Below are 57,313 nucleotides of genomic sequence, written 5' to 3' on the forward strand. Positions count from 1 at the left end.
CCAGTCCCGGTGCCCTTCATAGAATGTACGGATGCCAAAGTGGAAAAAGACTCCGATTTCCCAGCTCAAAAACTCCAGTTGTTGTCTGGTTGGCAAAAGTTGTTCTTTCGTCGGCAAAGTGTTGCTCATGACATCTCCTCCAATTTATAAATTTTCCGGCAAGCTATCCTTTAATGGCTCCTACCATGATGCCTTTGATGAAGAAACGCTGCATATACGGGTATACCAGCAGTATCGGAATGGTCGTGATCATGGTTACCGTAATTTGCACGCCGCGCGGCGTCAGACTTTTCTCCATCGTTCTCTTATAATCCTCGATATTGCCGCTCTCCTGGAGAAGCCTCGCAAGCGTCTGTGCCTCGTTAAGGTATTCGTAAAGCGTAAGCTGCAACGTTCTCAGATTATCCGAGCTGACGAAGATGTAATTGTCAAACCAGGAGTTCCAGTTGCCTACGGCGGAAAATACGGCGATCGTTGCGATAATCGGAAGGCACAGCGGCATGATGATTTTAGAAAATATCGTAAAATAACCCGCTCCATCGAGCATGGCCGATTCCTGAAGCGAGTCTGGCAGCGACTCGATAAAGGTTTTGATCAGAATGACATTGAAGGCTGCGATCGCGCCCGGAATGATATAAACGAAAAAATTGTTCAAAAGCCCATAATTTTTGATCACCAGGTAGTAAGGAATCAAACCGCCGCTTACATACATGGTCACCAGGAGCATACGATATAAAAATTTCCTTCCGGGCATTTCCGTTCTCGAGAACAAATAGCCAAGCAGCGCATTCAGAAATACGCTCAAAGCCGTACCCGTTACGGTTCGCATCACGGAGATAAAGAACGCATTGTATATGCCCTCCAGCTCCATCACTTTTTTGTAGTTGAAGAGCGTGAACCCTCTCGGAAACAGCGTAATTCCTTTTGCCGCAAGCGAAGGCTCGCTTATGGAATAAACAAGCATATACCAGAACGGGTACAAGCAAAGAATAATTAGCAATGCAAAAAATGCATAGTTGACGATATCAAACACCGTTCCGCCTAATGTACGACCGTATATTTTCATTCCCCACACCCCGATCAGAAAATACTTGAGCCTCTGACCTTCTTGGTAATGATATTCGCAATCACAAGAAGGATGATGCTGACAACCGACTTCAGTATTCCTACCGCAACGCCATAGGAATAGTCATGGTTGCTAATGCCGAGCCGGTAGACGTATAGATCAAGCACCTCAATGTTGTCGGCGGTCAAAGCATTCTTGTAGACCAAATATTGCTCCAAGCCAACGTTCAAGAAGTTTCCGATGCCGAGAATAAGCAAAACGATATAGGTGGGCATCAGGCCCGGAAGCGTGATGTGCAGCGCCGACTTGAATCTGCCCGCACCGTCAATGACGGCCGCTTCATACATTTCCTGATCGATTGAACTGATGCTGGCGACATAAACGATCGCGCTCCAGCCAAGCCCTTTCCAAATCCCGAGAACGGTCTGAAACCAATAGACGGCTTCGCCGTTGGTTAGAATATTGGTCGGGTTTGACACCAATCCGAGAGAAAACAATATCTGATTCAGTAAACCTTCTGTGGAAAATATCATAAACGTAAGCGAAAACACGATAATCCAGCTTACGAAGTTAGGCAGCGTCGTTGCGGTTTGAACGAACATTTTAAACCGTTTGAACCTGATTTCGTTCATCATTATGGCAAAAATCATCGGCAGAGGCGAGAGCGCAAGACCGATAAATGCAAAAATCAACGTGTTCTTCATGACGCGGATCATGTCCGCTTTGTCCGTGAAGATCAACTCAAAAAACTTGAAGCCTACAAACTCGTTCTCAAAAAGCGGAATGCCCGCCTTATAGTCGAAGAAAGCATAAATCCATCCGAACAATGGCATGTAGCTAAACAGAAACACCAATGCCATCAATGGAATCGCCATATACAGCAAGCCATATCGAGCATTATTCCTGTAATTCATAGTTCACCAGCTTTCTGTTGTAGGAACAAGGTGAGAAAGCCGCAAAATTTGGCGGCTTTCTCACTATTCGGCTTTTCTTGCCGATCATTATTTTTTATCTACAGACATGACATACTCCCTTGAAGCGTTCCATTGCTGCTGCCACCACTGCCAGGCCTTATCCGCTCCGGCGGCATTGATATCTTTGATAAATTTGTCGCGAGCTGCGTTGAACTCCTCGTCATTCTTGGCCATAACGAGCGTCGGGATGGCCTTTGTCGCGATTTCGTCCATCTTGGCGTCAATCCGCGAAATGTCGGACGGCGCGCCTCCGATTCCAATATTAATGGTGGCTGCAAGCGAGCTGCTCTGGTCGAAATGTTTGCCTTCGGCAACCATGTTCATCTGAAGCTGTCCGGGATATTCTACATTGTAGTGCTTGGCAAAGTCCTTTTGCAGAGGCGACAGAGTAGCTAAGAGCGCTTCCTTGGTTTGAAACAGATCATAGGCGTAACCATCCGGGTGCTTGGATTTCCCTCCCGCGCCTATGATATTGTGCATGCTTCCGATCCCGGTCTTGGACCATTCGTCGCTATTTCCTGAATTGCGCAAGTCGATCGTACTTTGCATAATCGTCGGTACGCCGTCCTTATACTCCCAGTGCTTGCCTTCGACTCCCGAGTAGTGAAGACGGTTGCCTTCCGGGCTGTCGAGGAAATCAAATAATTGTACCGCTTTTTCAATATTCTTCGATGTGGAAGTAATGAACATTTCCTTATCGCCCCAGCCGGCGATTGGACGTTCGCCATACCATGAATATTGGCCTTCCGCAGGAATCGCCATAAAACCTTTTATGGTATTCGGATCCGCTTGCTTCATCGCTTCATTGTATTTGCCTACGTCCCAGGTAATCTTGGCGCCAACATACTGGCCTCTTGCGGCTTTTTCATTCATTTCCTCGGACTTCATGGTGAAGCTGTCCGGATCGAAGAGTCCTTCGCGGTTGAGCCGGTTAAACAGCTTCATCGCCGCCCAGAACGGAGACTTATCCACATCGAGGTAGTTTTGGATCAGAGAGTTGTCCTTGACGCTCGATGCGTAACCCCAAGTTGTGTTGTTCACGTAACCCATGGTTGCAAATTTGCCAATGTTCCATTGCCACAGCCCGTCCGCACCCGGGATCCCCATGCCGTAAACCTTTTGACCAGTCTCGGTTTCGGGTTGCAAATCCCTCATCTGCTTCAGTACATGGATGTAATCGTCATCGTTTGCAATCTTGGGCGCGCCGAGCTGCTTGAACAGATCCCAACGAACGACGTAGCCTGCCCAGCCTTCCGAACCGATATCCCCGCCTTCCAAACTGGTGTTGGGCGTACGGAAGTATAGCTTCCCGTCTTCATTGCTTAAGAACTTGCGGACGATGTCGTTTCTAGTCGTGTAGGAATCGATGTTTGTACCGTACTCGTCAAGGTAGTCGTCCAGCGGCACCGCAAGCTTTGAATCAAGAACCTGTTGAACATAACTTACAGGAATGGCCATCATATCGGGAAGATCGTTGCCAGCCAGCGCAAGGTTCAGCTTATCCATATCATAGATTTCCCATTCGAGCTTGATGTTCAGTTTTTTTTCAATTTCGACCGTCATATCATCCGGCCACCATTTCTCGTCCATGAGATTGCTCCCGCCGAGCGCGCCGAAGGTGAGCGTGACCGTTTCGGAATTTTCTCCGCTTGGCTGATTTGAATTTGAGTTTGGATTCGGGGAATTCGTGCAAGCGGCCATAAGCATTCCAACCATGGATATAATGACCATAGAATTGATGAATTTCTTTGCCTTCATATTAAATCTCCCCCTTTGTTAAGGTTGTATGTAAAGCGCTTACTTCTCTTTAACAATAACAAAAACGGCTATAGGGGAACTATAACCGTTTTTACCGACTTTTTGTATGATCTACAGATTCTTGGACTTTTTTATGATTGATTTTAACGATCACTCTCGTACCGCGGCCTTCCGTCGATTCGATCGCCAGTCCGGATTCGTTTCCAGCCGCAAGCTTAACCCTTTTATTGACATTGATCAGCCCTATATGCGTTTCACTGAGGCCTTCCTCGTCACTGGCCATAATCTCCCTTGAAAATTTACTATTATAGTCATCTGCCAATAAAGGATCCATTCCTGCTCCGTCATCGGAAACGGCAATAGTTAAAATGTCTCCGTCCGTAATAAGAGCTATTCGAATAAACAGCTGTTGATTTTGAATGAAAGCGTGTTCAAAACAATTTTCAATGATCGGCTGGAGTGAAAACCTGGGTATCCTGTTGCTCTGAACTTGCTCGATATGACCGGCGTCCCCATACTCGACAACATGCTCAACCTGATTGCCGAACCTCAACTCCATTAGATGGAGATAATTTTCAATGAATTGCAGCTCTTCTTTGACTGTCCAGAGAAACTGCTGCGAGCTGAATACAGGCCGCAACAGTTTAATCAGCACGATAAGCGCATCCGCTACGTTGTCTGCGCCGGAGAGCGTTGCCATCCATCTAATCGACACGATCGTATTATAAAAGAAGTGCGGCTTGATCTGATTTTGAAGGGCGACCAACTCCAGCTTATGCTTTTCTCTTTCCATCATTTTGCTATTCTCCATAAGAGAATGAATGTTGTCCAGCATATCGTTAAATGCAGAACCTATGACATCAATCTCATAAACGCCGGTATTGCGGTTTGTTTTCTGCATCAAATCCCCTTTACCGACTTTTCGAATGACCTTTAGAAGAGCGTTTAGCGGCTTCGTAACAATCATAAGCCCTATCGAGTAAAGCACTACGATTAAAATCGCCACACCGATTGCGACCAGAATCATGATTGGCTTGATGATAGAGACGTTTTGTTGATAAAACGATACAGGCATGGTTTTTATAATCCACCACCCTGTTGTTTTCAAGCGATAATAGACAACCTGATTTCTTTCATGATTTGAAGATACCTCGAAGCTTCCTAATTGGGTACTTTTGTCGATATCGTCAAAATAGTAGGGGACTTCGCCGAACCTGTCAAGGTTCGTGCCTGAGAATAGTCTGCCCTGTTCGTCCAACATAACGATTTCGCTGTGTTCTTCGCTTAGCTGACCGTAATATTGGCGCAGGACGCTTTCTTTAAGCGACACGAGCAGGACGTCTCCGAAATTTTTGGAATTCCGTTTCTTTTCGATTGATCTAATTCCGGCAATGAATATATCGGAAGACTGAAGAGCCCCTTTGGCGGCGCTCTGTGAGAAATATACTTTCGGAAACTGTGTAGCCCACACGATTTTCCCTGGATTATGAATGGCTTCAGTATATTCTTTGGTTGAATAAAAAGGGTGATAACGATTGTTTGAAAAGAATGTCCGATGATAGGACGATCCGCCTATCGCCCCGTCGTGCTTAAAAATGATAGCAGCCTTCATAAAATCATAAGAAGCAAGCATTTTATCCAATTGGATGATCAGTTCTTTTTTTCCCTGTACTTTTTCTATTTCCCCTAGTTCATTATTGTGGATAAACTCCTGAACGGATTCCATGTTCTGCACCGACAGAGAAAAGGCCAACGTATTGCTCAAAAGCAGTTCTATGCTTGTTTCTACCTTTGAAAAGCCTTCAACCGTTGATTTTTCGTTTTCCTTCAGCATGATATCGGTTACAAATTGAATGATGATCGTAAACCCAATGGTCAGAGACATGGTAATCACAATCAGAGTGATAAGGAGCATTCTATATTTGATTTGGCCGAATAATAACGATAGCTTCATGCTCAACCCTTTTTCTCAGTTCTAAACAGCATTTTTCTCCACTTGCTGGGACTTACGCCGATTTTATCTCTAAACATTCTGCTGAAATAAGCTTCATCATTAAATCCGCAAATAGCTGCAATCTCGCTGATCGGCAAATCGGTCGACTCTAATTTCGATTTCGCGCGTTCAAGCCTGAGATGATTTAAGTACATAATGAAGCTGATTCCTGTTTCTTGCGAGAAGAGATTGGAAAAATAATTCGTGCTTAGCCCTACCATCGCAGCAGCTGCATTCAGGGTTATATCTTGGCTTGAATTGTTTTCAAGATAGTTGATGATCGATTTGATTTCGCTTCTGAAAATTTGATTTCTTCTAGAATGCTCATATTTGAGATCGTCAAAATAGATGCATTCGAATAGTTCCGGCTGTCTGTGAATGGTCTGCCCAAATAAATCAATCAGTTCAGGAAGTTCTGACAGGTCATCAAACGTTTTAACCATGATGCCAAATCTGGTGGAACATGTCTTCTCAATCAATTTCCAAACACTCTTTATGTCCTCATGCAGCGAGCTGCTTTTTTTGTATAAGCAGATTAACCTGCTTTCCGTTCTACAGCAGACAATTCCGTCCAATCGTTCCTTAAACATTTCCATGATGGTCGGGATCAGTCTTTCCAACTTACCCTCTACAGGAAGAATGACTTCAAGCAATATGGCATAGTCCTCTGTGTTCCCCAATTTGCTTTTCAAAGTCATAAATGATTTAAAATCGATTTCCTTGCCTATGGCATACTTTTGCAGCAAGCTCTCAAAATTGTTCGGTGAATTTGTATCTCCCTTCTCAAGCTTCTTTCCGGAACCAAGATACTTCTGCTGAAGCTTTGACAATGTGCTTTTCATTTCGCTGTCTGTCATTGTCGCCTTTAGCAGGTAGGAAAAAATGTTGTATTTTGCTGCATTTTTAAGCGTTTCAAAGTCTTCGAGGCATGAAATGACCACGATTTCACATTCGTCATCCTGTTCCCGGATTTTTCGTATGAGCTCGATTCCATCCATTCTTGGCATTCGAATATCCGTAAATACGATATCAGGCCGATGCTCCAGATATAAATCCAGCGCAGAATCGCCATCAGAAGCATCCGCTACAATGGTGAATGGCAGGCAGCTGTTTGAAATGGATACTTTCATTCCAATTCTGACTAAAAATTCATCTTCTGCAATCAAGACGGTCAAATCTTTGTTCATTGCTCCCGGCCCCCTTATTGAATTGGAGTCGTAACCGAAGGTCTTGGGCGAAATAGAGCTGGATATCGAAATCTTACGTGAACTTTTTAAAAAAACGCTTTCAATTGTGCATGGAGTTGAATACAGCAGCAAAAACAACGGAGAGCGAAGAAGTGACAGCCATGGAAAATAACCAAAGATGCGCGTGATGCCTTATGAATGCCCAAAGCGGCTTTTCATGGAGAGGTGCGGCATGACAGGCTGACGGCCTGACGAGGCCCGGTTTTCGGGGCATCGCCGCATCGCCAATCATCATGCCCCACAGAGGCTCCATGTCAAGCCGCTACAGACCAAGCTGATTATATTCTCAATAAGTTCGAAGTAGATGGAATTAGCCTAAACTAGTTTTAACATAATTCCTTTTCATGAGCAATGCGCAGATGCTTTATTTATAAACCGCCAGTCTCCTTATAACGGGCTCTGCCTTGGATTCGCTGCATACAAGCTTGATTGCAGAGATATTCTCCGGAATCCGGGACTTGATGCTGTGTATCCGTTTATGTCCTACGGAAATGCCGCTGCATAGAACGTTCCATACAGACCCGTCCCAGCCAGTTATATCATATTCCATGATCCGTTCTCCGTGACTAATATCTTCCATTATGACAATAGAGGAAATACGATCACCGCTTCCGAGATCGACGGTTAATTCATTTCCTCTTCCCGACGATTCTCCCAGGAGGTTACTCTCGTTGAAAATGTTGTTGATCATCTCTCCGAACCTGGTCAATTGCTCTGCATCCGCATTTGGTACAAGTCCCCGATTATCGATAACCATCCCTAGAAGCAAGTTCGTATTATGGCCTACCGTTTCAAAATACCGCTCTGCAAGGTATTCGGCTGAATAAACCAGGTCGTCCTCGCCCTCTCGCCAGAACCATCCGCCTTGATATGCTAAATGCCTGTCACGGTTTGGCATATCGGATTCAGCCGGAGCCCAGACGGGACCATATGGGTCGCCTATTCTTGTTTTCAGCCTGTCAGCGTGTCCGTCAGAACCGTTCTTCCCGAGATGCGTTGTACTCCAACAAGGATAAGGCGCCCGGCCGTCTTCGTTCCCTACCCATCTCAACAGGGATCGCGTCCCGGGCCGTCCTTGAAAAACATTTGCATTGGGCTGCAGCCTTTTCAACAAAGGATCGATATCGGGGCCCCCCGTCTCGGCAGGCAAAATTCCTCCATCGAACCAAATTTCAAACCATTCACCGTAATTGCCCCATAACTCCGTCAGCTGCCGGATTATGATTTCATTATACTCTTTCTGTTCCGCCTCGTTTCCCGATCGCACCTTACCCGGATCATCCACATTAAAATAGGCATTATTGGCACAGCTATAATACAGCCCCGGTTTAACATCGAACTTCCTGCAAGATTCCATGAATGATCTAACAATATCGCCCTTACCGCTCATCCAAGGCGAATGCCTGATACTGTATTCATGCGCTTCCGTAGGCCATAAACTGAATCCGCTGCTATGCTTGGCAACAAGGACAGCATACTTTGCGCCTGCCGCCTTTGCGGCTTGAATCCATTGGTCGGTGTCAAGCATGCAGGGATTGAAGGTCGAAGCGTCAGGCTGCCAGCCCCATATCTCTCGAAATTGATACTCGGGATTAAAAACCTGGATATCATAATGAATCAAAACACCTATTTCGCAATCCGCCCATTCCACCTGTTCCTTGTTGGGTAAGATTAAACGATTTTCGAGATTCATTGGTACCCCTCCATGTCCTATTTTTTTGGAGTAAGGTCATTTCAGTCATTTCCAATAAATCATAACAAAACACAAGGAACGTCACTATAACCGTTTTTATCAGCTTATTGCATTATATACGGAAGATCTTGGACTTTTCTACGATAGAATTTTTACTGCTCTCTCTTATGTTCGCGTATCCGCCTCGCTACGCCCGTTTGGGGGAAGCTTCGCGCTCCGCCTTGATCCGGACGGTCACGACGGTGCCGGCCCCGAGCTCGGAGGAGACGGCGAGTCCGTAACCGTCGCCGGCGTACAGCTTGATGCGCTCGTTGACGTTGAACAAGCCGTAGGAGCTTCCGCCCCCGGACCCGTCGCCCGGCCCGGGCCGCGCTTCCGTCAGCAGGCTGCCGGCGAGCGCTTCGTCCATGCCGATGCCGTTGTCGGCGATCGCGAACAGCAGATCGCCGCCCTCCTCCCGCACGGAGATCCGGATGAGGCCTTGCCGTCCCTTCGCCTTGCGGATGCCGTGCAGCAGCGCGTTCTCGACGATCGGCTGCAGGATCAGCTTCGGCATCCGGTAGGCGGCAAGCCCTGGCGGCGCCTCCAGCTTGAAATCGAACGAGCCCGGGAAGCGGCTCTGCTGGATCTCGAGGTACACCTCCGCCAGCCTGAGCTCGTCCTCGACGCTGACGATGCCCCTCCCCTTGTTCAAGCTGAGGCGGAAATATTTCGCCAAGCCGTCGATCATTTGGCTGATGTCGGTCGCGCCCTTGCCGATCGCGATCCAATTGATCGTATCGAGCGTGTTGTACAGGAAATGCGGGTTGATCTGTGCCTGCAGCGCCTGAAGCTGGGCTTCGCGCTCCCGGATTTCCGCGGTGTAGTTCTCCTCGACGAGCGTGCGCACCCGGTCGATCAGATGATCGACGCTCCGCTCGAGCATATGGAAATCGCCGTTCATGGCGGGAAGCTCGTTCAAGCCGTCCATGCCGTCCTTCCCGTCCTTCCCATCCTTCCCATCCTTACCGTCCTTGCCCTCCTTGCCCTCCTTGCGGATGGCGGTAATGACGCGGTTGACCCGCCGGTTCATCCCCCGAACGATGATCGCGAGCAGGACGAACGGCAAAATCAGGAACAAAGCGGCGTATTCGAGCAGCGACCGCCACTCCGAGCGCCTGGTCAGCTTGACCGTCGCCGGCGACAGCTGGGTCTCCGTGCCTTGCGCCACAAGCTTCCAGCCCGCAGCGCCTAATGTCGTGTACAGCACGTCGTTCGTCTCGCCGTTCAGCTCCAGCTCCTTCGTGCCTTCCGTCCCTTCGCCGAGCGCCTCCCGCACGGCCGGGTCGACGGCCGTCCCGATCAGGGCCGGATCGGGGTGGTAGACGATGCTCCCGTCCGGCGCCGCAAGATACACCTGCGTGCCGGGCGCGAATTGAAGCTCGGACAAGAGGCCCGACACCAGGCTCCGCTTCACGTCGATCATCAGCACGCCGGACACCTTGTCGTAGTTGTCCGGATCCCGGAGCATGCGGGCGGCGGAGAGGATCGTCTCCTCCCCGCTTCCGAGGTACGATTCCGTGTAGACGCCCGTCCATACGATGCCGCCATTGCCTTCGATAATCTCGTCGAACCACGGCCGGTCCATCAAGCTGTCCAGCGGAAAAAAATTGACGCGTTCGCCCGCGTACAGCTTCGATTTGTCCACGAAAAGCCGCACGTGGAACACGTCGGAGTTGGACTGCACCGTCTCCACCAGGTCGCGGAGATCCTCGATCACTTTGATCTGGATGCCGATCGATTGGTCGTCCTGCCCGACGGACAAGTAATCGTGCAGGTTCGCGTTCATGAAGGCCGCGTTGCTGATATCCTCGATGCGCTCGAGCCGGTACGACAGGTTGCTGCCCGCCTGCTTCAGCGCCTGGTGCATCGTCCGGACGACTTCGCTTCTCAGGATGGCGGCGGAACGCTCGTAATACCCGTACAGGAATAGGCTCGCGGGCAGGACGATCAGGAGCAGGTACGCAAGCAGCCAGGGACGGGGGATCGACAGCCGTCGAAGCGGCGCCAGCAGGCGGGCGGCGAAGGCGGCATTACGCATGCGTATCCCTGTACGCGCTTGGCGTGACGCCCGTCGCTTTTTTGAACAGCTTCGTGAAATAGCTCGGATCGGTGTACCCGATCGCGTAGCAGATGTCGTAAAATTTGTACTGCGGATCCCGCAGCAGCTCCTTCGCCTTATCCACGCGCACCTGCGTCAAATATTCGCCCACCGTCTGCCCCGTCTCTTGCTTGAACAGCAAGCTGACGTATGTCGGCGACAAATAGACGGCCTTCCCGATGTCCGCCACGGTCAGATTGCCGTCGGCGTAATGCCGTTCGATGAAGCCGCGCACCCGCTCGACGACGTTCGCCACCTTGCCCGTCCGCTTCTCGCGGATGCGGTCCCGAACCGATGACAGGTACGACTCCGTCAGCCGCTTCGTCTCTCCAAGCGTCTCCTTCTCGAACAGCGCTTCCCGCAGCTCCGCCTCCATCGCCTCCAGGTCCGGGGATTGCGCCCCGAGCTCCATGACGAGCTGCCCGACCGCCAGGACGAGCTGAAGGCACAGGTTGCGCGCATACTTCAGACCGCCGGGGCGGCTGCTCGCAAGATCCGCGAAGAACCGGTCCACCGCTTCTTCAAGCTGAGCCGCATCGTCGGCCTTCAGCGCCGACAGCAGCTTGCCGGTCAGCTCGCGGTCGTACTTCCTTGCGCTTCCATCCTCCGGCTCCGCGCCCTCCAGGCTGTCCATCGTAATGATCCGGTTTTTGCCGAGGTACCACTTGTAGTCGGCGGCTTCGCGCGCCCGCTTGTAAGCCTGCGCGAGATCGGACAGCCGGTTCACCCGGTCGCTGATGCCGATCGTGACGCCGAGCTTCAAGTACCGCTCCAGGCTCGCGCGGATGTCCCCGACCAGCGCGAAGAGCGCTTCCGCCGTGTCCGGGGCGGCGTCGCCTCCCGCGTCCGCCCGCAGCACGCCGACGAACTCGCCGGCGCGATGCTCGAGCGCGTACCCCCGCAAATACGTGTCGATCAGCTCCTGACAAATGTTCAGCACCGCATACCAGAGCAGCTGGCGGTCCCGCTCGGAGCGGCTCCCCGTCACTTCGGCCATGTCGTCGACGGAGACGACGATGACCCAATACGGGGCGTCCGCGGGCAGGTCCAGCCCGAGGAACGCGATACGTTCGCCGACATCCGTCTTCGGCGCGCCGTCCCCTATGAGCGAGAGCAGAAATTTCTCTCGGAGCAGCGGCATGCCTTCCTTCAGCTTGACGAGCAGCTCCTGCCGCTGCCGGCGCTCCAGACGCTCCGCGTCCATGTCGGCGGCCACGCGGCCGATGACCGCGGCGAGCTCCTGCAGGTTGACCGGCTTGAAAATATAGTCGACCGCGCTCACCTTCATCGCCGACTTCAAATAATCGGCGTCGTCGTGCCCGCTGACGAAGATGATTTTGATCGCCGGATACCGCTCCGCGATTCGCTGCGACATCGCGATGCCGTCCAAGCTCGGCATCCTCACGTCCGTCAGGATCAGATCCGGCTGCTCCCGCTCGACCATCGCAAGCGCCGCGTCGCCGTCGTCGGCTTCGCCCGCCACTTCGATGCCGTAGGAAGCCCAGTCGAAATACGACCGCAAGCCCGTCCTGACCGTCGGCTCGTCGTCCACGATCAACAATTTGTACATCGCCTCGTCCTCCCTCTGCCCGCTTGCCCCGCCAGCCATGCTTGCTGGATGATGAATTTCGTATAAGGCCCTTTGCCGCCTACTTGCCCAGCAATCGAACGTCCTGCTTCTTCAGCTCCTCATGGACTTTCCCAATCGCGACGCCGCCTACCGGCACCCCGTCCTCGATGGACACCGCCGCCGCGATGCCCGCCGCTTGGCCGAGCGCGTAGCAGGTCGCCTGCACGCGCATCGACGACATCGCGACATGCGTCGCGGAGATCGCCCTTCCCGCGACGAGCAGGTTGTCGATCGAAGCGGCCGGCACCATGCAGCCGTACGGAATGTCGTAGCCGTCCACCTTGCGTTCGTCGGTCGTTTTTTGCGCGTCGGGGCTATGGATGTCGATTTCGTAATTCGTCTGCGCCACCGCGTCGGGGAAGCGGGCGCCTCCGACGACGTCGGCCTCCGACAGCGTATAGCGCCCTTCGATCTGATTCGTCTCGCGGACGCCCGTCTGCGGCGCGATATGCGCGATCGCGTACGTCCCGAAGCCGGTTCTCTGCAAGTAGTTGGCGATCGAGAACACCTGCTTCAGCGCCTCGGTCTCCGCGTAGTTCACCTGCTCCATATCGGCGCCGTTCGCCTTCACACGCGACATGTTGACGAGGAGCGCGCCGTCGCCGTTCCGCTCCCAATAGAGCCTTCGCCCTTGCGGGAGATCGGATACGTTCTCGTAATAATAGCAGCCTTCCGGCAGGATCGGCTTCACCGGCTTGCCCGTGTCCTGCATCGTGAACATGAGCGTCATCGGCTGCGTCAAGCCGTCCTCCTCGCGGCCCGTCCGGTACGGCACGCCGGCGTCGATCGCCACCCGGGCATCGCCCGTGCAGTCGATGACGCGCTCCGCCTCGAATGCCCGCAGCCCTTCCCGCGTCGAGACGATAACCGCCCGGATGCGGCTGCCCTCGCGCACCGTTCCGACGAACTCGCAATGGAAGAAGACGTCGACGCCTTCCTTCTTCATCTTGTCGTTCAAGTATTGCCTGAGCAGGAACGGCGAATACTGGGGCGCGATCGACTCGTCGTGCCCGGCGGGCAAATATTCGGCCAGCATCTCCTTGATGATCTCGCGGTAAATGCCCGTCACGTTGCCGACCGGCATGAACACGCTGACGTTCGCGAGCGTCCCCATGCCGCCGAGCTGGGCCGACTTCTCCAGCAGAACGACCTTCTTGCCGCGGCGCGCGGCGCCAATGGCCGCCGCCGTGCCGGCGGGACCGCCTCCGACGACGACGATGTCCGCTTGCTTATGCGTTTTGACCTCGCGTTCGAACGAATAGGTTGTGCTTGGCATGACATTCTCTCCCTTATGGACGGAAGCGGCGGTCGGTCGGTTGCTTCCGCCCGCCGCCGCTTAGCCCGTTATTTTTGAATCGTTGCGTACCAATCGTTAATTTCACCCGAGCTGGCTTCGGCGCCGGCGGCCATATATTTCGCTTGGAAATCCGCCAGGCCGTCGATCGATTCCGCGCCCGCGATCAGCTTGACCGTATAGTCGCCGACCATCGTCTCGAGCTGCTGGTTGTTCTTCGCGTATTGCTGCATGTACGGCGCGAGCCCGAGCGCGTTCGCCTTCTTCGCTTCATCCGGCTGCTCGTTGTTCAGGAAATCGAACGCCTCGAACATGACCGGGCTTTTGCGGACGCGCGCCTGCCAATATTGCGGATACAGCTCCTCGTCCGTGCCGGCCATGAAGTTGTTCGCCAGGTTGCGCTCGTCGTTGAAGATCGGCAGAATCGGCACGTAGCCGCCGTTTTCCATTTTGAAGTGCGTGCCTTCCGTGCCGATCGCCATGTTCCTGAACGTATCCGGCTCCAGGCTGGCGTTGATCCACTTGATCGCGTCCTCCGGATGCTCCGCCGACTTCGGAATGTACGTCAGACGGTCGAAGCCGGCGTTCGCGGCGAAGCCGAATTCGCCGCCCGGCCCTTTGAGCGCGGGCACGTAAGCGAATGTCGCGTCCGGCAAGTTCTTTGTCAGCGCTTCGGAGATGCCCGGAATGTCCGCCCAGTGCACGACGATCGCGCCCGCCGCGCCGCTCGCGAACTTCTCTTTGGCGGTCGCGTCCTTGTTGGCGACGAATTCGCGGTCGATCAGCCCTTGCTTATACAGGTCGGCCGCGTACGCCACGTAATCCTTGTAGGACGGATCCATGACGCGCGGCACGAGCTTGCCGTCGACGTCGTTCCAATTGTTCGGCATGCCGAAAGCGCCTACAAGATTGTCGATCATCGACTGATCGCCCTTGATCGTCAGCGGCACGTTGCGCTCGCCGTTGCCGCCCGGATCCTTCTCCTTGAACGCCTTCAGGACGGCCGTCAGCTCATCGGTCGTCGTCGGCATCGGCAGGCCGACCTTGTCGAGCCAATCGGTGCGAATCAGGATGGAGCTGTTGATCTCGTAAGTGACCGTCGTCGGAATCGCGTACAATTTGCCGTTCACCTTCAGGGCGTCGATCGACTCCTGCTTGATCGCCGCTTTGATATTCGGGCCGAATTCGTCGATGAGCGGCGTCAGGTCGACGAGCGCGCCCTTCTGCGCGTAATCGGAGTAGAGCGCCATGTCGCTGTACGACGTGACCATATCGTACGGCTCACCCGAGGACATGATCAGGTTCAGCTTCTCCGCCCATTTGTCCTGGGGCAGCATATCGTATTTCACCTTGTAGCCCGTCGCTTCCTCCAGCAGCCCCGCCACCGGGTACGTATTGTAATCCTCGCTCGCCCAGACGTTCAGCCGCTTCAGCTCCGGCTTCGCCGCCTCTTCCCCGCCCGCGTTCGTCTCGCCCGCGGAGCCCGTATTGCCGCCTTTGCCGTCATTGCCCGAGCATGCGGCCGCCGTCGTCGCCATCAGCGCGGCGATCGCGAAGACCGAGATCAGCTTGAATGGTTTGTTCATCGTAAGACCCTCCTGCATGTATTGTAATCTATATCATTAATTTTCCGAAGAAACCGCCCGCCGCGTCTCCGCGACCGGTACGGGGAGCCCTTGGCCGCGGCGCCTTCCCCGGAAAAGTTAATGCCGTTCGTTACCCGTAAATCGTTCATGCCGTTACCCTTTGACCGAACCGATGAGCACGCCTTTGATGAAATATTTTTGCAAGAACGGATAGACGAGCAGGATCGGAATCGTGGAAGCGATGACCGTCGCCGACCGGACCCCTTCCGCGGGCACGTTCATCAGATCGTCGGCGCTCTTGTCGATGGCCGAGGACGTATCCGCATTCATGACGATGTCCTGCAGGTACAGCTGAAGCGGCTTCAGCGACGTGCTGTTGATGTAGAGCATCGGGTTGAAATAATCGTTCCAGTAATAGACCGCGTAGAACAGCCCGATCGTCGCGAGCACGGGGCCGCTGAGGGGCAGGATGATCCGGAAGAGGATCGTCAGGTTGCGCGCGCCTTCGATTTTGGCCGATTCCTCCAGGCTCGCGGGAAGGCTTTCGAAATAGCTTTTGATGACAAGCAGGTTGAACACGCTGACTAGGGCGGGCAAAATCAGCGAGCCCAGATGGTTGATGAGCCCCAGCTCGCGGATGAGCAGGTAGTTCGGGATAATGCCGCCGCTGAACATCATCGTGAAGATGAACAGGACGATCAGGAAGCCCATGCCGGGAAGCTCGCGCTTCGAGAGCGGGTACGCGGTGAGCGCCGTGACGAGCAGCGACGCCAGCGTTCCGACGGCGGTGACGAGCACCGAAATCCAGAGCGAGCGGAGAAACTGGCTGTTCGTGACGACGAACGCCAGCGTGTCGAGCTGGAACCCGACCGGGAAGATGCCGACCTTGCCTGACACGATCGCCCACTCCTCGCTGATCGACTTCGACAGGACGTTCGCGAACGGCAGCAGCGTTATCAGACCCATGACGGTGAGCAGCAAATAGATCGTGCCGTCCAGCGCGTAATCCTTGACGGTTTTGCTATGCATATCGAGTTCCTCCTTACCAAATGCTGCGATTCAAAAACTTGCGGCTGAGCATGTTCCCGGCAACGATCAGCAGAAATCCGACCGCGGAGTTGAACAGGCCGACCGCCGTGCTGAAGCTGTAATCCTGCTGGCCCAGGCCCATCCGGTACACGTACGTGCCGATGACGTCCCCGCTTTCGTAGACGAGCGGGTTGTACATCGTCAGAATCTGCTCCGTTCCGGCCTCCAGCAGGCTGCCGATCCGCAGAATGAACATAAGGATGATCGTGGGCAGCATGCCCGGCAGCGAGATCGACCACATCTGCCGCAGCCGGCCGGCTCCGTCGATCGCGGCGGCTTCGTATTGCTCCTGCTCGATGCCCGCGATGGCCGCGATGAACACGATCGCGTTCCAGCCGATCTCCTTCCAGCCGGCGGTGAAGACGACCAGGCTGCGGAACAGGTTGTTGTCGGTGAAGAACGAAATCGGCTGGCCGCCCAGCGCGCGAATCACTTCGTTCACGATGCCGCCCGTCGGCGACAGGATGTTGACGAACAGGCCCGAGATGATGACCCAGGACAGGAAATGCGGCAAATAGATGATCGTCTGGATCGTCCGCTTGAAGAACATGCGCCGCACCTCGTTCAGCATGAGCGCGATGACGATCGGGATCGGGAACAAAATCGTAATTTTGTACGCGCTGATCAGCAGCGTGTTGATCAGCACCTGGAGGAACTCGTCCGAATGGAGCAGCTTCTCGAACTGCGCCGTCCCCACCCACTCGCTGCCGGAGATGCCTCCGAAAATGTTGAACTCCTGAAACGCGATCACGATGCCGTACATCGGGGTGTATTTGAACAATAGCAAAAAAATAACGCCCGGAATCAGCAGCAAATACATATCCAGGTTGCCTCGGATCAATCGCCAGCGCCGTCCGCCCGCCCCGAAGCCGGCGGCCTCTCCTCCGTTTCGTATGCTCACTTGTCTCCACCTTCTTTTCTCTGTCTTGCCTCCATTGTAGGGGAGCCGGCTTGGGCCGAGTAGCGGTCGATCCTTTTATTTCTGGTCATATTCCACACAGTTTGGGGAGGGATAGAGACGCATTTTCCTAAAAACGGGAGGGAGGGACTCGCGTCGCCAGCGCGTCAAATCGGCCGGCGGTCATGCCGCGCGGCGATAACGGAACGGCGTTGCCGATGACCGTGAAACCGCCGAAAAACCCCCGCCTCTTCGCGAAGCGGGGGGTTCGGTATGATCTATTGAGCGGTGTAAGCCGGACGTCTGTGCGCCTGCAAAAACTTGTCGTAGCCGCCGATCCGCCGCACTCAGGCGGCGCTTCTCATGCCGAAGCCTGCAAACGTACAGGCTTTTTGATTGCCCTATGCGTGCATCGAATCAAATGCCTGCGAATGTGCATCTTTTTTCGTTCGGTAAGCTCGATAGGTGTGTCGTGTCCCGAAATTCCTGCACATACGCAGGGACTTCGATAGGCTGCCCCATCGAGGGCGCAAAGGCTGCACAAACGCAGGCTTTGCACTTGGCTAGCCGTGCTGATGCGCAGTCTTTTGCCAAATGGAAGAAGGGGCCTTCCTTCCGCCATCTCGCGATGACTTTTAAAGACGGCCCCTTCTCCTCCATCAAACGATTAACCTCGTTAAAATTAAACCTTCGTCAAGCGAATCGTCTCGCCCTTCGCCGTGTCCAGCTCGAAGATCGCGCCCTCCAGCCTCTCTTCGCGTTCGCCCCGGCGGCAAATCGCGCCGCCTTCCCACGGATTGTAGATCCGCAGCCGCGTACCGGCTTCGCTGACGATTTCGACGTCCCGCGCTTGCCCGTTCTCGGCGGCCGCGCTGACGAGGAATCCGCCGACCGCCCGCAGCGTCGCGAAGGACGCCCGAAGGTCCGGCGGCCAGTTCGGGAACAGCCGGATGATGCCGTTGTAGCTTTGCATGAGGCACTCGTTGATGACGGCGGGCAGCGCGAAGTTTTCGAACCAGACGCCCATCGGCGACATATAATCGAACGGGGTCGTATCCGAATATCGTCCGCCGGCTTCCAGCAATTTGTCCGTGCACGTGCCGTTCGGCAGCAGGCAGTAGGCGATCTGGCGCTTAAAGCGTTCCAGGTCCAGCACCCCGAGCCGCGCTCCGGCCATATGATAGAAGACGAGCTCGTTGCCGCCCTCGTTGCGGTGGTTCAGGTACGAATTGACCGCGATCTCGTATTCCTCCGGCGAAGAATGTAAGCCGTGGTCCTCGCCCGGGAACACGGTCGCGATGCCGTTCGGCACGTTATACACGACCTCGGGGTCCTCGCCCGGAACGGATACGAATACGGTACCGCGACGCGACTCCGCAGTCGGATAATCCGGGAGCTTCCGCAGCACCTCGCGCACCTCGGCTAGAAGCTCCGCCTCCTCTTCGTCCCGGCCAAGCTCCGCGCATGCCTTCTCGAAGGCAAGGAACAAAAACTTCGTCAGCGTCAGATCGACGATGCAGTCGCGGTTCTTCTTGAAGCCCGGCGTCAGCTCGTACAGCTCCGGCACGACGGTCGGGAAAATATGATAGCGGTCGTCTCCCCATGCTTCACCCCGCGCATCCGGACGCTTCAGGTAGTCGACCATGAACAAGGCGGCTTCCTTCATCGGCACGAAGGCGCGCTCCTCCAGAAAAGCCAGGTCCATCGTGTACAAATAATGCCACCATAGGCTCTGCACCGTCCATGGCGTCTCGCAAACCTCCCAGCCCCAATGCGGAACGGGATACGGCATGACGTTCATTTCGACCGGATACGCCGAGTGCGGAAAATAAGCTCCCCGCAAGCCATAGTAATCTTTGGCCCATTTGCGGCTGATCGGGAGCACATGCTCGACCATGCTCACATAGGCCAAGTGCTTATCCGCATGGTTGCTTGAGAAAGCAACCCAGAACGGCTGCTGCGTGTTGTAATTCATGTGGTAGTCGCCATGCCATTCCGAGCCGATGTTGCCGTAGCTCCAATTCGCGAATAGGCCCGGGCAGGTGGCGTCCGGCTTAACGGAGCAATGAAAGAAATACAGATTGCGGTACCATACCCGCTCCAAAAATTCATCCTCCAGCGCGACGGACGACCGCGACCAGTATTCGCTCCAGCTCGAGCGGGCCGCGGCGAATGCTTCGGCACAAGCCTCCTTGGACGGGGCGACGGACGGCGGCGGTTCTTCGGATACCGCGGCATCCGGCCCCTCCTCCAGCGCGACGCGGACGACGAAGCCGTCCTTCGCGGCAAGCCGCGCCTCGATCTCCGTACCGATGCCCGCTAGCTCGGTAGATGAATCTACCGTCACGGACAGCCGGAAGGCCCGATCCCTCGGATCCCCCGCGTCCCAGTCCTCCTCCCTGCGGGAGAAGGGCAGCCTCACGCGGAACGCCAGTCGTCCCGCGGGAACGTCGACGGTGCCCCGCGGCCTCGGCAGCTCTTCCGGCGTCTTCGGGTCCGGCATAAGCTTAATCCGGTTAAATAACGAAGCGGCCAGGTCCGGCCGGTCCGACTCCCCGAAGGCGATCCATAGACGGTCGGCTTCCTGATCGGCGAAAATCTGCAGCGTCACGGGATGGCCTTCCACCAGAAACCGGATTTCGCATAGGCCGTTCCCGATGCGAAGCGTATGGCCGAGCACCTCCGCCCTGCGCCGGTCGAAGCCGAGCAGCAGGGAGCCGCATGGCATCGGACGCGGGTAAGGATGGCCGTAGTTCTCGCTTGTCATCGCCACGTATTCGCGGTACCAGGCATCCTCGCTGAGCGAATCGTATTCGGCCGGAATTTCCTTCAGCCTGGCAAACAGGCTTTCGAAATCGCCGATCTCCCCGAGGTGGTCCTCGGCGATTCGAATATCCCACACATTATTATGGCCAAAATGAACGACGACCGCATCGGGGCGGGTCGTCACGACCGCCCCCATGCCTCCGTTGCCCAGCAGCGCCCCTTCGAAGAAGGTCGGCGCCGGCTTGTCGTAAATCAAATCATGCCTGCTTATTCGTTCCGGTAAATTCAACGCTTCATCCTCCGCTTCACGCTTGCCCTAGTTATCCGGCCCATTGCTCTCCGCCATCCGTTTTCTTCTCAAAGGAATGATCCATCGACGCTTCGACGATGTCGCGGTACGCCCAGTGCGCGGGCTTAACGTCCTTCCAAGGCGACGGCTCCACGCCTTCCAGCGGCCCTCTGCCGAGCACGCGGTTGATGATGCTCACCGCTTCGGCGCGCGTCAGCGCGTTATTCGGCTTGAACGTACCGTCCTCATAGCCTTTCATCATACCCGCGCCCTGCGCGGACAAGATGTAAGCTTTCGCCCAAGACCGGTCGATGTCCGTAAAGCCCGTACCCGTATTGGCCGGCTGTTCGATAAGGAGAGACACCAGCTTCGCCATTTCGGCTCGGGTGATGGATTTGTCCGGTCCGAAGGTACCGTCGCCATATCCCTGCATCAAGCCCATTTTGGTCACGGCTTCGACGGCCTCCTTGGCCCAATGCGCCTGGCTTACGTCGCTGTAGGCAAGGTTCGCTTCGTTCGCGTCAAGCGTAATCGTTCTCGACAATATCGCCGCGATCTCGGCGCGGGTCATTTTTTTGTCCGGCTTGAACGTGCCGTCCTCGTAACCTTTCATGTAGGCCGCATGAGGGTAAGTATCCGAGAGGCCCGGCACTTGAACGAGCGCGAAAAGGCTGAAACGGTCGACGGTAAATTGCAAGCCCTTATCGCCCTTGCTGTTATACGGGACAATAACGCCCTTTGCCAGCTGCTTCGTCCCGTCGCTGTGCTCCATGTAGACGCCCAAATCCTTTAACTCGTCTTCGCCAAGCGACACGTCCATCAAGGGCAGCACGATCGTGACGCTGCGTCCCTGCATATTCGTTTCGATCGTCATCGGACGGCCGATGACGGCCGCCTCCTCGCCGCCCGCCACTACCGTTAAGACGGCCTCCTTGTTGGCGCGGGCTTCGACCTGTTCCTTGTCGCCTTCCGCCTTCATCGGCACCAGATCGAAGATCAGGTCCTCCGTGAAGCCCTGCAGCGACTCGTCGGGAACGAACAGCTTCGCATTCTCCGTCGTAATGCCAAGGCCGATCCCCGCATCCGCCAGCAGCTTGCCTGCTTCCTTCGGCAGCGTGACCGTCGTCTGCGCCACCTCGTCCTTCGCATCCGGAATGACGATGTTCGCCGTTGAGGATCCGGCTGCGGCGATCTGTTCGGCCGCCTCCCGCGCTTGCTCCGCCGACCATGTAACGGTATCCTTTTTCTTGCCGTCCGCTTGCGTCGTTCTCGTAATGATAACGGTGGCTACGGCCTCGCCGGCGTTTCCGGCCTCGTCTTCCACGCTGCCCGTTATCTGCTCCGCGGTCGGAGCAGGCGTTGACGACGTACCCGGATTACCCGGCGTCGGCGTCGGTGTTGGTGTCGGTGTTGGCGTTGGTGTTGGTGTCGGCGTCGAACCATCGGCTTCGACGCGGAACGTGAATCCGTCCACCAGCATTTCGCCGCCCGACTTTTTAACGACCTTAACGGTATGAACGCCATTGTCCAGTCCGGATAAGCTATACACGGTCTGCCTCGTCAATCGGCTCGCATGATAGGTATCTACGGTAGCCTTGAAGGCGTCATCCAGATAAATATCGATCTCACCCTGCGAAGGTCCTTTAGGCCCGATCAATTCCAGACCGGCACCGGTAAACGTATACGCGAAAGAATCGCCGTCCGCCTCGGTATAATGCACGTCATTATGCAGATCGCCCTGGAATGAGAACGTCAGGCTGAGCGCGCCGCTAGGCTGAGACGCCAGATATTCCTTCTTGATCGTTACCTGATCGCCCGACAGCGTATAATCGGTTCCCGCCGTCAAGGCTTCTCCGCCGTTAGATATGCCGATCAGATTGCTGCCGTCAACGGCAAGCGTTGTCGTTACGTCAGCGGCTGCCTTCTTATCCACGGTTGCCGAATCCGGGCTTAGCCGATCGGCTGCCTTCACCTTGAATTGATCCAGCAGCATGTAATAGCCCGACTTTTTGACCGCCTTAATCGTGTGCGTGCCATCGGTCAGACCGTTAATGCTGTATACGGCCTGAAGCGCTTGCTTGTTTCCGTTGTAAGTGCTGATCGTTTGCTTGAATTCGCCGTCGATATAAATATCCATATCGCCTTGCGACGGATCCTTTTCCGTGATCAGCTCGATTCCCGTTCCGTTAAACGTATACTCGAAATAATCGTTATCTTTCTCGGTGAAGTGTACGTCGTCCTTATAATCGCCAAGGCCTCGGTTCCGATTATGCTGCCAAGCGCCCTTGTACGAAATGCCCGTGTCGTCATCATTGATGTTCACATAGCGGCCTCTCGATGTATCGCTTATTGTCACCGCCAGCGTCTGCGCGGCTCCCTCGCTGAAGGTTAAGGTCAGGTTCGCCATTCCTGCCGGCTGCTGCGCAAGATATTCCTTCTTGATGAACAGCTGGTTGCCGGACAGTGCGTAATCGGCTCCTTCTTGCAAAGCCGTCGCGCCATTCGCTACGCCCTCCAGGCTGTTTCCGTTAAACGTGATCGCCGTCGTCACGTCCGCCTGCGCCGCCGCTTTCTTGTCGAAGCTTCTGGCAGTCGGCGTAATCGAGCTGTTCTTTGGCGTTGAATCGCTCACCGTAATCGATAAGGTTTGCGATTCGCCATGGTCGAAGGAGAAGGTCAGGTTCGTCACGCCTGCCGGCTGGTTAGCCAAATATTCCTTCTTAATCGTAACCAGCTGATCCGCTGCCGTGTAATCGGTGCCTGGCTGAAGCTCCGCCTCGCCGTTAGCGATGCCGACAAGCGTATTGCCGGCAAGCTCCATCGTCGTGGTTACATCTGCCTGCGCTTCCGCCCTCTTGTCGAAGCTGCCCTCGGCCGGGCTAATAGCGCTGTTCGCCTCGGACGAATCGCGGACTGCGATGGTCAGCGTCTGCGCCGCGCCCCCGTCGAAGGTAAACAGCAAATTCGTTGCGCCGAGCGGCCTTGCGCTCAGATACTCCTTCTTGATCGTGATCAGATTATCCGCGACCGTATAATCCGTATCCCGCGCCAATTCGGCTGCGCCAAGCTTCATGCTGTTCAAGCCGCCGTATACGGACGCGGTTACCGTCACATCCGCCTGCTGCCCTGCCGCCTGGTCGAACCCGGCTTCCGTCGCGCTGATCAAATCGGGCGTAATGACTCTAAATTGATCGAGAAGCATGAAAATGCCGGATTTCTTAACCGCCTTCAGCGTATGAGGGCCATCCGGCAGTCCCGTGACCGTATAAACCGGCTGCTGCGCTAACCGGCCAAGGTTATACGTGCTGACCGTTTGTTTAAACTCGCCGTCGACATAAATATCCATTTTGCCCTGCGAAGGGTCCATCTCCGTAATAAATTCAATTCCGGTTCCCGTGAATGTATATTCTACATAATCCTGATCGTCCTTTTCGGCAAAATGAACGTCATCCATATAATCGCCGAGCCCCCGGTTATAGCTGCGATTCCAGAAGCCGGTATACTGAATGCCAGGATTGTCGTTATTGATGGAAATCGAGCCGCCGACGGACGTGTCTCTGATCACTAACGCAACCTTCTGTTCGGCTCCGCCGTCGAAGGCAAAGGCGAGCTCGGAGGTTCCCGTCGGCATAACGGCAAGAGCGGCCTTCTTCAAAGTAATGTGCGTATCCGATGCCGTATAATCCGTTCCTTCCGCCATAGCGGCTCCATCACGCGTAACGCCGGTCAATTCATTGCCGTTCATTGCCAGCGACAACGCCACGTCGGATGGCGCCGCATGATTAAAGCTCACCGCGGCCGGGGTGACCTTGCTGTCTTTTACCGTCGTGTCGCTTATCGTGAGGACAAGGCTCTGTGCGGAACCGCCGCTGAAGGCGAACGTCAGGCTTGTCGTTCCGACCGCCAGTCCGGCCAAATATTCCTTGTTAAGGGTAACCAGGTTGTCCTCCACCGTATAATCGACGCCTGCCGTCAGAGCAGATCCGCCGTTCGTAATGCCGCTCAGCGTATTGCCGTTCAGCGTCATCGAGGTTTGCACATCCGACTGCTCCGATTCCTTCTTGTCAAAGCTTGCCGCGGCCGGGCTGATCGTGCTGTTAGCCGCCGTAGAATCGCTTACGTCAACGACTAGATTTTGTTTATCGGCCGTCATTTCCTTGCCGCCGTTGCGCGTCCAGTCGCCCGTATATTTCATGCCGGTATCGTCGTCGTTCACGGTAACCGAGCCGTCCAGCGCCGTTACCTTGAGCAGCCGCGAGCCGTGCGAAGCCAGATCGGCGGAGCTGAAGCCGGACGCGAATTCGCCGAGCTCTTCGTGGCTCCACAGATCGCGCACGGATGCCGGGCCGGTCAGGCCGATATCGCTCCAATCGACGGCAACCGTCTTGGCTGAGCTTCCAAGATTGAACAACCCGACCGTGTAGGTGCCGTCTCCGTTGTTCGCATACCACACCTGCTGCTCGGTATCGATCGACACCGGATGCCCCGGGCGGCCGGTCTGATTGACGGCGATGACCTCTTCGTTCGTGAGCAATTCCAGACCGTAGTCATCCAGTCGGGTCATATCGTTGCCGATATATAGCTGCGCCGACGACAAAGCCCAGAACGACATCGCCGTCTTGCGTTCGTCCGGCGTAATGCCGTCCATTTCTCCGTTGCCGACGTTGAGCGAATCGAAGTCGTTCCAGCCGCCGGGACCGGCATGGCGCCAAAACTTCTCCGCTATCGGAAAGAGCCGGACGACGCTGTTCCAGTTCGTTAAAGCTCCCGCGCAGTAGCATTCGATATCCCAATCAACGCGCCAGCCGTTCGCATATTGCTTCCAGTGGTCGATATATTTGATGTCGAGCGCCCAGGACAGCTCCAGCCAAATATCATGCGGCTCAAGCGCCTGCGACCAGGCTTTGACGTCATCCCTCGCATCCAGCGAAAGGTCGGAGATGCCCGACCCCGGCGTGACGCTGTCGAACTTCAGAAAGTCGACGCCCCACTCGGCATAGAGATCGGCGATGGAGTCGATGTATTTTTGCGCGCACGCATCGGAGAAATCGATTTTGTAGCCAAAGCCCCAATAATCCGACTCTTTCGTGGGGTCGCCGATATCCTTCATCGAACAGCCCGGTGCGTTGTAGATGGGCAGATCCTGATCGTAGGCCTCCGGCGACAAGCCCGGAATACCGTACAGGCCGAACTTCTGCCCGTTCGCGTGAACGTGGTCGATGACCTCCTGCAGTCCGTCGGGAAAAAGCGTCGTGCTCGGAATCGGCCGGCCGTAACCGTCCATTCCCCCGTTCCAGGCCGCATCCACATTGATGTATTCATAGCCGTACGGCTGCAGCTTCTCATACATCGCATCCGATTGCGCTTTAATCTGTTCGGCGGTAATCCACTGGCCTCCGTTGCCGCCATTAGAAGATTCCCAAACCTGCATGCTGTAGCTGCTCCAGCCCATATACGGCTTAGCCGCAATTTCTTTCTTGGCCGCCTCCGCGGCTTCGCCTCCCGGCGCGATTAAGCCCAGCTGCGCCGCCAATACAATAAATGCCAATAAATAGATTCGCGTCTTCCTCATCCGACCGCTCAACCTTTTCATCTCCTTTTTGTTCGTTATTCCTTGCGTTCCTCTTTACGCCCCCCTAAGCAGCACGATGCTAGCAAAATGATAGCGCTTACCACAAATCGATAATAGTGGATTCCCCTACCGTTCTTATAGGTACATTTTTCCGTTTTGCGTACAATCCTCCCCTATTTGAGGGGGACAATCCGCACTTCGGCGTACCTTCACCGTCGGGAGTAACGGTTGCCGGTTACGGACACATCGCCGCAAGCCGTCAGCCGGATTTTAAGGACATCATCGTGGGCGCCGGCAAATCGGCTGTCCGATATTTCAAGCGAATCGGGCGCTTCGCGAGGAAGCGCCCGATTCGCTCTTAGACTAAGATTGCGCCGATGCGTCGTAAGCGGCTTGCAAAATTTCGAGGTAGCGGTCGAGCTTGAGGTTTTTCAAGCCTTGCACGTAGCTGTCCCAGTCTTTGTCGAGATCCTTGTTGCCCGTGACGAATTGAAGCGCGCTTTGCTCGATGTAGTCGCGGATGTTCGTCTGCAGCATGCTCATCTCGTCGCTCTGCGCCGGGTCGACCCAGATCGACCAGAATGGGAACAGCTCCTTCGGCTCGCTGCCTTCGTACAGCTTCGTCGCCTCGTACAGCCTGCGCTCGTAGTTCGCCGAATCGTAAATGTCGGTTCCTTGCACCCAGCTGTCCCGGTACTCCTTCGGCATGTAGAAGTGGCCCATGCCGGACCAGCCCGCGTTCCGCGGCTCTTCGCCCTGCTTGCCCGGAATCGTCTTCACCATCGGCTCGACGCCTTCGCCGAGCGCCTTGTCGCCGGGCGCCGGATCTTCCCAGTCGATGCCCTTCATGCCGGAACCCGCGTTGGTCTGCCCTTCCGGCGTGTACATGTAGTCCGCGAGCTTGATGAGCGCGATCTGCTCCTCCTCGCTCGCCTTGTTCGTGATGACGAATTTCCCGCCCGGGGAGACGCCGCCGTTATCGTGCGTGGCGTATGCGCCATGCGGCCCTTGCAGCGGCGGCACCGGATTGTACTTGGCGGAACGCGGTCCCGCCAGGTCGATGAAGATGGCCGGATGCATGCCGGCGCCCGCGCCCAGAATTTCGGCGTCCGCGTTTTCGCCGATTTTTTTGAACGCCTCGGCGTTTTGCGTGAACGCGCCTGGATCGATCAGCCCTTCGTCGTACAGCGACTTGACGTAGGCGAGCCCTTCCTTCCACTCCGGCTTGATCGCCGCGGATTCCACCTTGCCGCCCGACATATTCAAATAGTTGCGGTCGTCGTTGTAGACGAAGCCGTTCATCAGGAACGGAAGGACGCGCACGCCGAATTCCTCCGTCGAGCCGCTGAGCGCCACTTCGTCCGCCGCGCCGTTGCCGTTCGGATCCTGCGTCTTAAACGCTTTCAGAACGTTCTTGAATTCCTCCGGCGTCTTCGGCATGTCGAGGCTCAGCTTCTCCAGCCAATCCGTGTTGATCCACATTTTGCTCGGATAGGAGCAATGGAAGCATTGCGTGTACGCGACCAGCCCGTAAATTTTGCCGTCCGGCGCCGTGTTCAGCGTCTTCAGGTCCGAATTGGACGCCATGGCGGCCTTGATGTTCGGCGCGTACTTGTCGATGAGGTCGTTCAACGGCACGATGACGCCCTGCTGGCCGAATTTCAACAAATCGGCTTGCGAGAATTGATCGATGTAGTGCGTCAAAATGTACGCGTCCGGATAGTCGCCGCTCGCGAGCGAAATTTGGCGTTTCTCCTTCGCGCCGTCCGACGGCACAAGCTCGAAATCGAATTTGATGTTGAACATGTCCTCCACATGCTTCGTATACTTGTTGGTCGGCAGGTCGATGCCCTGCTCCTGCACGGCGAACACGCTGATCTCCAGCGGCTCCGACGGGGCATCCGACGCCGTCCCGGACGAATTGCCTCCGGACGGCTCGTTGGTCGAACCGGACTGACCGCTATCGCTCGAGCAGGCCGATAGCGCCATGACCAGGACGAGAATGAGCGACAATAAACTCCAGCTGATCTTATTCATTTTTTTAGCTCCCCTTTGCATAGTTACCGTTCTTGTAAAACCGATTTGTTCGGGCCTGCCGCATCGAACATTGGCGAATCGTTCGCGAATGCCTACATCGCCCCCACCTCCTTTATCCGAAACGGCCGACGGGCTTGCGGCCTTCAGCCCTTGACGGAGCCGACGAGCATCCCCTGCACGAAATAGCGCTGCACGAACGGATAGATGATCAGGACCGGCAGCGTGGCCACGACGATGAGCGCGTATTTGAGCAGCTCCGCCAGCTGCGCCCTTTGCACCTGCACGCTGATGTCCATCGCGCCGGCGCTGTTGTTCTGGATGATGATGCTCCTCAGCACGAGCTGCAGCGGATAGAGCTTGTCGGATTTCAAGTAGATCAGCGCGTCGAAGTACGCGTTCCACTGCCCGACGGCGTACATGAGGACGAGCACGGCGAGAATCGGCTTCGAGAGCGGAATGACGACGCTGGCCAGAAACCGCCAATCGCTGCACCCGTCGATTTCGCTCGCTTCGACCAATTCGCCCGGAATCGTCGTCTGGAAGAACGAGCGCGCGATGATGACCTGCCATACCCAGATCGCGTTCGGAATGAGCAGCGCCCAGCGGGAATCGATCATGCCGAGCTCCTTCACGACCAGGTAAGTCGGAATGAGCCCTCCGCCGAACAGCATCGTGAACATGACCAGCATGAGGATGCCTTGGCGGCCGAAAAACGTTTTCCGCGAAAGCGGATAAGCCAGCATGACCGTCAGCGTGACGCTGATGAGCGTCCCCGCCGACATATAGAGCAGCGAATTGCCGTAGCCGGTCATGATGAGCGGCGTTTTCAGAATCGTTTGGAAACCTTTGATCGACAGGTCCACCGGCCAAAGCCAGACCTTGCCGGATACGACGGCCGCCGGGCTGCTGATCGAGCTGCTGACGATGTAAATAAGCGGATACAAGACGACGACGAGCACGAGGCTCAAGATGACGTAGATCGCGAAGACGAAGATGCGGTCGCCGGCCGACTCCCGTATTTTTGTTTTGGGCGCCGTCGATGAAATTGCCATGTCCCATTCCCCCTTGCTTACCAGATGCTGTTATTCGAAATTCGTCTCGCGAAGCCGTTCACCGCGACCAGAAGGACGAGGTTGATGACGGAGTTGAGCAGGCCGACCGCCGTGGCGAAGCTGTAGTTGGCGTTCAGCAGGCCCATGCTGTACACGTAGGTCGCGATGACCTCGGACGTGGGCAGGTTCAGCGAGTTTTGGAGCAAATAAATTTTTTCGAAGCCGACCGACATGATGCTGCCGACGTTCAGGATCAGGATGATCGTGACGGTCGGAAGAATGCCGGGCAGATCGACATGCCAAATTTTCTGGAAGCGCGACGCCCCGTCCACTTTGGCCGCCTCGTACAGCGTCGGATCGATGCCGGCGAGCGCCGCGAGATAGATGACAGCCGCGTAGCCGGCCGTCTGCCAAATGTCCGACCAGACGTAGATTGAGCGGAACATGCCCGGCTCGCCCAGGAAGTTGACCGGCTCGAAGCCGAAGTATTGGAGCGCGATGTTGACGAAGCCGAGCCGCGGCGCCAGGAACAGCATGATCATGGACACCATGACGACCGTGGAAATGAAATACGGCGCGAACGTGACCAGCTGGACGAACCGCTTGAAGCGGCCGTTCCGGATCTCGTTCAGCATGAGCGCCAGCAGGATCGGTATCGGGAAGCCGGCCAGCAGCTGGTAGAAGCTGAGCAGCAGCGTGTTGCGGACCAGCGTCCAGAAGATCGGATTTTCGAAAAACATCCGGAAATATTTCAGCCCGACCCAAGGACTGCCCCAGATCCCCTTGACGACGTTGTAGTCCTTAAACGCCAGCACCGCGTTCGCCATCGGCACGTATTTGAAAATGACGAAAAACAGCAGCGGCGGAATGACGAGCAAATAAAGCTGCCAGTGCGACCGCAAGCTTCTGGCAAACTGCCTGCCGTACCCGTTCTTGAACGCGTAGGCGGGCTTAATCGATTGATGTTTGGTAGCCGGTTGTTGCAGCAGAACGATCCCTCCTCAAAATGTTGCCCCATGTTGCTTTGGCCGCGGCGGCGGCCGCTTTATAATCCCTTGCAGCGCCTCGTCGCCGGCGCTTGATAGCGCTTTCCACATCCCTGATGATAGTGGAGAACACCCTCGTCCAGGTAGGTACATTTGGGTCGTTTAGCGTACAGATTCCCCGTTTTCGGAGGGCCAATTCGGCCGGGGAACGTACCTTTTTCCGCGGGCGGCAGCGGGATTGGTCTAAAGCAGGGCACGGGACGCATTTTTTGCGGCATGCCAAAAAGCCTGACAACCTGTTGTCAGGCTCGGTTTAATAGACATGTAACTTAGTACAACGCAGCCGGACGCCTTGGCTCGGTCAGGCGGAACCCGCCTTGCGGCTGCCGGCACGGCAGACGGACACCCTGACTCGGACAGGCGAAACCCGCTCTTTACCGTTGCCAGCATGGCTGCCGGCCATATCCGCCTCCTTCACCCGCCGTTAATCTCCTCCGGCTCCCAGCCGAGCGCCGCCTCCAGCATCGTTAACAGCTGGCGGGCGCGGTGCAAATCCGGCTTTGCCTTCAGCAGCCGGAACTCTTCGCGGACGTGCCCGACGTATTCGCCGCGCAGCCGCTCCGCCTGCTCTTCCGTCAGCGCGTACAAGTATTGGCGGACGACGTCGTGGGACACGTACCCTTCCCTGCTTTCCAGAAAACGATGCGGCGACTGCTGGTACCACGCTTTGGCCGACGCCTTCAGCGCCGCCGCGATCGGCTCGCGCCCGCCGGCCATCGCGCGGAGCCGATCCGCCGCGATCAGGTTCCGGTACTGAACCGCGTTCCCCTCGGGATACGTGTTCGGAAGCGCATAGAACTGCAGCAGCCGATCCAGCATGACGACGTACGGCTCCGGATCGGCGCGCCCCGCGCGGAACTTGCAGGAGACCGCGGCATGCGCGATTTCCTTCAGCAGACTGAGCGCTTCCGCCGCCTCCTTCTTGCCCGGCGTGCCGGCAAAAAACGCCCCCTGATTGCCCGCCCGTATGTCCGCCCGATCGATCGCGTCGTGCAGCGCGTCCTCGAATTGCTCCTTGCTGTGGGGCGCCCACTGCGCGAAGCGGTCCATCAGCGCTCCCCTTATCCCGAACTCCCTGCGAAGGATCGAACGAAGGTCGATTCCGCCGCTCCCGCTCGCCTGCATGAAAATATCGTGCAGCAGCTTCTCGAGCGATTTCGCTTTTTTGACCGCGTGAAGATCGGCATCGGGCACCGCATATACGGCCGCTGCATCCTTTCGCTCGAGCGCGGCCGCGAATCGCCTCAGCTCGTTTAATAGCGTGTCCTCCATAATCCCGCACCCCTTTCTCGCCTTATTTTGCCACCGCGCGGCAATTTTAAGCTCGTCCATCCGCCTTCGCTTATTGACGGTCTTTTCGTTCTCTGCTAATATTTGATTAAACGATCAAATAAAAGTTTAAACGATCAATCAATTTATAAGGAGCGGTTGGAATGAACGACAACGGTCAACCTGTAAAAGCAATCGGCGATGCGCCGGATTGGGTAATCAAATGTCTCCCTCTCTTAAGCACGGTAGTAGGCGGAGGCGCGCTTTGGTATACTTGGTTTAAATACAACGAAATGGTCGAGCAGGCGGGCGGGCCTTGGTACGGCTGGATCCGGATCGGTTTTACGCTGCTCATCGGGGTTCTGTGCTTGGCGGCGACCGTCTTGTTCCTGTTCGGCCGATCCTCCGCGTGGGACGTATTCAAAACCGGATTGTTTCTGGTGCCGGTCATGCTGGTGGCGAATTTGGTCATTCTCGTGATCCGGGCCATCGTCAGCGTCGTGCAGGGAGAGGCAGGCCCTTTTTTCGACAAGCTGTTCGACTCGCCGCAAAACATCATTATTCCGGTCATCGTTATCGCCTTGGTCACGTTAGGCGTAATGAGCAAGAAGGACGAAAACAAAAACAGTCAATAAGGAGCATCCATGAAGGAAAGCAGCAAAAAAGGCGAAGGAAAACAATCGTTCATCGCGGAAGCGAGGCGTGAGCAAATGTTCGAAGCGGCGATCCGGACGCTGGACGAAATCGGCTACGTGAACGCCAGCCTCGCCCAGATCGCCAAACGGGCGGGCATCAGCACGGCGCTTATTTCGTACCATTTTGCGGACAAAAGCGACTTGATGAATCACCTGCTCGTCAAGCTGCTCGAAATGTCGACCACTTACATTTTGGACCGCGTCCATGCGGAAAGCACGGCCCGCGGGAAGCTCGGCGCGTTCATCGAAGCGAGCCTCGCCTATCAGGTGTCGCATCCGGCCCATAATACGGCGCTGATCGAGATCATTTTCAACTCCCGGACGCCCGATAACGTGCCGTATTACAAGATGGACGACGACAACGACGACGAGGACTACATTCGCGTCACGCTTCTGCAGGTTTTGCGCGAAGGGCGGGAGAACGGGGAGTTCGGGGCGTTTAACGCCGATGCCGTGGCCAGCGTAATCCAGGGCGCGATCGGCGAATACATGCTGACCGGCGCGGCCATTACGAAGAAGGTCGACGTGGAGACGTATAGCGCCGAGCTGATCGGCATGATCGAGAAGTCGATCCTAGTCGTAGCAAAATAGGATTGTTTAAATGAATAGCCCTATTTACAAAGAACCTTCCAGCATGTGCAGGGAAGGTTCTTTAGTGTAGTACAATAACAGATCACTCAAATTATTAAATGGTCTGAGTTAGTCCTATCTCATACTGAAAATCAGGGATATCAGTCCTTTACTAGTTACTACTTTGCTGGATAATCGGAATATCCATGCTATTTACAACCACTGTTTTTCCGGCCTCATTCAGGCCTTGAATTTCGATTTGCGTACCCATGTAAAATGGGAAACGGACAAACCAGATCATGCGGCCATCTTGAATAGGGATCATTTTCGCAACCTGTTTATAGTGAGTCTGTTTATCAGTCAACTCAATATTAACTATTTCCTGATTAAACGATTCGCCATAGACGATCGGTAACGGCGGTTCCCCTGACCCGTCCGGTTCAGTTCCTGTTACATATTCAAAGACCAGGCTGCCATCCCGTTTCAAATTGTTCAGGTTGCTGAACTGGTAACCTCCCCCTGTTACCCATTTCCAACCTAATAGCGTTTTCTTCCAATATTCCAAATTTAAATCTGCGTATTCGTCATCTGTTTGACCGTATTTTCTTGTATAAAAAACAACTACACCTTCGTTTGTCCATTCTTTATGCACGATTCCATCCATTTCAAAACCCGTGACGTTCAAGGTGCGATACCTTTCTGTAATCACCTGTCTCAGATTATCATCAATGGCGGGGTCAGCAGCCGGATTTGTCAGATTCATCGGGAATAACCAAGCATATACGATAAAGCCAATTAGGGCAACACAAACCGTTGTCACAGATGTTTTCCAAAACCATCGCTGTTTTCTCACCTTTGTCACCTCTTCCTTTATTGATTGCAATTGGCTCGATGTTGGTCGCCGTTCTTGACGGAGAGGACCTTCAGAAAGCCGTGTATACCATTGAGGTTCATTAGGTTCTATGGGAGTCTGCCTCCTTTTTTCATAAGGTAAATAGCGAAATGGATAACAATACCTACTTGTTGTTAGATCCTCTTGCTGTCACTTAGTACTGATCTTTCTTCAGCCACTCATCGAGCTTCAATCTGGCGCGATACAGCCTAGACTTGACCGTACCTTCTGGCAGACCGAGTAAATCCGCCATGTCTGCTATTGGCATTTGGTAATGGGCGTTCAACAGAATTATTTCACGTTGCTTCATCGGCAATCGAATCACCAGTTCCCATATTCTGTCCACGAACTGCTCGTCAAAATAAGTCGTTTCCGCCGAAGGAGTGGATCGATCGCTTTGTACGTAATCCAATAGCACAATTTTGCGAAAAAACGCCGAACGCTTATAATTAATTGTTATATTTCTTGCTATTCTCAGCAGCCACGTTTTTACAGAACTTTCACCGCGGAACGAATCAAGAGATCGAAACGCACGGATAAACGTGTCTTGCGCAATATCGTCGGCCATATCGTGTTTTGAGTCAATACATAAGAGTAATTCCACACATCCTTCCAATATTTTTGGATAAGCCGCTCGATTTCATTTGTTCCGATTTGTGACTGATACCTAAGGTGCTCATCCTCCAACCGTCTCACCTCCAATAAACAGACAACAATGAGCATAAAAAGTTCCATTTTTCAATAAAATATCTTCAATTTACAATGACACAGTCCATTCATAGAGGATATTCCTTCTCACAAACGCAATAAAGAGACAGCCTCTACTGTCTCAATTCGCAAACTTAATAACGAAAATTCAATACGATTCTTTTTACAAATATTTCATTTCAATACTTACTTTCATCAAAAACCACAGCAACGAGGTTTTCATGTGCGACAGAAAAAAGCACGACAGTCGGAACCGCCGGCTGTCGTGCTTTTTCGCTTCTTATGAACTCCGGCCTTCCCTCAGCATGGCGACGGTTTTCTCCAGGCGCCTCTGCCTCGTTTCGGCCGTCTTCGCCTCCTCGATCGGGATGACCAGTCTCCGCTTGTTGCTGTAAGACAGCCCTTCGAAGAAGCTTCCGGCGGCCGCATCCTCCTCAAGCGCTGCCTTCAGGTCCTTCGGCACCGCAAGCTCGCGCACCTCGGTATCGAGCTCGATCTGCACCTCGACCTCGCCCCCTGCGGCAACGCTGGTGCGGCTGTTTTAATCAGTAGAGCATCTTTGTTATTCGGTTTGCAATCTAGGCACGAAGCGATAATGTTGGGAAGAACAGCCATCGTCAAATGGCTGTTTTTGTTATGTCAACTGAATGATTATTGCTCAATGCTCACTCAGGAACTTTATTTTCTAAATGAACCAGCCACTCCCCATCTTCATTAATTAAAATAAATTTATGCGTTACCTCACCCATCGTTGTAATATTCACTTTGGTTAATGCTTCCGCGTTAGCAGCATCAACAACAGTGACATTCAATATTTCGTAGTCAACAAGTCTATTTTCTTCAATGTCCTTCGTGTAAAACGAAATCAAGGATTCTTGGTCTTTAAACGTAGTGTCTTTTATATTATCCAAGACTTGATCAACATCTCTATTCTTAACTCCTTCTAAAAAATTAACTAGGGTCTCTTTAACTGCTGTGTTTACCTCAACGTTTGAATTGTTCAAGCTCAAAATCAAAACCACAGTTCCAATAAGAATTGATAAACATAATACCAATGATATCTTTTTTAGATATTTCTTCACAAATCTACCTCCTTTATGTTATAGTTTCCATTGTAACATTTTTCAAGTATTTCCAGGCAAAAAAAAAAAAAAAAAAAGGACGTGAAGATTTGAAAGTACTTAAGTATTTCACCGCTTCAGCAATCTGCTTAGTAGCTGTTTCAGGCCTAATGTCTGCAGCAAGCGCAGCTCCACGCACAGGCATACTCACACCGGAAACACATTCTTTATCTCCGGAAGAAGTTATCGAAAGTGATAAACCAATTACTTATGCAGTGCCACTTGATTCTTCTTCTTTTAAAGCATTAAGTGTTCCACCAGGTGAACAATGGCTTTATGACTTCCAATTTTGGGGAGTAACTCCAGCTGGTACTGTGAAAACTGATACGTTTGAAGTAGTTGGTGGAGATAATGTTCAAGTTAATAGTCAGGCTGACGCTGATAATTATAATCAAGCCTCAGGTGACTATGGTGTTACACTATATAAAAAGAATTGGCTTGGAATAGGAGTCTCTCAGGGACAAATAAACTATCCTTACGGATCACAAACTGTTTATGTTGGTACGTGGTGGGGAGTTGGCGATGGTAGCTATTATGTCGGATTTAAAACAATTTCTTCAACTACTTCACAAAAAATAGATGGCGAAGGTTCTATCTATCAAAATAATGCTTAGTTATTAAAAAGCCCCCCCACACATATCTCTGAAGTAAGCAGGAGAAATAAGTGGTGGGGGGTTTTCTGTTTCATAGTGGATTTCCTTTACGCTGCCCCCATCACAAAATATGCTTATTTTTACAGTGCAACAAAATGCTTACTCTTTGCGTCTAAAATATTTGAGGAGTCCGAAACGGACGTTTGAAAGGAGGAAAGATCATTTACCAATATAAGGAAAGTATACAAAATATACATCGAGTATAAACATACAAAGATGGAATAATACAAAATTTAAACGATAAAAGGATGGAGGTACCTATGTTGAAGATATTCAGTAGGATTATCTTATTAATTATTGGTGTGTATGTTATTTATCAAGGATACAGCATTTACACATTTAGTGCTCGAAGTGATGGCAGTACGGGTATCTATAAATTTATCTGGCTATTTATACCTGCAACGGATTATCACTTGCATACTTATGGAATTGCTTTTATTGTTATAGGAGCAATAATTACATTGACATCTTTCGCACTGTATCGATTGTCATTGAAGGGTAGAAAGATCGTACAGGATTAAATAATGGATATTTATAAGCTGTGGATCGGAAAGAAGTTCCGATTTCGTTCAAGGCATTGGAACTATTCTCTATGGCAGCAGTAAACATCATGTACTCCATTAACTGCATTAAAAAAGAGACTTTCAGCTAGATCCGAAAGTCTCTTCTATTTCTTTACCCAAATAATAATTGATTCGTATAGGCAGCGTAGGACTATTTTGAATGCCTTAACTGCCTTTACTTTTTCATCGACTGGCGCGCCGCCGGTAACGGCCAGCTCCTGCAGTTCGTGCGACTGACTTCCGGACGCGGACGATCGGCGAGCCGCCAATGGCGGCCGGCTTCTGCAGCCCGTGCGACTGGCTTCCGGAAACGGACGGATCGGCGCGTCGACGGCGACGGCCGGCTCCTGCAGCTCGAGCGCCGGCTTTCCGGACGCGGACGATCGTCGAGCCGCTGGTGGCGGTCGGCTCCTGCAGCCCGAGCGCCTGGGTTCCGGATGCGGACGGTCGATGCGCGGCCAGTAGCGTCCAACTGCTGCAGCTCAAGCGCCAGGTTCACGATACAAACGATAAATACACTGACTAACAGTAACGTACCTCCAAGAACACCATTCCTTACGGTTTCGAATCGTTCACCTCGGAGTGAGGACAACAAAAAAATGTTGCCCCCAAACCTCGATTCACGACACGGCTATGCTCACCAGCAACTCCCCCCCATAAAACGCACACAATAACGAACAAATAAACAAACCGCGCACTGTGCATAAATCGTATGAAGGCACCTCCTATCCACAGGTAGAAAAGAAGGAAGATTTGCTACGCAAAGCACCATACCCGATATCGAAGAAGGAAAAAAGATACGCGGACCGGCGGCCGCTTGCCCGCTCCGAGTCCGGAGAGGATTTCGTCCGGCACGGCGATGCCGGTCGCTGTTTTCTTGCTGAGCAGAATGACGGCTTGGAATTTCATTTGAAGCTTCCTCCTCTTTTCGTCTCGTTATTCAAGTATCTCAATTCGCAAAAAAGTCGCGCAGCACCGGCGCCAGCGCCTCCGGCTTGACGATATGCGTCTGCCCTTCCAACGTTCGATGCTCCGCATTCGGGAGCGCGCGCGCCAGCTGTTCCATCGCGACTCGCATCCAGGCCGGGCTCTTGCCGCCGGCCGCAACGAGCGTCGGCACGGTGACGGAAGACCAGCGTCCGGCCTCAAGCGGCTTGCCCCTCTGGTGATCGACCGTAAGCAGCGTATCGTAAGGCAGCGTATGAGCGACGGCCTTCAGCTTCGACCATGCCGGCATGAGCGGCATCATGGCGACGACGGGCGCCGGCAAGCCCACGCCGGTCCGCATGAAATGCTTCACCGCGGCACCCCGTCGGCCCGCTGCCAGCAGTCCCTCCATCCGCTCCGAATAATCGGCCGGCACCGGCTTGCGGCTCGCGTCGACGACGAACGGCGCTTCGTAGAGCGCCAGCTTCTTCACGGACGGCAGCCGGTTCGCCGCCTCGAGCGCGAGCGCCGCGCCCGACGATATGCCGTAGACGAACGCCGATCCGCCGGCTTCGCCGATCAACGCCGAGAGGTCCTCGATTTCGCGCTCGATTTCGTAAGGCATCGTGTTCCCGCTGCCGGCCCTCCCCCTGCGATCGTACGTATAGACGGTATAATGCCGCTGAAGCTGCGCGGCAAGCGCCCCGTTCGGCCCGTTCTCCCGGCTGCACAGCGCTCCGTCGACCAGGATGAGCGGCGGCCCGCTGCCGATCTTCTCATAAGCGATCGCCGTTCCGTCTTGCGAATAAACGTAGTTCATGGCTCCTCCTTGATTGGCGCAGATTATTCCGATTGACCGGTCAGCTCGTGCATCTCGATAATTTGGCGAAGCTCGATCTCGCCTTGGCCGAAGCCATGCGGATCCGGCATGCGCAGCGCCCATTCGATCGCCTCTTCCCTCGACTTGACCTCGATCAAGGTGTAGCCGGCGATCAGCTCCTTCGACTCCGTGAACGGACCGTCCGTCACCTTCGGCTTGCCGCCGGGAACCGGATAGGCAATGCGGATGCCGGTCGCGCTGGCGTGCAGACCGTCCGCAGCCAATAGCACTCCCGCCCTCGCCAGCTCTTCGTTGTATTTCATCATCGCCTCCAGAAGCTCCGGGCTTGGCTTAGCCCCTGCCTCGGAATCCTTCGTCGCCTTCACGATCATCATAAATCTCATGTTTCATTTCCCCTTTCGGATCACGTTTGGAGATGCGATGTCCCTTCCGTTACGAAGGGCCAATCCTTCCCTCTTACCAAGTCGACGAATGACAAGCGGGGAAATCGACGCGCCGTCCCAATTTTTTTAAGAAAAGCCGGAAGCGTGCTCTTGTCCTGCATTCCCTATACCAATTCGTCGCGTACGCAATAAGGCCTGCCGAATAATCGAACGCGCGGCCGGAAAAATTATGTATCGTCCGAGTATGTACAGAAAGCGTGGGAAGCCTATTGGAATGGTACGAGAAACTAAGCGACTACTTTCCCGAGCATGAAATGAAACACCCGCAGCAGCTGAAGGAGCTGATCGAAGAGAACGACTACTACCACAAGGAAGAAACCGACGACTACCTTATGCTGTACGCCGATTTCCCCTCGTTCGTCTTCATCGATTATCTGCTCGTCACTTCGAACACCCGCGGCAAGGGGATGGGCACGAAAATTCTCGACCGCCTGAAGGCAAAAGGGAAGCTGATCATCCTAGAAGCCGAGCCGGTTCTGCCCAAGGACAGCGACAGCGAGCGGCGGCTGCGGTTCTATTACCGGAACGGCTTCAAGAAAGCCGATCTGATCCGCTACGTCCGCCGGGACGAGCAGGACGAGCCCTATACGATGCACGTGCTGTACTGGTCCCCCGCCGGCATCCCGCAGGCGATCGTGCTCGAGAAGATGGAGCTGGCCTGCGACGAGATCCACAACTTCCGGTCGAAGCGGCATTACGGGCGCGAGTTGGTCGATCTCGATGAAGCGTTGAAGTGGAAGCATTAACGGCCCGGAATGAGGCTGCCCAAAAGCAGGCTTGCTTCTTAACGTTCGTTGAAATCCCGCGCCTAAGCCACTGTTGCGTGAACGGCCCTCGGGCAGCGCGCCTTATGTCGAAGCCTGCGAATGTGCAGGCTTCAGGCCGCGCCGTTCGTGCAGTGAAGCAAATGCCTGCGAATGTGCATCTTCTTTCGTTCGGTAAGCCAAAAAAGGGGCTCATGTCCCGAAGTCCCTGCACATTCGCAGGCATTTCGTCCGGCCGCCTCATCGATGGCGCAAAGGCTGCACAAACGCAGGCTTTGCGCATGGCTTGCTTGAAAATGGAAAAAGGAGCGTCCATCCGTCATCCGGCGATGACTTGCAGGACACTCCTTATCTTAGCGCGAAGCCTATCTTCGCTTTCGTTTCCGGCTATGCGAGGTTGCCGGCCGCCGAATGGCGGCCCCCCCGATTCCGAAACGGTCAGATGGCCGACGCCGGAGACTTCACGCTTTTGGAAGAAGAACGAAGAATGACCGTGCTGCCCCAAAATAACAGCAAAGCGATAACGGGATGCAGCGCGGATAGCGCTCCGATTCTGGACGACAGTATGGCCGTGATAAACATGCCAAGGATCATGCCGAATAATCCGATGCTTCTCCAAATAACTTTTTTAGGCATGCGAGCGATCCAAGCCAACAATGCCATTAACAGAGGGAGAAACGAAAAGTATCTTGCAAAGCTTGCATGGCTGGCCCAGCTGTCCGAATCGACGAATAAAGCCATGCCGGCGATAAGCACCTGGACCGCGATAGAAGCCGTGAACAGCCAAGCGAACGCGACGTAAGCGATGCGCGCAAGGCGGACAGACGTTTTGTCAGGCATGGGTACCGTTCCTCCATCCTTTCGAATGACCGCTATCCGGATCGAAGCCGATCAAAGCTTCGGCGATCTTGTCGGGATCGGTTTCGGGTATCGCATAGACGCGCGGCGGTCCGGGAACGCGCAGGCGGGTATGGTCGTGAAACACCCGCGACACGAGCGTGCCTACCGCCTCGCCGTTCATGTGGATCACGCTCCAGAACCGTCTCTCCCTCTCTTCCCACGGTCCCCAGTGCTCCTGCGACTGAGGAAACAGGCCGGGCATGACCGGCCGCGGCGTGAAGCCCGCGTCATAAATTTCCGATTCCAACGGCTTGAAGAGCTTCAGGCAAAAAAAGCCATAGGCCGAATCTCCTCCCCTTGCATAAATCCGCTCGATCTCCTCCAAGTTCCTCTCCCACACCTGCCGCCAATGATTCTCGATATATTGCTCCGCATAACCGGCCAGCATGTTCATCGTCGTCTCTTTGAACGTCTCCTTCAATTGGCTCATTTCGCCCGCCTCCTTGGTCTCTTCCTCCGGATGTTTACACACGATTGTGATCGGCTTTCCACGTTTTGATGGACCGTTTGATCTCATCGGGCGGCGTATTCTCGCCTGCCGCCTTCTCGCTCAGAACGACGAACTCCTCGTCGGATGCGAACCGCAGCGCGATAATTTGGCCCATCGTCAGACGCGGATCGAGCAGCTTGCCCGTCAGCGCGAAGTGACGCAGATTTTCCTCCGCCCGGATCGCGCGATCCTGCGCCATGCAGCCGAACCGCCGCGCGAAGACCATCGTCATGGCCGCCATAAGCGACAGCGAGACGAGAATCAGCGAACCGAACAACGTCATCCCGCTTGCGCCGGCCATAACGAGATAGACGATCGCCGCAATAAACGTGATCAAGGCGAGAGGCATCAGAAAAAAATGGAATGCGGGAATTAGCCTTGCGTGATTGCCGTAATTTTGCTGTTTCATTTCTCGAATTCTCCCTTCGACTTTCAAATTCTTGAGTGAGCGCACACTCAAATTAGGACACATGTATGCCCCGCATGCGAGGGTCGCCCTCGCTTGACTTTGAGTGAGCGCACACTCATAATATGACTATAACGAGCATTTTATTCCGTGTCAACAGAGCGAGGAGCAAAAAAATGGATTTGAAAACAAGAATCGCCGAAGCCGCCGAACAAGTCATTCGCGCCAACGGGCTCGCCAAAACGACGACCAAGGAGATCGCCCGGATCGCGGGCTGCTCCGAAGGATCTCTCTATAATCATTTTAAGAGCAAGGAGGACTTGTTTCTTTACGTGCTCAGAGGACAGCTGACCAATTTGATGGGAGCGCTGACCGCGCTCCGGGAGCTTGCCGGCCAAGGGACCGTGCGGGGCAACCTGGAGAAGGTCGCGCTGGCGGCCGTGGCGGATTATTACCAGTCCATGTCCTTTATTTGTTCCGTAATCTCGGAACGGGATCTCCTGAACCGCCACCGGGAAGGCTTCGCGGCGAGGAACGAAGGTCCTCACCGGGCGAACGAAACCTTGGAGGCGTACTTGTCGGAAGAAAAGCTTCTGGGCCGAGTCCATGAATCGATCTCGCCTCGGGCCGCGGCCGATTTATTGCTCGGAAGCTGCTTTCAGCATGCCTTCCAATTGCGGTTTCTGGGCAGAGAGGAATCGGAAGAACAACGGAGCCGGTTCGTTAAGCATACATTGGACGCGTTATTTGAAGGATTGCAAGCCAGGGAAGCTTGACGAATCAAACCCGGTAACCGAGCCGGTCGGCCAGCCGTGCGAGCCCGCCCAGGAATACGTCCTGCACGAACTTCGGAGGGCCCTGAATATATCCGTCCATCGTGCTCCAGGCGGCGGCGAGCCAGAGCGGATTGGACGGAATCCCTTTTTCGTTCAGCTTGCCCTCCCGCTCCAGCTTGTGGATGAGCTCGAACATTTGCCAGTGCCGTCCCGGAGGACGGACTTCGTGAAGGGCGATCAGCAGATGGTCGCTGACGTTCCAGAACCGGTGAACCTGCCTCGGACGGATGGTCGCCTCTCCCCCTTGCTCCACGATCGTTTCTTCGCCGTCGATCACGAAGCGCATCCGCCCCTCCTTGATCGTAAATTTCTCCTGGAGCTCCGGATGCCAATGCGGACCGTTCATCGCCCCTTGACGCACGACTCGATGCTCCACCAATAAATACGGGCCCTTGGCGTCCGAGCCGCTGTCCAGCAACGTGACGGTCCGGCCGTCGGGATGTACGAGGGTTCGTTCGCTCATGCGCAGCGCCTCCTTTATTTCCTCTTATAATCATTATACGCCTGCTGCATTAACGCCACGTAGCGGTCGCACTGCAGCTGCTTCAGCCCTTCGACGTAGCCGTCCCAATCCTCGTTCAAATCCAGGTTGCCGGTAATGAACTGCAGCGTGCTTTGGTCGATATAGTTTTTGAGATTCGTCTGGAGCATCGCCGCCTCGTCGGCTTCTTCGGGAGCGATCCATACCGCCCAGAACGGAAACACCTCAGACGGCTCATGCCCTTCGTAGAGGAGCGTCGCTTCGTACAGCCTGCGCTCGTATCCGGTATCCGAGAAAATATCCTTAGCCGCCACCCAGCTGTCGCGGTATTCCCTCGGCATGTAAAAATGCGCCATCCCGCTCCAGCCGGAGTTCCGCCCGTACGTGCCTTCCTCGTTCGGAATGGCCGCGTACTTCGGCTCTACCCCTTCGCCAAGCGCGATTTCGCCGGCTTCCGGCTTTCTCCAGCCCGTCCCTTCCAGTCCCGACTGCGCGATCGTCTGCCCGTCCGGCGTATAGATGTAGTCGACCATCCGAATAAGCGCGATCCGCTCTTCCTTCGTCGCTTTGTTCGTGATGACGAATTTCGCCCCCGGGCTGACGCCGCTCCCGGCGAACGTCGCATAAGCGCCATGCGGCCCCGCCAGCGGCGGGAGCGGCGCGTAATCCGCGCTGCGGCTGCCGAAGACGAAAATATCCGGGTGCATCGCGGCGGCCGCGCCGAGTATGTCCGCGCCGGCGTTTTCGCCGATTTTCCGGAAAGCCTCGGCGTTCTGCGTGAACGCGCCCGAATCGATGAGCCCTTTGTCGTACAGCGACTTGATGTAGGCAAGCCCCTCCTTCCATTCCGGCTTGTCGACGACCGTATCGAGCTTCCCGTCCGCCATTCTGGAGATAAGTGCGGTCGTCGTGGTAGATGAAGCCGTTCATCAGGTAAGGAACGACGCGAACGCCGAAGTTTTCGATCGAGCCGCTGAGCGGCACCTCGTCCGGCATTCCGTTCCCGTTCGGATCGCCGTTCTTGAACGCTTCGAGCGTTTGCTTGAACTGCTCCGTCGTTGCCGGCGGCTCCAGGCTAAGCCGCTTCAGCCACTTCGCGTTGACCCACATCTTGTTCGGATAGGAGCAATGGAAGCAATCCGAATAACCGGCCAGGCCGTAGACGTTGCCGTCCGGCGCCGTGTTAATCGCCCTTAGCGCCGGATTACGCTCCATTGCCGCCTTAATGTTCGGCGCATATTGCTCGATAAGCCCGTTTAACGGGACAATGACCCCCTCCTTGCCGTATTTCAATAAATCCGCCTGCGAGAACTGATCGATATAAGAGGTTAACCAGTATGCGTCGGGATAATCGCCGCCGGCCAGCGAGATTTGCCTCTTCTCCTTGGCGCCTTCCCCCGTCACGAGCTCCCAGTCGAACGCGACGCCGAATTGCTCCTCCAGCCGCTTCGTGAACGTATTCGTCATAAGATCGATGCCCGTCTCCTGCTGGGCGAATACGCGGATCGCCAGCGGCGCGGCGGCTTCGCCCGACTCGGCTTCTCCTGCTGGCGAAGCTGTCCCCGCGGAATGCGCGCATCCCGCCAGCAGCAGGGCGCCTGCCGCAATGGCCGCGAATGAGCGTGCTATGCTTTTGTTCAAATCCGATCCCCCCTTGATGCCGGCCTTCGCCTCATATTTTGATGGACTGCCGGTACGAGCTCGGCGCGATGCCCATCACCCGCTTGAACGCCCGGCGGAACGAATGCGCGCTGTTATAGCCGACGCGTTCGGCGATTTCGTCCACCGTGCACGCGTTCGTCTTCAACAATTCGGAGGCCCGCTCGATCCTGACCTTCTCCAAATAGTCCGATATATTCGTATCCGTTACCTCCTTGAACAATTGGGAAATGTATTTCTCGGGCCGCTCCGCCTTCTCCGCGATCCGGTACAGCGTCAGCTCCGCGTCCCCGTACGATTCGGCAATGAACCGCTTGATTTCCTCGACGATCTGGATATGGGCGTGGCTCTTCTTGCTGGCGATGACGCCGCATAACGAATCGACGATCGCGATAATTTCCTCCTGGATGACCGCGGCCGGATTCGACGCCTGCACGCCGACGATCTGATTTTTGAGCGCGTGAAGCAGCTCCGAGCCCAGGAACGCCTTCTGGTCGAGCAGCTTGAGCAGCGTGCCCTTCAGCTCGCCGACCAGCTGCTGCTTCATCTCGATCGACAGCTGGCGGTTCTCCGTGTTTTTCTCGATGACCGACTGTACCATCCTTCTTGCTTCGTCCCGGTCGCCCGCCCGGATCGTGCCGATCAGGCGCTGCTCGATGTCGAGCGGATAATAGTACGTGGCAGTCTCCGGCTTCGCGTCCCCGAACCATACGATGCTCTGCTTGCTGTCGTACTCGGCAAAATCCATCGTCCGCTTCGCCTGCTCGAACGAATGGCTTGCCTCGGGCAGCGAGAGGAAGGGCTCGCCGAAGGAAGCCGTCAGATGAATTTTGTATTCCCGGTACGCAAGCTGGATCAGCTTCTCGAACGTTTCCGTGATGTTCTCCCGCTCCCGCTCCGACTCGAAACCGCCTTCCTCCGCGCAGGCCGTGCAGATCGCCACGATCCGGTCCGATCCGAGATCCGTCATCCAGAGCCCGCTGCCGAGCTCGGCGAGCATCTGCTTCACGATCAGCCGCGCGGCCGTCATCTCGTTCAGAATTTCGACGCTGTCCATGCCGGAGTAGCCGTTAATTTGCAATACGCCGACGAATCCTTGCTGCGATTGGAATCGAGCGTCCGCCTGCGCGGCGGCCGCGGCAAGCTCCTCCGCCGCCCGGAATTCGCCCGCGATCAGTCGCTTCAGGAAGCCATCCCGGACGAGCGGAAGCTGCCGGTTGAGCTCATCCTCCAGCTGCCGGTTGCTTGATATGATGCTCGAAATATTCCCCTGCAGGAAGTCGAATTCGTTCCGGCCCGTTACGCCTTCCTTGCCGAAATGCTCCTTCATGACGCCAAGCAGGCGGTTGATCGGCGCGCTGTTCCGGTAAGCGAGCAGCAAGCCGGTGAGCAAGCCGAGCAGGAGGGCGACGCCGGTCACGAGCCACGTTATCGTTTTGATTTGATTCGCGTTCTCCATCAGGACGTGACGGGGAATGCCGGCCTGATAAATCCAACCGTTCTTATCCGATCGGATCGTAATGACGAGGTCGTCGTTGTAGAACTGGCTTACTTTGGCCGGGTCGAAGCTTTCGTCCGCGCTTAACCGGCGCGCCTCCTCTTCGCCGATGCCCTGCAGGCTGACGGTGTTTCCCTCCGCGTCGCTAATGTGGGCCCAGCCGCCGTACCGCTCCTCGAGGCCGGAGAGCAGGCTCGAAATGTTTTCCTCGTCGATGATGACGACGACCGTCGCCGGCGACGGTCCGCTGAAGCTGTCCAGCGGAAGCGACTGCATGTACGTCACGACCGAGGTTTGCTTCGTTTTGTTGGTGTAAGCGCGGAGCGGCATAATTTCGCTTCGATGGGTCCGATCCAGCACCGCGCTCTTCCATTCCTCCAACGTTAGATCGCTGTACCGGAAATTTTGATAATAATGCTCCGGCCGGAAATAGGCGGAGCCCTGCGACAGAATAACGTCGTAATTGGTTAAGTAGATAAAATAATTTTGCAGGAAGTCGTTCGTCTGGCTGAAGGGCATCACCTGCCTCATTACGCTCCAGATGCCGTACACGTTGTCCCGGTCGCCTCTCTTCTTCTCGTTCATCAGCGTATTCAAATCCGGATTCAACGCCAGCTGCCTCGTAAAGCCTTCGACCTCCGCCATTCTTCTCTCCAAAATTTCTTTGCTGCGCTCCAGCTGCGTGACGCCGTTCTCGATCGAGACGGACTGCGTGACCTCGATGGACGTACGGTAAGACACGAAGCCGGCAATGCTCGGTATGACCAGTATGATAAGGTAAGATACGAGGAACTTGCGAAAGATGGTGGAATGCTTCGGCACGGATTCGCCCCCCTTTACATATAAAGCGCTTACATATTAAATGCGGCAGACCCTATATTCTCTCGAAAACCGCTTGTTTATCTATCGTAACCGATTCATGCGAAAAGACAACTGCCAATCGTTAGATTCGCAGTTGTCTTCATGAAATCTTTAAAGGTTCGACGCTTCTTCCGCTTGCTTGGCCGCGGCTTGCCGAACCGCAAGCTGCCCGTCGATCGCATAGACCCGGCCGGGCGCAAGATCCAGCGGCACCGTCCTCTCCCCGAAGCGTACGGTCGTCCGGCCCGCGGCATGCGCCTTGATCGTCGCGCCGGTCAGCTTGCCGTCCTCCCACGCCGCGTCCACTTCGACGCCGCCTTTGGCCCGCAGCCCCTTGAACGAGCCTGCCCGCCATGCGTCCGGAAGCGCGGGGAGCAAATGAAGCTCGCCGGCATGGCTCTGCAGCAGCATGTCCGCGACCGCCGCGGCTCCGCCGAAATTGCCGTCGACGACGAAGATGTTCGTCTCCGCCCCGGCGACGCCCGGCTTGGAATACGTCAGCAGGTTGTCGAAGCACAGGTCGCCGATCAGGTGGACGATATGCTTAACCGCCTGATTGCCGTCATGCAGCCTCGAGAAGCCGACCGCGAACAGCGCCGCCGTAAATTCGATATCCTCGAGATCGTCGGTCGTCATCCGGTTGTACAACGTCGTCCGGACCGCCTCGCTCAGCTCGGGCGTATCCTTCGGCGTAATCTGGCTGCCCGGATACAAGCCGACCAGATGGGCCAGATGGCGGTGCTCCGGCTGCGCCTCACCGTAATCCTCCAGCCACTCCTGCAGCTGTCCCCTCTTGCCGATCCTTAGCGGCGGCAGCAGCGCGATCGCCCGGCGCAGCCGCTCTTGCAGCTCCTCATCCAGCTGCAGCCGCCCGGCCGCCTCCAGGCAGAAGACGAACAAATCCCGCACGAGTATCTGGTCCATTGTCGAACCCATCGACAGCTGCTGCGCCCCATCCGCCGGGTCGCCCGGGTAGAAGCTGTTCTCCGGCGAATTGGACGGCCCCGTCACGAGCCAGCCATGTCGCGGATGAACGGTCATGTAGTCGAGGAAGAACAGCGCCGACTCCTTCAGCACCGGATAAGCCTGCTCCCTCAGGAACGCCTCGTCCAGGCCGTACTCGTAATGCTCCTTCATGTGGAGGGCGATCATCAGGCCGCCCGTCACGTTGAGCCCCCAAGACGTGCCCCAGCCGGGAGCCGCGAAGCCCCATGCGTTGGAGAATACATGCGCGACCCAGCCCTCGCAGCCGTAGAAATCCTCGGCCGCCATCCGGCCCGCCTCGGCCAGCCGCCCGATATAGTTCATGAGCGGGACGTGGCATTCGGCCAGGTTGCCGATCTCCGTCGGGTAATAGTTCATCTGCGTATTAATGTCCAAATGGTAGTCGCAGCTCCAGGCCATCGCGTTCGCTTCGCCGTCGTTCCAGAGGCCCTGCAGGTGAAGCGGCAGCGGCGAATCCTCGCGCGATCCGGCGATCGTCAAGTAGCGTCCGTATTGGTAGAAGAGCGCGATCAGCCCCGGATCGTCCGTCTCGCCCGCCCGGAACCGCTTCATCCGCTCGTCCGTCGGAAGTCCGCCCTGGTTCGTACGGCCGAGGTCGAGGCTGACTCTGGTGTACAAGGCGCGGTAGTCGGCGATATGCTCTTCCCTCAGGCGCTCGTATCCTTTCGCGACGGCCGCTTCGATCTGCCTGCCGCTCTCTTCGGCCCAGTCTCCGTCCGTCCTGCCGTAGTTGGTATTGACCGCAAAATAAAGATAAGCCTCGTCCGCGTCCTTGACGACGATTTCGTCCTCCGAGCTATCGAACGATCCGCCCCGGATGACGACCTTGATCCCGCCTTGGCACGACACCCCGCAAGTCCCGTCGCTGTGCACGTCTTCCGTCGCCCGGCCTTGGAAGACGATCGTATCGCCGTTCCTGACGGCGGCGGAGAAGACGGGCGTGCGCCCTTCCGCGCGCAGCGAGAACGAGAGGCCGCCCGCCGGACCGCCCGCGATCCGCGCGGCGACGATGCCGTCCGCGTGCGAGGCGAACGTCTCCCGCGTCACCGCCTGGCCGCCGCTCTTGTAGGATACGGCCGCGACGGCCGTCTCCAGGTCCAGCTCGCGGACGAGCTCCTCGCCTTCGTGGCCGAATCGCAGCCGCACGTCGCACAGCGACAGGTTCGTGCCGAAGTTCCCCTTCTTCGGCTCGAGCCACTGCTTCGCGAGCTTGTCGCCACCGGCGTAATCGCCGCCGAAGAAGCGCTCCCTCATAAGCGCCAGCTTCCCCTTCGGGTCCTCCTGTCCCGGCGTCCGCTCCGGCTTGCCCGACCAGTACGTCACCTCCGTCATGCACCATGTCTCTTGCCCGATGCCGCCGTGCATGACGGCGCCGATCCTGCCGTTGCCGATCGGCAGCCCCTGCGTCCAGCCGGCTGCGGGCCGCGCGTACCAAAGCTTCGTATCCTTCAACGTCTACCATCCTTTACCGTCGTTTAATTGCAATAGCCTTCTACCCTTCTTTAATCGCGCATATCAAAACATTAGCCGCTTTAAATAACACGTAGGAGACGATTTTTTAAGCTTCGCTTACCATCCGGTTCGTCAAGCTTCCCAGCTTCTCGATCTCGATCGTCACGACGTCGCCCGGCTTCAGGTATACCCGTTTCTCCTCGGGATAGCCGAGAACGACGCCTTCCGGCGTTCCCGTCAGGATGATGTCGCCCGGCACGAGCGTCATATGCTGCGAAATGTAGCTGACGATCTCGTCGCAGCGGAAGATCATGTCCGACGTGTTGGAATGCTGGCGCACTTCCCCGTTCACCACGCATTTCACTTCCAGATCGTTCGGATCGCCGACCTCGTCGGCCGTGACCAGATACGGCCCGAGCGGGCTGAAGCCGTCGCAGGATTTGCCGAGCAGCCACTGCGCCGTTCTCATCTGCAGGTCGCGCGCGGACAGATCGTTCACGCTGCAGTAGCCGAACACATGCCCCGGCGCGTCCTCCTTGCTAACGTACTTCGCCGTCTTCCCGATGACGATAACGAGCTCCGCCTCGTAATCGACCTGCGAAGATACCCGCTCGGGCAGCGGGACGTCCTGGCCGTGCCCCGTCAGCGTATTATTGAACTTATTGAACAAAATCGGGTACTGCGGAATCGGCGCGTTCGTCTCGAGCGCGTGCTTCCGGTAGTTGAGGCCGACGCAGATGATTTTGTTCGGCCTCGTCACGCAAGGGCCGAACGTTACGTCCTCCTCGCGCAGGAGCAGATCGCCCGCATACGCTTCCGACCGAATCAAACGGTCCACGTAACCGCTTACCGTCGCTACCGCCTTCTCCCCTCCGGCGATGACGTCCATCACGTCCGACGGCACGTCCCCGTCCGGCAGTCTGCCGAGCGCCGCCGAGAGATCGAGGATCCCCTCCTCCAGCTTCACCCCGAGTTTCATTTGTCCGTTGTCGTCCATCGTTACCAGCTTCATAATCGCATACCGCCCTTTCGTAATCGTCAGTTATGCATCCTTGCCGAACACGACGCCGCCGTCGACATACAGGGGGGAGCCCATCATGAACGAGGATTCGTCCGATGCAAGGAACAGCACCGCGCTCGCCACATCCCCGGGCCTGCCCAGATTTCCGCTAAGCTGCCTCGTCTTGATCGCCGCGATCGCGGCCTCCGGGTCCTCGTACGAGGCTTGCAAATACTGCTCGACGAACGGCGTCATAATCGTGCCCGGCAGTACCGCATTCACTCTAATATTATACTTTGCGTAGTCGACCTGCATCGATTTTGTGAGCGCCAGCACGGCGCCCTTCGTCGCCGAATAGGAAGCCCGCCGCGCGAGGCCGATCTCCGCGATGCAGGAGGACATGTTGATGACCGTGCCCGACCGGCGCTCCATCATATGGGGAAGCACATGCTTCGAGGGGAGGAATACGCCGCGCAGATTGACGGCAATGACGCGGTCCCACGCTTCGGGCTCGATCTCGTGGATCGCGCCTACCCCGCTGATGCCGGCGTTGTTGAACAAAATATCGATCCTCGCGTACGTTTTCAGCGCCTCGTCGACCATCGCCCACACCGAGGCGGAGTCCGTCACGTCGGCATGGATGTAGAGGGCGATTCCTCCCGCATCCGCAATGCGCCGAACCGTTTCCTTCCCCTTCGCTTCGTCGATGTCGTTCACGATGACCGAAGCGCCCTCCCGGGCGAACAATTCGGCCGTCGTCTGTCCGATCCCGGAGCCCGCTCCGGTAATGAGGGCCACCTTATCCCGCAATCTCATCGATCGTCCCTCCCCTTTCGTCCGCTACCTGACGCGGTACTCGTCAAAATATTTCGGAAGGATCTCCGTCGACGCGCCCGGCATTTCCGGGAGCACGTAATGCCCGTTCTTCACGGTGGCCGGCTCGACGAAGATCGTGCGGATCCACGGGATATACTCCAGCATGACCGCGCCCGGCGTCGCCGCCACCAGATGCTGATGGATTTGGCCCATGTCGCCGACATGCGGACAGATCGGCACGTCGTACGAGGCGGCAAGCCCCGCGACCTGCAGCCATTCCGTAACGCCCGCCACCCGCGTGACGTCGACCTGGCAGTACTCGACCGCGCCCTGATGGATGTAATCGCGGAACGCGTATTTCGAGTAGACGTGCTCGCCGAGCGCGATCGGCACATTCAGCGCGTCGGCCAGCTTCTTGTGGCCGAGAATATCGTCCGGATTAAGCGGCTCCTCCAGCCAGAACAGATCGAATTCCTCCAGCTTCCTGCCCCAGGTCATCGCCGTATTGATATTCCACTGCTGGTTCACGTCGATCATGAAAATGACATCGTCGCCGATCGCCTCGCGGACCGCCTTCACCCGGTCGTAATCCTCGCGCGGATCCGGCTTGCCGACCTTGATCTTCACGCCCGCGAAGCCCTGCCCGACGATGTCCGTCACGTCCTTCAGCAGCCGCTCCTTCGACCAGTTCAGCCAGCCGCCGTTCGTGTTATACGCCTTGATTCCTTTGCTTTTGTGCCCGCCGAGGTACTGCCACAGCGGCTTGTTCGACGCCTTCGCCATAATGTCCCACAGCGCGATGTCCACCGCGGCGAGCGCCATATGTGTCACGCCCGCCCGGCCGATCCAGTGCATCTTGCCGAAGCGCAGACTGTCCCAAATTTCCTTCACCATAAAAGGATCCTTGCCGATCAGCTCCGGCGCGTAATACCGGTCGATCGTATCCGCGATCATATCGTCGCCGTGCGCGCACGTTCCGGTGTAGCCGTAGCCGACGTACCCTTCGTCGGTGAAGATGCGGACGCCCGGAAGGCCCCAGTGCGTCGCCGCGTTGATCGCGTCGGTAATCGGCGGATCGATCGGCACGTGCAGCACGAATGATTCGACTTTCGTAATTTTCATCGTAAGCTCTCCTTAGGTCAGTTAATAGCCGAGCGATGCGCCGCCTTCGACGGGAAGGGCGACTCCGGTCACGAATGCCGCCTGTTCCGACGCGAGGAACAGCACCGCCTGCGCCACCTCCTCCGAGGCGGCCGGACGGCCGAGCGGATGCATGTCGTTCAGCGCTTGAACGGTCGCCGCGGGGTCGGGCTGCCCGCGCGTCCACGCCTCCAGCAGCGGCGTCATGACGCCCGCCGGGCATACGCAGTTCACCCGCACGCCGTCCGGCGCGTAGTCGAGCGCGAGCGACTTGCTCATTGCGATAATCCCGCCCTTGGAGGCAGCATAGACGGGATTGTTCCGCTGGCCGACGAGCCCGTTCAGCGAAGCCATGTTGACGATCGCGCCCTTCGAGAGGCGAAGCAGCGGCAACGCATGCTTGATCATCAGATAGACGCCCTTCAAATTGACCGCCAGCACGCGGTCGAAATCCGGCTCGCCCGTCTCCTCCAGCGGCTTCGGATGGATGACCGCCGCATTGTTGAACAGCACGTCGAGCCGTCCGAACGTATGCCGCGTCCGCTCGATAAGTGCCGCGGCGTCCCGTTCGCGCGAGACGTCCGTCCGTACCGCGATCGCCCGCGGCCAACCGTTCGGACCCGGGCCGGCGGCATTCAGCTCCGCGGCGACCCGATCGCCGTCCTCCCCGTTCCTGTCGGCAATGACGACGGACGCCCCTTCGGCGGCGAACAGACGCGCGCTCGTCTCGCCGATGCCCGATCCGCCGCCCGTAACGACGACGACCTTCTCCTTGAATCTCATCGATCGCGCCTCCTGCGCCCGCTCTTCGGCAACGCTTACATCGCCGCTTCGCGTGTTGTTAATTTATCCGTAATCGTACCGGGCGGTCTTCCGCCGTTGCTTACGATATTGTATCATCGATGTAGAAATCCGTATTTGATCAGACATCCATCAAGTTGACGATTCATCCGCTTATTTTCACATTGCGCATTGCGCGGAGGGAGGCCCCGTTATGACCAAATTAAGCGAAATGACGCCCTACGTCGGCGACTCGATGCCTTACCGGTACGACGGCAGCTCGAACGAGAAGCTGCGCGTCTGCAGCGTATACGCCTTCCATCTGTTCACCGACGGGCCGGGCGAGATGGAAATTAACGGAAAGCGGTATCCGATCGACAACCGGACGATCATTTTTCTCCGCCCGGGCGAGCCGCACGCCTTCCACATCTCGGCCGAGCGGCCGCTGACGTCCTACAACCTGTACTGCGACTTGTGGGATCCGGAGGCGCCCGTCTCCGTTAACCGGACGTTTATTTACGCGCCGGAGCCGTTCCTGCTGCACGAGACGTCGCTGGCGCCGCCGTGCGAGGAGCTCGACGGCCTGCCGAGCGTCTTCTCGCTGCAGCCCTACCCCGAGCTGTTCGACGCGTTTCTGCGCCTTGCCCGGATTTTCAACGAGCTGCACCATTACCGGAACGAGGCAATGGGCAGCCTGCTGTACGCCTGGATCTTAAGCTGGTACAACACGATCCATACCCACCAGCCGACCGACTACCGGATCGTCCGGCTGCTCCACCATTTGAACGAGCACCCGGAGCGCGGCGAATCGGTGGAGAGCTGGTGGGCGTTCTGCGGGCTGAAGAGGACGTACTTCCACGAGCTGTTCCTGCGCGAGACCGGGCTAACGCCGCGAGCCTACCATCACAAATTGCTGATGCGCCGCGCCGCTCACCTGCTGCGGGAGAGCGATCTTACGGTGACGGCGATCGCCGAGCGGCTCGGCTACCCGTCCATTCATCCGTTCACGCGCCACTTCCGCGGCTATTACGGCGTCAGCCCGCGAAGCTACCGGCGGCATCCGCAAAATCTTTTATAAACGTTCCTTCCGTTGCCCCCGCCCGCCGAATATGCTACACTGTACCTAATTTCTTGGAACGGAGGGTTCAGTGTGATAGATTTTATCCGAGTTCGTCAATTGCGCGGCTAACAAGCCCATACGCATTTGCTCTGCCCGTGTGCGGAGGACTCAGGATAGGTCTGTCCATTGATGGAGATAACCCGATATATTCGTAAGGAAGCTTATTTCCTCGCGGATAATTTCTGATATCCTCTCACCTTCACTGTGGACACAGGCGGAATCCGTCTGTGTTTTTATTTTTTTCACCCCAGGAGGATGATCGAATATGATGGAACCCACTCAGCAAAAAGCGATAATCGTCGGCGTACAGCTGCAAACCGCGACCGACTTCGACTATTCCATGCAGGAGCTCCGCAATTTGGCGGCGGCCTGCTACATCGACGTGGTCGGCGAGCTCGGCCAGAAGGCGGCCCGCGTGAACCCGACCCACTACATCGGAACCGGCAAGCTGCAGGAGCTGCTTGCCCTCGCGGAGGCGCACGACGCCCGGACGATTATTTTCAACGACGAGCTGTCCCCTTCCCAAATCCGCAACCTGGAGGCTGCCCTCGAGCGCACGGTCATCGACCGGACGGTGCTCATTCTCGATATATTCGCCGAACGGGCCAAGACGAGAGAAGCCCAGCTGCAGGTCGAGGTCGCGCGGCTCCAGTACATGCTGCCCCGTCTCGTCGGCATGCGCGAATCGCTCGGACGGCAGGGCGGCGGGTCCGGCCTGAAGAACAGAGGCGCGGGCGAAACGAAGCTGGAGCTGGACCGCAGGCGGATCGAGGAGCGGATCACGGCGCTGCAGGCCGAGCTCGAGAAGCTCGTGGCGAGGCGCCAAATCCAGCGCAAGCAGCGGCGGAAGAACGAGGTGCCCGTCGTCTGTCTCGTCGGGTATACGAATACGGGCAAATCCAGCATGATGAACGCGCTGCTGGAGCATTACAACCCGGGGACGACGAAGCAGGTTTTTGCGCAGGATATGCTGTTCGCGACGCTGGAAACGTCGGTCAGAAGCATCGACCTTCCGGACAACAAAACGTTCCTGCTCACGGATACGGTCGGCTTCGTCAGCCAGCTTCCCCACCATCTCGTGAAGGCGTTCCGCTCGACGCTGGAGGAGGTGGCCGAGGCCGATCTGCTCGTCCATGTCGTCGATTACGCCCACGAGGATTACGGGCAGCTGATCGCCGTCACGAACGCGACGCTGAAGGAGCTCGGCGCCGGCGACATTCCGACGGTCTACGCCTACAACAAATGCGACCTGACCGATCACCCGTACCCTCTCGTCGAGGATAACAACGTCTATTTGTCCGTGAAGGAGAAGAACGGCCTTCAGGAGCTTACCGAGCTCATCCGCGGGCATATATTCGGCGACTTCATGGAATGCGAAATTCTCGTTCCGTTCAGCCAAGGCAGGCTGGTCGCTTACTTCAACGAGAACGCCCATGTGAAGGAAACGACGTACGAGCCGGAAGGAACCCGGCTGAGGCTGGAATGCAGGACGGCCGATTTCGAGCGGTACAAAGGCGACTTCATCGTATTGTAGAGCAGACGAAAACCGGCAGCCGGAGCCGTTCCGGAAGAAGACTTGCTCACATGATGGACGGTTCAAAAGAAATGGCGGTGCCGGGGTTCATCCCTTCACCGCCATTTCTGATTTTCGGTCCGTTGCCGCCCTTCATGAGCGGCTTATGAGTCATTTGCTTAAGCCGACGTAGCACCGCATGATCAGCTCCCGGGCAGCGTCTCATGCAGAAGCCTGCAAAATGTACAGGCTTTGCCCTCTCCGTGCGTACCAGGGAAGCAAATGCCTGCGAAAGTGCGTCTTTTTTGTTCGATAAGCCCAAAAAGAGGGCTCGCGTCCAGAAATGCCTGTACAGACGCAGGCATTCCGATTGGCTGCCACATCGACAGCCCAAAAGCTGCACAATCGCAGGCATTTAGCTTGGCTGCCCTTGCCGGTGCGCAGCCTTTTGGCAAGTAGTTCGCCGGTATCTCCATTTCACCAAGGCTCCGACAATTAGCGATGACGGATTGGCCAACATAACTATGGCTTGACAAACATTAGCTGGTTTTTGGACAGCCCCGCCTTGCTTCCGGTTTCCTCTTAGCCGGCGGATTAATACGCTTCGAATGCGGGCTTCTTCCGCACCGGAATCCAAATCTCGCTCCGGAACGTCGGCGACGTCACGTCCTTGTGCTCGTTCCAAAGGATTTCCGGCCCTTCCGCCGCTTCGTAGCCCGAGGACGGGAACCATTCGGCATAAATGCGGCCCCACACGTTCTGGAGCGTGTCCGGGAACGGCCCTACCGCTTCGAACACGGCCCAGGCCGAAGGCGCGACCGCAAGGCTCGCCAGATGCTCCGGACACGCCTTCGTCGTTGCGGCGCCGATATAATGGTCGAGACCGCCCTTCTCCTCCATCCGGCCTTCCGAGAAGTTCGCCGACGCGCTGATCAAGCCTTGCGGCTCGATGTTCGACAAGCCTTTCAGCTCGCGGATCGACTCCTCGTTCAGGCTGCTCCACATGGCGGCAATTTCCGGATTAACGCCGTTAAACACGATCGGCACCCGCTTCATCAAGCCGACGATGCGGAACGCTTCCTTCTCGACGATGCGATAATTCATTTCGTTTCCTCCCTTAATGGTTAATTGGAAGGTCATGCGCGGATACGCTTTAAGCGGACGTTCCGGATCGCGGGCTTCCGACGGCGTTGCGCCATGCAGGCTTTGAAAAGCCCGGGTGAACGCGTCGGCCGAGCCGTAGCCGTATTTGACGGCGATGTCGACGATCCTCTCGGCGCCTTGCCGGAGATCGAAGGCCGCCAGCGTGAGCCGCCTGCGGCGCACGTACTCCGAGACGGGGACACCCGCCAGGTAAGAGAACATTCGCTTGAAATGGTACTCTGAGCAATAGGCCCTTCTGGCCGCTTCCCTATAATCGATCTCATCCGCAAGATGGTCCTCGATATAGCTTAAAGCGTCGTTCCATTCCTTGAGCAAGCCCACGGTATAACCCTCCTCCCACCAGTAGAATAACAAATGCGAATCGCCCCGGTCCGACTTTTCATGCCCTATTATGCAGCATCGGGCCCCGTTCGTAAATCGGCTGCCGGCACGTTGCATGCGCTTGGCAAGCACCAGCGGCTTGCGGCCGGGCTTTACGCGTTTTAAGCGAGTGGCTTGTAAATAAAAAAAACTACGACGGCACAATTAAATAACAGGATTTTCCTGCGCTTTGTCGAATACATAAGAGATAAGAATTTTACGGGAGTTGTCCTCTTATGCTATCGAAAAATCGTCT

At 56.0% G+C, this 57,313-nt stretch carries 45 protein-coding genes (1 of these 45 cut by a window edge); 7 read left to right on the plus strand and 38 right to left on the minus strand.

Annotated features, from left to right (window positions below; translation table 11 throughout):
- The 19 genes from IDH41_RS22510 to IDH41_RS22600 all read right to left on the minus strand — a co-directional run.
- Nucleotides 1–129: the 5' portion of an alpha-L-fucosidase gene (locus tag IDH41_RS22510; RefSeq protein ID WP_190865098.1), read on the minus strand. 1,119 nt of this gene lie to the left of the window's left edge; only the first 129 of its 1,248 coding nucleotides appear in the window; its start codon is at nucleotides 127–129; its stop codon lies beyond the left edge, outside the window.
- 34 nt (nucleotides 130–163) lie between these two features.
- A complete protein-coding gene (locus IDH41_RS22515) occupies nucleotides 164–1,066 on the minus strand; it encodes a carbohydrate ABC transporter permease (protein WP_190865100.1) in 903 nt (300 codons plus the stop codon).
- Nucleotides 1,067–1,080: 14 nt separating this feature from the next.
- Nucleotides 1,081–1,926 carry an ABC transporter permease gene (locus tag IDH41_RS22520; protein ID WP_223829965.1) on the minus strand — a complete coding sequence of 282 codons (846 nt, stop codon included), beginning with the start codon at nucleotides 1,924–1,926 and terminating at the stop codon, nucleotides 1,081–1,083.
- Between the two features lie 141 nt (nucleotides 1,927–2,067).
- Complete coding sequence (locus IDH41_RS22525; protein WP_190865102.1) at nucleotides 2,068–3,798, minus strand: type 2 periplasmic-binding domain-containing protein; 1,731 nt, start codon at nucleotides 3,796–3,798, stop codon at nucleotides 2,068–2,070.
- Between the two features lie 91 nt (nucleotides 3,799–3,889).
- Entirely contained in the window at nucleotides 3,890–5,752 is a 1,863-nt protein-coding gene (locus tag IDH41_RS22530; protein WP_190865104.1) for a cache domain-containing sensor histidine kinase, read from the minus strand.
- 2 nt (nucleotides 5,753–5,754) lie between these two features.
- On the minus strand, nucleotides 5,755–6,978 hold the full coding sequence (locus IDH41_RS22535) for a response regulator transcription factor (protein ID WP_190865106.1): 1,224 nt from the start codon (nucleotides 6,976–6,978) through the stop codon (nucleotides 5,755–5,757).
- A gap of 424 nt (nucleotides 6,979–7,402) precedes the next feature.
- Complete coding sequence (locus IDH41_RS22540; protein WP_190865108.1) at nucleotides 7,403–8,731, minus strand: alpha-L-fucosidase; 1,329 nt, start codon at nucleotides 8,729–8,731, stop codon at nucleotides 7,403–7,405.
- A 187-nt stretch (nucleotides 8,732–8,918) separates the two neighbouring features.
- A complete protein-coding gene (locus IDH41_RS22545) occupies nucleotides 8,919–10,811 on the minus strand; it encodes a cache domain-containing sensor histidine kinase (RefSeq protein WP_190865109.1) in 1,893 nt (630 codons plus the stop codon).
- Nucleotides 10,804–12,441, minus strand: coding sequence for a response regulator transcription factor (locus IDH41_RS22550; RefSeq protein WP_190865111.1), 1,638 nt, complete (start codon nucleotides 12,439–12,441; stop codon nucleotides 10,804–10,806). The genes IDH41_RS22545 and IDH41_RS22550 overlap by 8 nt, the downstream gene beginning before the upstream one ends.
- Before the next feature lie 79 nt (nucleotides 12,442–12,520).
- A complete protein-coding gene (locus tag IDH41_RS22555) occupies nucleotides 12,521–13,777 on the minus strand; it encodes an FAD-dependent oxidoreductase (protein WP_190865113.1) in 1,257 nt (418 codons plus the stop codon).
- A gap of 68 nt (nucleotides 13,778–13,845) precedes the next feature.
- Nucleotides 13,846–15,381: an extracellular solute-binding protein gene (locus IDH41_RS22560; RefSeq protein WP_190865115.1), complete on the minus strand. Its 1,536-nt coding sequence runs from the start codon at nucleotides 15,379–15,381 to the stop codon at nucleotides 13,846–13,848.
- A 153-nt stretch (nucleotides 15,382–15,534) separates the two neighbouring features.
- On the minus strand, nucleotides 15,535–16,410 hold the full coding sequence (locus IDH41_RS22565) for a carbohydrate ABC transporter permease (protein WP_190865118.1): 876 nt from the start codon (nucleotides 16,408–16,410) through the stop codon (nucleotides 15,535–15,537).
- A gap of 13 nt (nucleotides 16,411–16,423) precedes the next feature.
- Complete coding sequence (locus tag IDH41_RS22570) at nucleotides 16,424–17,371, minus strand: ABC transporter permease (protein ID WP_397328426.1); 948 nt, start codon at nucleotides 17,369–17,371, stop codon at nucleotides 16,424–16,426.
- A 679-nt stretch (nucleotides 17,372–18,050) separates the two neighbouring features.
- Nucleotides 18,051–20,423 (minus strand): glycosyl hydrolase family 95 catalytic domain-containing protein, encoded by a 2,373-nt coding sequence (locus IDH41_RS22575; RefSeq protein WP_190865120.1) that lies wholly within the window; start codon nucleotides 20,421–20,423, stop codon nucleotides 18,051–18,053.
- A gap of 31 nt (nucleotides 20,424–20,454) precedes the next feature.
- Nucleotides 20,455–26,007: a X2-like carbohydrate binding domain-containing protein gene (locus tag IDH41_RS22580; protein ID WP_190865122.1), complete on the minus strand. Its 5,553-nt coding sequence runs from the start codon at nucleotides 26,005–26,007 to the stop codon at nucleotides 20,455–20,457.
- A 351-nt stretch (nucleotides 26,008–26,358) separates the two neighbouring features.
- Complete coding sequence (locus tag IDH41_RS22585) at nucleotides 26,359–28,032, minus strand: extracellular solute-binding protein (RefSeq protein WP_190865124.1); 1,674 nt, start codon at nucleotides 28,030–28,032, stop codon at nucleotides 26,359–26,361.
- A 143-nt stretch (nucleotides 28,033–28,175) separates the two neighbouring features.
- Nucleotides 28,176–29,084 (minus strand): carbohydrate ABC transporter permease, encoded by a 909-nt coding sequence (locus IDH41_RS22590; protein ID WP_190865127.1) that lies wholly within the window; start codon nucleotides 29,082–29,084, stop codon nucleotides 28,176–28,178.
- A 17-nt stretch (nucleotides 29,085–29,101) separates the two neighbouring features.
- Nucleotides 29,102–30,040 (minus strand): ABC transporter permease, encoded by a 939-nt coding sequence (locus IDH41_RS22595; RefSeq protein ID WP_397328437.1) that lies wholly within the window; start codon nucleotides 30,038–30,040, stop codon nucleotides 29,102–29,104.
- Between the two features lie 504 nt (nucleotides 30,041–30,544).
- Nucleotides 30,545–31,402: a hypothetical protein gene (locus IDH41_RS22600; RefSeq protein WP_190865129.1), complete on the minus strand. Its 858-nt coding sequence runs from the start codon at nucleotides 31,400–31,402 to the stop codon at nucleotides 30,545–30,547.
- A 161-nt stretch (nucleotides 31,403–31,563) separates the two neighbouring features.
- Between IDH41_RS22600 and IDH41_RS22605 the strand changes: the two genes are divergently transcribed.
- On the plus strand, nucleotides 31,564–32,034 hold the full coding sequence (locus IDH41_RS22605; protein ID WP_190865131.1) for a hypothetical protein: 471 nt from the start codon (nucleotides 31,564–31,566) through the stop codon (nucleotides 32,032–32,034).
- Between the two features lie 9 nt (nucleotides 32,035–32,043).
- Complete coding sequence (locus tag IDH41_RS22610) at nucleotides 32,044–32,685, plus strand: TetR/AcrR family transcriptional regulator (protein ID WP_190865133.1); 642 nt, start codon at nucleotides 32,044–32,046, stop codon at nucleotides 32,683–32,685.
- Between the two features lie 151 nt (nucleotides 32,686–32,836).
- On the opposite strand, the gene IDH41_RS22615 is transcribed toward IDH41_RS22610, so the two are convergent.
- The 4 genes from IDH41_RS22615 to IDH41_RS22630 all read right to left on the minus strand — a co-directional run bounded on the left by IDH41_RS22615 (nucleotide 32,837) and on the right by IDH41_RS22630 (nucleotide 35,346).
- Nucleotides 32,837–33,517, minus strand: a complete 681-nt coding sequence (locus IDH41_RS22615) for a hypothetical protein (RefSeq protein ID WP_190865135.1) — start codon at nucleotides 33,515–33,517, stop codon at nucleotides 32,837–32,839.
- Nucleotides 33,518–33,710: 193 nt separating this feature from the next.
- Nucleotides 33,711–34,160 (minus strand): RNA polymerase sigma factor, encoded by a 450-nt coding sequence (locus tag IDH41_RS22620; RefSeq protein ID WP_190865137.1) that lies wholly within the window; start codon nucleotides 34,158–34,160, stop codon nucleotides 33,711–33,713.
- A 384-nt stretch (nucleotides 34,161–34,544) separates the two neighbouring features.
- On the minus strand, nucleotides 34,545–34,766 hold the full coding sequence (locus tag IDH41_RS22625; RefSeq protein ID WP_190865139.1) for a YdeI/OmpD-associated family protein: 222 nt from the start codon (nucleotides 34,764–34,766) through the stop codon (nucleotides 34,545–34,547).
- A gap of 163 nt (nucleotides 34,767–34,929) precedes the next feature.
- Nucleotides 34,930–35,346 (minus strand): hypothetical protein, encoded by a 417-nt coding sequence (locus IDH41_RS22630; RefSeq protein ID WP_190865141.1) that lies wholly within the window; start codon nucleotides 35,344–35,346, stop codon nucleotides 34,930–34,932.
- Between the two features lie 89 nt (nucleotides 35,347–35,435).
- On the opposite strand from IDH41_RS22630, the gene IDH41_RS22635 reads away from it, so the two are divergent.
- Nucleotides 35,436–35,999 (plus strand): hypothetical protein, encoded by a 564-nt coding sequence (locus IDH41_RS22635; RefSeq protein WP_190865143.1) that lies wholly within the window; start codon nucleotides 35,436–35,438, stop codon nucleotides 35,997–35,999.
- A gap of 1,358 nt (nucleotides 36,000–37,357) precedes the next feature.
- Here IDH41_RS22635 and IDH41_RS22640 read toward each other — a convergent pair.
- From IDH41_RS22640 to IDH41_RS22650, 3 genes are read right to left on the minus strand one after another with little or no spacing between them, the layout of a single operon-like run.
- Nucleotides 37,358–37,510: a hypothetical protein gene (locus IDH41_RS22640; protein ID WP_190865145.1), complete on the minus strand. Its 153-nt coding sequence runs from the start codon at nucleotides 37,508–37,510 to the stop codon at nucleotides 37,358–37,360.
- A 40-nt stretch (nucleotides 37,511–37,550) separates the two neighbouring features.
- Nucleotides 37,551–38,348 carry an alpha/beta fold hydrolase gene (locus IDH41_RS22645; RefSeq protein WP_190865147.1) on the minus strand — a complete coding sequence of 266 codons (798 nt, stop codon included), beginning with the start codon at nucleotides 38,346–38,348 and terminating at the stop codon, nucleotides 37,551–37,553.
- Between the two features lie 23 nt (nucleotides 38,349–38,371).
- Entirely contained in the window at nucleotides 38,372–38,752 is a 381-nt protein-coding gene (locus IDH41_RS22650; protein ID WP_190865148.1) for a YciI family protein, read from the minus strand.
- Between the two features lie 257 nt (nucleotides 38,753–39,009).
- On the opposite strand from IDH41_RS22650, the gene IDH41_RS22655 reads away from it, so the two are divergent.
- Entirely contained in the window at nucleotides 39,010–39,558 is a 549-nt protein-coding gene (locus IDH41_RS22655) for an N-acetyltransferase (RefSeq protein ID WP_317890801.1), read from the plus strand.
- A gap of 456 nt (nucleotides 39,559–40,014) precedes the next feature.
- On the opposite strand, the gene IDH41_RS22660 is transcribed toward IDH41_RS22655, so the two are convergent.
- The 3 genes from IDH41_RS22660 to IDH41_RS22670 are packed head-to-tail and all read right to left on the minus strand — an operon-like array spanning nucleotide 40,015 to nucleotide 41,375.
- Nucleotides 40,015–40,416 carry a DUF6220 domain-containing protein gene (locus IDH41_RS22660; RefSeq protein ID WP_190865150.1) on the minus strand — a complete coding sequence of 134 codons (402 nt, stop codon included), beginning with the start codon at nucleotides 40,414–40,416 and terminating at the stop codon, nucleotides 40,015–40,017.
- On the minus strand, nucleotides 40,409–40,906 hold the full coding sequence (locus IDH41_RS22665; protein WP_190865152.1) for a DUF6022 family protein: 498 nt from the start codon (nucleotides 40,904–40,906) through the stop codon (nucleotides 40,409–40,411). The genes IDH41_RS22660 and IDH41_RS22665 overlap by 8 nt, the downstream gene beginning before the upstream one ends.
- A 34-nt stretch (nucleotides 40,907–40,940) precedes the next feature.
- The gene (locus tag IDH41_RS22670) at nucleotides 40,941–41,375 is read right to left on the minus strand and encodes a DUF6526 family protein (RefSeq protein WP_190865153.1); all 435 of its coding nucleotides are present in this window, start codon (nucleotides 41,373–41,375) and stop codon (nucleotides 40,941–40,943) included.
- A 173-nt stretch (nucleotides 41,376–41,548) separates the two neighbouring features.
- Between IDH41_RS22670 and IDH41_RS22675 the strand changes: the two genes are divergently transcribed.
- On the plus strand, nucleotides 41,549–42,148 hold the full coding sequence (locus IDH41_RS22675; protein WP_190865155.1) for a TetR/AcrR family transcriptional regulator: 600 nt from the start codon (nucleotides 41,549–41,551) through the stop codon (nucleotides 42,146–42,148).
- 4 nt (nucleotides 42,149–42,152) lie between these two features.
- On the opposite strand, the gene IDH41_RS22680 is transcribed toward IDH41_RS22675, so the two are convergent.
- From IDH41_RS22680 to IDH41_RS22715, 8 genes are all read right to left on the minus strand, one after another.
- Nucleotides 42,153–42,671: a cupin domain-containing protein gene (locus IDH41_RS22680; protein ID WP_190865157.1), complete on the minus strand. Its 519-nt coding sequence runs from the start codon at nucleotides 42,669–42,671 to the stop codon at nucleotides 42,153–42,155.
- A 14-nt stretch (nucleotides 42,672–42,685) separates the two neighbouring features.
- Nucleotides 42,686–43,576: a type 2 periplasmic-binding domain-containing protein gene (locus tag IDH41_RS32020; protein WP_317890802.1), complete on the minus strand. Its 891-nt coding sequence runs from the start codon at nucleotides 43,574–43,576 to the stop codon at nucleotides 42,686–42,688.
- A gap of 785 nt (nucleotides 43,577–44,361) precedes the next feature.
- On the minus strand, nucleotides 44,362–46,668 hold the full coding sequence (locus tag IDH41_RS22690) for a helix-turn-helix domain-containing protein (RefSeq protein ID WP_190865159.1): 2,307 nt from the start codon (nucleotides 46,666–46,668) through the stop codon (nucleotides 44,362–44,364).
- 150 nt (nucleotides 46,669–46,818) lie between these two features.
- Nucleotides 46,819–49,164 (minus strand): glycoside hydrolase family 95 protein, encoded by a 2,346-nt coding sequence (locus IDH41_RS22695; protein WP_190865160.1) that lies wholly within the window; start codon nucleotides 49,162–49,164, stop codon nucleotides 46,819–46,821.
- Nucleotides 49,165–49,270: 106 nt separating this feature from the next.
- Nucleotides 49,271–50,176: a fumarylacetoacetate hydrolase family protein gene (locus IDH41_RS22700; RefSeq protein ID WP_190865162.1), complete on the minus strand. Its 906-nt coding sequence runs from the start codon at nucleotides 50,174–50,176 to the stop codon at nucleotides 49,271–49,273.
- 30 nt (nucleotides 50,177–50,206) lie between these two features.
- Entirely contained in the window at nucleotides 50,207–50,980 is a 774-nt protein-coding gene (locus tag IDH41_RS22705; protein ID WP_190865164.1) for an SDR family NAD(P)-dependent oxidoreductase, read from the minus strand.
- Between the two features lie 24 nt (nucleotides 50,981–51,004).
- Entirely contained in the window at nucleotides 51,005–52,102 is a 1,098-nt protein-coding gene (locus tag IDH41_RS22710) for a mandelate racemase/muconate lactonizing enzyme family protein (RefSeq protein WP_190865166.1), read from the minus strand.
- Between the two features lie 21 nt (nucleotides 52,103–52,123).
- On the minus strand, nucleotides 52,124–52,903 hold the full coding sequence (locus tag IDH41_RS22715) for an SDR family NAD(P)-dependent oxidoreductase (protein ID WP_190865168.1): 780 nt from the start codon (nucleotides 52,901–52,903) through the stop codon (nucleotides 52,124–52,126).
- Nucleotides 52,904–53,114: 211 nt separating this feature from the next.
- Between IDH41_RS22715 and IDH41_RS22720 the strand changes: the two genes are divergently transcribed.
- Nucleotides 53,115–53,978, plus strand: coding sequence for an AraC family transcriptional regulator (locus tag IDH41_RS22720; RefSeq protein WP_190865170.1), 864 nt, complete (start codon nucleotides 53,115–53,117; stop codon nucleotides 53,976–53,978).
- A 310-nt stretch (nucleotides 53,979–54,288) separates the two neighbouring features.
- Nucleotides 54,289–55,554 carry a GTPase HflX gene (gene hflX / locus IDH41_RS22725; RefSeq protein ID WP_190865185.1) on the plus strand — a complete coding sequence of 422 codons (1,266 nt, stop codon included), beginning with the start codon at nucleotides 54,289–54,291 and terminating at the stop codon, nucleotides 55,552–55,554.
- 573 nt (nucleotides 55,555–56,127) lie between these two features.
- On the opposite strand, the gene IDH41_RS22730 is transcribed toward hflX, so the two are convergent.
- On the minus strand, nucleotides 56,128–57,018 hold the full coding sequence (locus IDH41_RS22730) for an AraC family transcriptional regulator (protein ID WP_190865172.1): 891 nt from the start codon (nucleotides 57,016–57,018) through the stop codon (nucleotides 56,128–56,130).
- Between the last annotated feature and the right edge of the window lie 295 nt (nucleotides 57,019–57,313).

It is taken from the genome of Paenibacillus arenilitoris, assembly GCF_014705655.1.
GTDB lineage: Bacteria > Bacillota > Bacilli > Paenibacillales > Paenibacillaceae > Pristimantibacillus > Pristimantibacillus arenilitoris.

What these genes read in the sequence shown, in the direction of transcription:
- IDH41_RS22705 (WP_190865164.1), bottom strand. Translation starts at nt 50,980, where the DNA reads ATGAGATTGCGGGATAAGGTGGCCCTCATTACCGGAGCGGGCTCCGGG.
- IDH41_RS22715 (WP_190865168.1), bottom strand. Translation starts at nt 52,903, where the DNA reads ATGAGATTCAAGGAGAAGGTCGTCGTCGTTACGGGCGGCGGATCGGGC.
- IDH41_RS22550 (WP_190865111.1), bottom strand. Translation starts at nt 12,441, where the DNA reads ATGTACAAATTGTTGATCGTGGACGACGAGCCGACGGTCAGGACGGGC.
- IDH41_RS22530 (WP_190865104.1), bottom strand. Translation starts at nt 5,752, where the DNA reads ATGAAGCTATCGTTATTATTCGGCCAAATCAAATATAGAATGCTCCTT.
- IDH41_RS22650 (WP_190865148.1), bottom strand. Translation starts at nt 38,752, where the DNA reads ATGAGATTTATGATGATCGTGAAGGCGACGAAGGATTCCGAGGCAGGG.
- IDH41_RS22710 (WP_190865166.1), bottom strand. Translation starts at nt 52,102, where the DNA reads ATGAAAATTACGAAAGTCGAATCATTCGTGCTGCACGTGCCGATCGAT.
- IDH41_RS22525 (WP_190865102.1), bottom strand. Translation starts at nt 3,798, where the DNA reads ATGAAGGCAAAGAAATTCATCAATTCTATGGTCATTATATCCATGGTT.
- hflX (WP_190865185.1), top strand. Translation starts at nt 54,289, where the DNA reads ATGGAACCCACTCAGCAAAAAGCGATAATCGTCGGCGTACAGCTGCAA.
- IDH41_RS22670 (WP_190865153.1), bottom strand. Translation starts at nt 41,375, where the DNA reads ATGAAACAGCAAAATTACGGCAATCACGCAAGGCTAATTCCCGCATTC.
- IDH41_RS22590 (WP_190865127.1), bottom strand. Translation starts at nt 29,084, where the DNA reads ATGGCAATTTCATCGACGGCGCCCAAAACAAAAATACGGGAGTCGGCC.
- IDH41_RS22545 (WP_190865109.1), bottom strand. Translation starts at nt 10,811, where the DNA reads ATGCGTAATGCCGCCTTCGCCGCCCGCCTGCTGGCGCCGCTTCGACGG.
- IDH41_RS22515 (WP_190865100.1), bottom strand. Translation starts at nt 1,066, where the DNA reads ATGAAAATATACGGTCGTACATTAGGCGGAACGGTGTTTGATATCGTC.
- IDH41_RS22560 (WP_190865115.1), bottom strand. Translation starts at nt 15,381, where the DNA reads ATGAACAAACCATTCAAGCTGATCTCGGTCTTCGCGATCGCCGCGCTG.
- IDH41_RS32020 (WP_317890802.1), bottom strand. Translation starts at nt 43,576, where the DNA reads ATGGCGGACGGGAAGCTCGATACGGTCGTCGACAAGCCGGAATGGAAG.
- IDH41_RS22520 (WP_223829965.1), bottom strand. Translation starts at nt 1,926, where the DNA reads ATGGCATTGGTGTTTCTGTTTAGCTACATGCCATTGTTCGGATGGATT.
- IDH41_RS22585 (WP_190865124.1), bottom strand. Translation starts at nt 28,032, where the DNA reads ATGAATAAGATCAGCTGGAGTTTATTGTCGCTCATTCTCGTCCTGGTC.
- IDH41_RS22665 (WP_190865152.1), bottom strand. Translation starts at nt 40,906, where the DNA reads ATGAGCCAATTGAAGGAGACGTTCAAAGAGACGACGATGAACATGCTG.
- IDH41_RS22680 (WP_190865157.1), bottom strand. Translation starts at nt 42,671, where the DNA reads ATGAGCGAACGAACCCTCGTACATCCCGACGGCCGGACCGTCACGTTG.
- IDH41_RS22535 (WP_190865106.1), bottom strand. Translation starts at nt 6,978, where the DNA reads ATGAACAAAGATTTGACCGTCTTGATTGCAGAAGATGAATTTTTAGTC.
- IDH41_RS22605 (WP_190865131.1), top strand. Translation starts at nt 31,564, where the DNA reads ATGAACGACAACGGTCAACCTGTAAAAGCAATCGGCGATGCGCCGGAT.
- IDH41_RS22540 (WP_190865108.1), bottom strand. Translation starts at nt 8,731, where the DNA reads ATGAATCTCGAAAATCGTTTAATCTTACCCAACAAGGAACAGGTGGAA.
- IDH41_RS22700 (WP_190865162.1), bottom strand. Translation starts at nt 50,176, where the DNA reads ATGAAGCTGGTAACGATGGACGACAACGGACAAATGAAACTCGGGGTG.
- IDH41_RS22720 (WP_190865170.1), top strand. Translation starts at nt 53,115, where the DNA reads ATGACCAAATTAAGCGAAATGACGCCCTACGTCGGCGACTCGATGCCT.
- IDH41_RS22675 (WP_190865155.1), top strand. Translation starts at nt 41,549, where the DNA reads ATGGATTTGAAAACAAGAATCGCCGAAGCCGCCGAACAAGTCATTCGC.
- IDH41_RS22555 (WP_190865113.1), bottom strand. Translation starts at nt 13,777, where the DNA reads ATGCCAAGCACAACCTATTCGTTCGAACGCGAGGTCAAAACGCATAAG.
- IDH41_RS22640 (WP_190865145.1), bottom strand. Translation starts at nt 37,510, where the DNA reads ATGAAATTCCAAGCCGTCATTCTGCTCAGCAAGAAAACAGCGACCGGC.
- IDH41_RS22565 (WP_190865118.1), bottom strand. Translation starts at nt 16,410, where the DNA reads ATGCATAGCAAAACCGTCAAGGATTACGCGCTGGACGGCACGATCTAT.
- IDH41_RS22610 (WP_190865133.1), top strand. Translation starts at nt 32,044, where the DNA reads ATGAAGGAAAGCAGCAAAAAAGGCGAAGGAAAACAATCGTTCATCGCG.
- IDH41_RS22660 (WP_190865150.1), bottom strand. Translation starts at nt 40,416, where the DNA reads ATGCCTGACAAAACGTCTGTCCGCCTTGCGCGCATCGCTTACGTCGCG.
- IDH41_RS22600 (WP_190865129.1), bottom strand. Translation starts at nt 31,402, where the DNA reads ATGGAGGACACGCTATTAAACGAGCTGAGGCGATTCGCGGCCGCGCTC.
- IDH41_RS22645 (WP_190865147.1), bottom strand. Translation starts at nt 38,348, where the DNA reads ATGAACTACGTTTATTCGCAAGACGGAACGGCGATCGCTTATGAGAAG.